The 57,671-nt window shown below is 57.8% G+C and carries 48 protein-coding genes and 1 tRNA gene (1 of these 49 running past the window's edge); 20 read left to right on the plus strand and 29 right to left on the minus strand.

All coding sequences use genetic code 11. The features are described from left to right. Positions 1–187 precede the first annotated feature (187 nt). Positions 188–721 (minus strand): hypothetical protein, encoded by a 534-nt coding sequence (locus LAO21_17965; GenBank protein ID MBZ5554607.1) that lies wholly within the window; start codon positions 719–721, stop codon positions 188–190. 1,208 nt (positions 722–1,929) lie between these two features. Here LAO21_17965 and LAO21_17970 point away from each other — a divergent pair. Continuing rightward, the gene (locus tag LAO21_17970) at positions 1,930–4,389 is read left to right on the plus strand and encodes an ABC transporter permease (protein ID MBZ5554608.1); all 2,460 of its coding nucleotides are present in this window, start codon (positions 1,930–1,932) and stop codon (positions 4,387–4,389) included. Between the two features lie 270 nt (positions 4,390–4,659). Here the strand turns inward: LAO21_17970 and LAO21_17975 are convergent, their stop codons facing one another. The 4 genes from LAO21_17975 to LAO21_17990 form a co-directional block, all read right to left on the minus strand. Then, on the minus strand, positions 4,660–7,443 hold the full coding sequence (locus LAO21_17975) for a hypothetical protein (protein ID MBZ5554609.1): 2,784 nt from the start codon (positions 7,441–7,443) through the stop codon (positions 4,660–4,662). 1,248 nt (positions 7,444–8,691) lie between these two features. Further along, on the minus strand, positions 8,692–8,850 hold the full coding sequence (locus tag LAO21_17980) for a hypothetical protein (protein ID MBZ5554610.1): 159 nt from the start codon (positions 8,848–8,850) through the stop codon (positions 8,692–8,694). A 109-nt stretch (positions 8,851–8,959) separates the two neighbouring features. Then, positions 8,960–9,382, minus strand: coding sequence for a hypothetical protein (locus LAO21_17985; GenBank protein ID MBZ5554611.1), 423 nt, complete (start codon positions 9,380–9,382; stop codon positions 8,960–8,962). Positions 9,383–9,527: 145 nt separating this feature from the next. After that, positions 9,528–9,767, minus strand: a complete 240-nt coding sequence (locus LAO21_17990; GenBank protein MBZ5554612.1) for a hypothetical protein — start codon at positions 9,765–9,767, stop codon at positions 9,528–9,530. Positions 9,768–10,646: 879 nt separating this feature from the next. Between LAO21_17990 and LAO21_17995 the strand changes: the two genes are divergently transcribed. Then, positions 10,647–11,321 (plus strand): hypothetical protein, encoded by a 675-nt coding sequence (locus LAO21_17995; GenBank protein ID MBZ5554613.1) that lies wholly within the window; start codon positions 10,647–10,649, stop codon positions 11,319–11,321. Positions 11,322–11,393: 72 nt separating this feature from the next. Continuing rightward, positions 11,394–11,756 (plus strand): hypothetical protein, encoded by a 363-nt coding sequence (locus LAO21_18000; protein MBZ5554614.1) that lies wholly within the window; start codon positions 11,394–11,396, stop codon positions 11,754–11,756. Between the two features lie 71 nt (positions 11,757–11,827). On the opposite strand, the gene LAO21_18005 is transcribed toward LAO21_18000, so the two are convergent. Beyond that, the gene (locus LAO21_18005; GenBank protein MBZ5554615.1) at positions 11,828–13,084 is read right to left on the minus strand and encodes an RNA polymerase sigma factor; all 1,257 of its coding nucleotides are present in this window, start codon (positions 13,082–13,084) and stop codon (positions 11,828–11,830) included. Between the two features lie 233 nt (positions 13,085–13,317). Here LAO21_18005 and LAO21_18010 point away from each other — a divergent pair, with 233 nt between their 5' ends. From LAO21_18010 to LAO21_18030, 5 genes are all read left to right on the plus strand, one after another. Then, positions 13,318–13,743, plus strand: coding sequence for a YciI family protein (locus LAO21_18010; protein MBZ5554616.1), 426 nt, complete (start codon positions 13,318–13,320; stop codon positions 13,741–13,743). 145 nt (positions 13,744–13,888) lie between these two features. Continuing rightward, a complete protein-coding gene (locus LAO21_18015; GenBank protein ID MBZ5554617.1) occupies positions 13,889–14,245 on the plus strand; it encodes a YciI family protein in 357 nt (118 codons plus the stop codon). 410 nt (positions 14,246–14,655) lie between these two features. Further along, a complete protein-coding gene (locus LAO21_18020) occupies positions 14,656–15,834 on the plus strand; it encodes an exo-alpha-sialidase (GenBank protein ID MBZ5554618.1) in 1,179 nt (392 codons plus the stop codon). Further along, positions 15,831–16,127, plus strand: a complete 297-nt coding sequence (locus LAO21_18025; GenBank protein ID MBZ5554619.1) for a MoaD/ThiS family protein — start codon at positions 15,831–15,833, stop codon at positions 16,125–16,127. The genes LAO21_18020 and LAO21_18025 overlap by 4 nt, the downstream gene beginning before the upstream one ends. Before the next feature lie 95 nt (positions 16,128–16,222). Then, positions 16,223–16,474 carry a hypothetical protein gene (locus tag LAO21_18030; protein MBZ5554620.1) on the plus strand — a complete coding sequence of 84 codons (252 nt, stop codon included), beginning with the start codon at positions 16,223–16,225 and terminating at the stop codon, positions 16,472–16,474. A gap of 276 nt (positions 16,475–16,750) precedes the next feature. Here the strand turns inward: LAO21_18030 and LAO21_18035 are convergent, their stop codons facing one another. Continuing rightward, positions 16,751–20,092 (minus strand): hypothetical protein, encoded by a 3,342-nt coding sequence (locus LAO21_18035; protein MBZ5554621.1) that lies wholly within the window; start codon positions 20,090–20,092, stop codon positions 16,751–16,753. 841 nt (positions 20,093–20,933) lie between these two features. Between LAO21_18035 and LAO21_18040 the strand changes: the two genes are divergently transcribed. From LAO21_18040 to LAO21_18055, 4 genes are all read left to right on the plus strand, one after another. Then, a complete protein-coding gene (locus LAO21_18040) occupies positions 20,934–25,313 on the plus strand; it encodes a M6 family metalloprotease domain-containing protein (protein MBZ5554622.1) in 4,380 nt (1,459 codons plus the stop codon). A 76-nt stretch (positions 25,314–25,389) separates the two neighbouring features. Next, positions 25,390–25,914 carry a hypothetical protein gene (locus tag LAO21_18045; protein ID MBZ5554623.1) on the plus strand — a complete coding sequence of 175 codons (525 nt, stop codon included), beginning with the start codon at positions 25,390–25,392 and terminating at the stop codon, positions 25,912–25,914. 81 nt (positions 25,915–25,995) lie between these two features. Continuing rightward, positions 25,996–26,433, plus strand: coding sequence for a MarR family transcriptional regulator (locus LAO21_18050; GenBank protein ID MBZ5554624.1), 438 nt, complete (start codon positions 25,996–25,998; stop codon positions 26,431–26,433). Continuing rightward, complete coding sequence (locus LAO21_18055; GenBank protein MBZ5554625.1) at positions 26,430–26,942, plus strand: SRPBCC family protein; 513 nt, start codon at positions 26,430–26,432, stop codon at positions 26,940–26,942. The genes LAO21_18050 and LAO21_18055 overlap by 4 nt, the downstream gene beginning before the upstream one ends. Before the next feature lie 223 nt (positions 26,943–27,165). Here the strand turns inward: LAO21_18055 and LAO21_18060 are convergent, their stop codons facing one another. The 7 genes from LAO21_18060 to LAO21_18090 all read right to left on the minus strand — a co-directional run bounded on the left by LAO21_18060 (position 27,166) and on the right by LAO21_18090 (position 36,726). Beyond that, positions 27,166–27,657, minus strand: coding sequence for a hypothetical protein (locus LAO21_18060; protein MBZ5554626.1), 492 nt, complete (start codon positions 27,655–27,657; stop codon positions 27,166–27,168). Positions 27,658–28,031: 374 nt separating this feature from the next. Beyond that, the gene (locus LAO21_18065) at positions 28,032–29,216 is read right to left on the minus strand and encodes an alpha/beta hydrolase (GenBank protein ID MBZ5554627.1); all 1,185 of its coding nucleotides are present in this window, start codon (positions 29,214–29,216) and stop codon (positions 28,032–28,034) included. Between the two features lie 74 nt (positions 29,217–29,290). Continuing rightward, positions 29,291–30,055 carry a methyltransferase domain-containing protein gene (locus tag LAO21_18070; protein MBZ5554628.1) on the minus strand — a complete coding sequence of 255 codons (765 nt, stop codon included), beginning with the start codon at positions 30,053–30,055 and terminating at the stop codon, positions 29,291–29,293. Then, positions 30,024–31,658: a hypothetical protein gene (locus LAO21_18075; GenBank protein ID MBZ5554629.1), complete on the minus strand. Its 1,635-nt coding sequence runs from the start codon at positions 31,656–31,658 to the stop codon at positions 30,024–30,026. The genes LAO21_18070 and LAO21_18075 overlap by 32 nt, the downstream gene beginning before the upstream one ends. Continuing rightward, positions 31,655–32,518, minus strand: a complete 864-nt coding sequence (locus LAO21_18080) for an ABC transporter substrate-binding protein (protein ID MBZ5554630.1) — start codon at positions 32,516–32,518, stop codon at positions 31,655–31,657. Before LAO21_18080 ends, LAO21_18075 begins: the two co-directional genes overlap by 4 nt. A gap of 341 nt (positions 32,519–32,859) precedes the next feature. Further along, positions 32,860–33,453, minus strand: coding sequence for a hypothetical protein (locus LAO21_18085; GenBank protein MBZ5554631.1), 594 nt, complete (start codon positions 33,451–33,453; stop codon positions 32,860–32,862). Positions 33,454–34,110: 657 nt separating this feature from the next. Next, positions 34,111–36,726 carry a CocE/NonD family hydrolase gene (locus tag LAO21_18090; protein ID MBZ5554632.1) on the minus strand — a complete coding sequence of 872 codons (2,616 nt, stop codon included), beginning with the start codon at positions 36,724–36,726 and terminating at the stop codon, positions 34,111–34,113. A 324-nt stretch (positions 36,727–37,050) separates the two neighbouring features. Between LAO21_18090 and LAO21_18095 the strand changes: the two genes are divergently transcribed. Further along, entirely contained in the window at positions 37,051–38,064 is a 1,014-nt protein-coding gene (locus tag LAO21_18095; protein ID MBZ5554633.1) for an AraC family transcriptional regulator, read from the plus strand. 962 nt (positions 38,065–39,026) lie between these two features. Here LAO21_18095 and LAO21_18100 read toward each other — a convergent pair. Both LAO21_18100 and LAO21_18105 read right to left on the minus strand, forming a co-directional pair. After that, on the minus strand, positions 39,027–40,577 hold the full coding sequence (locus LAO21_18100) for a hypothetical protein (GenBank protein MBZ5554634.1): 1,551 nt from the start codon (positions 40,575–40,577) through the stop codon (positions 39,027–39,029). After that, positions 40,574–41,455 (minus strand): ABC transporter ATP-binding protein, encoded by an 882-nt coding sequence (locus tag LAO21_18105; GenBank protein MBZ5554635.1) that lies wholly within the window; start codon positions 41,453–41,455, stop codon positions 40,574–40,576. Before LAO21_18105 ends, LAO21_18100 begins: the two co-directional genes overlap by 4 nt. 551 nt (positions 41,456–42,006) lie before the next feature. Here LAO21_18105 and LAO21_18110 point away from each other — a divergent pair. Next, positions 42,007–42,621 (plus strand): OmpA family protein, encoded by a 615-nt coding sequence (locus tag LAO21_18110; GenBank protein ID MBZ5554636.1) that lies wholly within the window; start codon positions 42,007–42,009, stop codon positions 42,619–42,621. Between the two features lie 588 nt (positions 42,622–43,209). Further along, positions 43,210–43,740, plus strand: a complete 531-nt coding sequence (locus LAO21_18115) for a DUF2911 domain-containing protein (protein MBZ5554637.1) — start codon at positions 43,210–43,212, stop codon at positions 43,738–43,740. 132 nt (positions 43,741–43,872) lie between these two features. Here LAO21_18115 and LAO21_18120 read toward each other — a convergent pair whose 3' ends face one another. Together LAO21_18120 and LAO21_18125 are read right to left on the minus strand one after the other, a co-directional pair. Next, positions 43,873–44,178 (minus strand): HU family DNA-binding protein, encoded by a 306-nt coding sequence (locus LAO21_18120; protein MBZ5554638.1) that lies wholly within the window; start codon positions 44,176–44,178, stop codon positions 43,873–43,875. A 15-nt stretch (positions 44,179–44,193) separates the two neighbouring features. Further along, positions 44,194–44,739, minus strand: a complete 546-nt coding sequence (locus LAO21_18125) for a hypothetical protein (GenBank protein MBZ5554639.1) — start codon at positions 44,737–44,739, stop codon at positions 44,194–44,196. A gap of 75 nt (positions 44,740–44,814) precedes the next feature. On the opposite strand from LAO21_18125, the gene LAO21_18130 reads away from it, so the two are divergent. Next, positions 44,815–44,979: a hypothetical protein gene (locus tag LAO21_18130; GenBank protein MBZ5554640.1), complete on the plus strand. Its 165-nt coding sequence runs from the start codon at positions 44,815–44,817 to the stop codon at positions 44,977–44,979. A gap of 12 nt (positions 44,980–44,991) precedes the next feature. On the opposite strand, the gene LAO21_18135 is transcribed toward LAO21_18130, so the two are convergent. From LAO21_18135 to LAO21_18165, 7 genes are all read right to left on the minus strand, one after another. Then, positions 44,992–45,774: a hypothetical protein gene (locus LAO21_18135; protein ID MBZ5554641.1), complete on the minus strand. Its 783-nt coding sequence runs from the start codon at positions 45,772–45,774 to the stop codon at positions 44,992–44,994. Positions 45,775–46,107: 333 nt separating this feature from the next. Next, the gene (locus LAO21_18140; GenBank protein MBZ5554642.1) at positions 46,108–47,562 is read right to left on the minus strand and encodes a serine/threonine-protein phosphatase; all 1,455 of its coding nucleotides are present in this window, start codon (positions 47,560–47,562) and stop codon (positions 46,108–46,110) included. A 95-nt stretch (positions 47,563–47,657) separates the two neighbouring features. Beyond that, positions 47,658–48,179, minus strand: coding sequence for a hypothetical protein (locus LAO21_18145; GenBank protein MBZ5554643.1), 522 nt, complete (start codon positions 48,177–48,179; stop codon positions 47,658–47,660). Positions 48,180–48,183: 4 nt separating this feature from the next. After that, positions 48,184–48,840, minus strand: a complete 657-nt coding sequence (locus LAO21_18150; GenBank protein MBZ5554644.1) for an NADPH-dependent F420 reductase — start codon at positions 48,838–48,840, stop codon at positions 48,184–48,186. Between the two features lie 36 nt (positions 48,841–48,876). Next, positions 48,877–49,866 (minus strand): aldo/keto reductase, encoded by a 990-nt coding sequence (locus LAO21_18155; protein ID MBZ5554645.1) that lies wholly within the window; start codon positions 49,864–49,866, stop codon positions 48,877–48,879. Beyond that, complete coding sequence (locus LAO21_18160) at positions 49,797–50,387, minus strand: AraC family transcriptional regulator (GenBank protein ID MBZ5554646.1); 591 nt, start codon at positions 50,385–50,387, stop codon at positions 49,797–49,799. The genes LAO21_18155 and LAO21_18160 overlap by 70 nt, the downstream gene beginning before the upstream one ends. 4 nt (positions 50,388–50,391) lie before the next feature. Further along, positions 50,392–51,423 carry an NAD(P)-dependent alcohol dehydrogenase gene (locus LAO21_18165; protein MBZ5554647.1) on the minus strand — a complete coding sequence of 344 codons (1,032 nt, stop codon included), beginning with the start codon at positions 51,421–51,423 and terminating at the stop codon, positions 50,392–50,394. 669 nt (positions 51,424–52,092) lie between these two features. Here LAO21_18165 and LAO21_18170 point away from each other — a divergent pair. Next, a complete protein-coding gene (locus tag LAO21_18170) occupies positions 52,093–53,298 on the plus strand; it encodes a S53 family peptidase (GenBank protein MBZ5554648.1) in 1,206 nt (401 codons plus the stop codon). Between the two features lie 540 nt (positions 53,299–53,838). On the opposite strand, the gene LAO21_18175 is transcribed toward LAO21_18170, so the two are convergent. After that, a tRNA-Arg gene (locus LAO21_18175) sits at positions 53,839–53,915 on the minus strand. Positions 53,916–54,108: 193 nt separating this feature from the next. Here LAO21_18175 and LAO21_18180 point away from each other — a divergent pair. Beyond that, positions 54,109–55,311, plus strand: coding sequence for a hypothetical protein (locus LAO21_18180; protein ID MBZ5554649.1), 1,203 nt, complete (start codon positions 54,109–54,111; stop codon positions 55,309–55,311). Between the two features lie 259 nt (positions 55,312–55,570). Further along, positions 55,571–55,798, plus strand: coding sequence for a hypothetical protein (locus LAO21_18185; GenBank protein MBZ5554650.1), 228 nt, complete (start codon positions 55,571–55,573; stop codon positions 55,796–55,798). Between the two features lie 122 nt (positions 55,799–55,920). Here the strand turns inward: LAO21_18185 and LAO21_18190 are convergent, their stop codons facing one another. Together LAO21_18190 and LAO21_18195 are read right to left on the minus strand one after the other, a co-directional pair. Continuing rightward, on the minus strand, positions 55,921–56,466 hold the full coding sequence (locus tag LAO21_18190) for a VOC family protein (protein ID MBZ5554651.1): 546 nt from the start codon (positions 56,464–56,466) through the stop codon (positions 55,921–55,923). An 11-nt stretch (positions 56,467–56,477) separates the two neighbouring features. Next, positions 56,478–56,843, minus strand: a complete 366-nt coding sequence (locus LAO21_18195; protein ID MBZ5554652.1) for a VOC family protein — start codon at positions 56,841–56,843, stop codon at positions 56,478–56,480. 105 nt (positions 56,844–56,948) lie between these two features. On the opposite strand from LAO21_18195, the gene LAO21_18200 reads away from it, so the two are divergent. Beyond that, entirely contained in the window at positions 56,949–57,269 is a 321-nt protein-coding gene (locus LAO21_18200) for a helix-turn-helix domain-containing protein (GenBank protein MBZ5554653.1), read from the plus strand. A 226-nt stretch (positions 57,270–57,495) separates the two neighbouring features. On the opposite strand, the gene LAO21_18205 is transcribed toward LAO21_18200, so the two are convergent. Beyond that, on the minus strand, positions 57,496–57,671 hold the 3' portion of the coding sequence (locus tag LAO21_18205; GenBank protein ID MBZ5554654.1) for an amidohydrolase family protein. Its footprint extends 55 nt past the window's final position; 176 of the gene's 231 nt are visible here — the last part of the coding sequence; its start codon lies off the right edge, out of view; it ends in the stop codon at positions 57,496–57,498.

Here is a 57,671-nt window from a genome sequence, read left to right on the forward strand (position 1 = left end):
CATGAGTCTCCTCACCTGCTCGTCTGTGGTAATCACCGGCCCTCCTTGCACTTAAAGGCCGTCAGATTACCAACTTCCGAGCTTCGGGACCCGGTCAATGTAATTGTCGTTGCCGGTCAATGTAATTGTCGCTGATCAGATGCTCCTCGCCGCCCGCCTGCAGTAAAGAAACCTCTTGCCAGAAACTTCAAGGCTCATCGCCCTTGCATTCTGACTCCTCCTCCGCTTTCAATTCCAGTACCACATCCTGTGCGCAGCGCTCGGGATCAGGTCTCCAGTTGGACGCTTCGAGGACGATCTCTTCAAATGAATTGCGATCCGAACGATCGCCGCTCATGAATTGGTTGTTGTTGATCACAACTTGAGTGCGGTCATCCAGTTCCCGTCGCAGCCGCCCCATAAGCTCGATGATCTTCGTCAATTCCCGTACCGCCTGTAATGCCATTCTGAGATCCCCACTGCTTTCGGCCTGTTCTTTGATGCTCCTGGCGTCGGCCTCTATCGCTTCGATCTTCCCTAGTAGGTCATTGGCGTTTGCGACTTCCGACGCATCGTGGGAGCTTGCGAGGGTTTGGGGTATATGTTTCCTCTTGTGGCGACCCAGTGAGTCGGTCGAAACGCAGTATTTCGCGGCAATCGCAGGGAATGCGATACCGGTCACAAGTTGCTGATCGATCGCATTGTGATCGTCGTGCGTGCAGATTAAGCAGGCCCTTGGCATGGCAGCCCTACTCCTTCATGGAAAGGATTGTCATGTAAATTGTCATGTAATTCTGAATTTCATAGTCATTCGACATCGGACAAGCTCATTCAAAGTCATTGCGTCCTTTTCTCTTTCGAGTATGTTTCTCGAGTATGTATCTCGAGGTTTTCCGCAGTGCTCATCGAAAGTGGGTCAAAGTCGGAATGATGGGAAGGAGAACTGGCAGTCATGAGGTCGTGGGTTCGAGCCCCATCAGGTCCACCAATTAAAAGCAAAGTCCAAATTCCAAACCTCCAAAATTCAAACAAATTCCAAAATCCGAACCGCCAAATTCCAAATAAGTTCCAAAACTCCAAATTCCAAACAAATCTCAAACTCCAAACAAAACCCAAATTCCAAATCTCCATTTCGGATTTGGCGCAGGAGACCACTCCGACGATCTTTTACCCCGAATCCATCTGCGTCATCCGCGAAATCTGTGGATGACACATATGGCGGATGTCGATGCATTACGCGAATAGCTTAGTCCGGCCTGATGCTGGGGCCCTTCCCACCTCACTGAACGCCCCCTGCGATGAAGTGATACCCTGCCTTACCCCAAACGACCAGCAGCCCGTTCGCCCTGGACACTCCGTCACGAATGAACCGTTGATCGTACTCAGGGGGAAAACTCGCCCGATGACATTTCATGCCGCTGAAATGGGGTTTGGAAAGAGACGACCCAATTGATGTTTGGAAAAGGGACTGAGTGTCATATGAAACTCCCGAGACAAGTCACGAGCTGTGATCAGCGGTTGGTCATTCGTGATAAGAGGCAATGAGTCTGGAAGAGTTTTTTTTAGCGGGTCTTTGTCGGGCTCTTGCTCATTGCCTTATGGTACGCCGCTCCAAGATCGCTGCACTCGTTCGATCTTTCCGCACGTTGCTCTGGCTCGAGCAACCTCTGACTTCCGACTTCTGACTTCCATATACCACATTCTTATCCGCAGGGGCCGACAGACGTTGGCAAGCTCGAAGCGCTGTCCGCTTCTGGGATAGTCCAATCCCACAATCGGACGGAGGCGCTTCCCTCCCGGGGTTTGCCTCCATCTCTAAATCCTGTCATTTCAATTCAAAACCCTTAATCCATCATTGGTGAGAAAGATGCTATCTGCAATGACTACGGACAGAGCGGAGGGGACGAATGCTCTCCCTTAAAGCGAGTACACTGGGACAGGAGGTGGAGGATGGGAGACGTCATCACTGATTTTCGCCACGCGGTCCGGACGCTGCTGAACAATCCCGGCTTCACCCTGTTGGCGGTCCTCACCCTGGCGCTCGGCATCGGCGCGAACACCACGATCTTCAGTTGGATCAATTCGGCATTGCTCAATCCCGTTCCCGGACTGGCCCGCTCCAGCGAGGTGATGGCCATGACCGAGGGCATGTCCCGGGACAATCCCTTGGGTTTTTCATATCCGGATCTCGAAGCCATGCGCGACGGGCAACAGAGTTTTACCGGCATCACGGCGTGCGGCTTCACGGCGATGAGCCTGACCGGCAAAGGTAAACCGGATCGCGTCTGGGGCATGGTCGCCACGGCGAATTATTTCGATGTCCTGGGCGTGCGGCCGATCCTGGGGCGCGGCTTTCTGCCCGCCGAGGACGAGAAGCCGGGAGGGGCGCCCGTGGCGGTGATCAGCTACCGGCTCTGGCAAAGGCATTTCGGCGGCAATCCGAACATTGTGGGCCAGACATTTGAAATCAACCAGCACCCCTACACCATCGTGGGCGTAACGCCGGCCCTGTTTCAGGGGAGCCAGACGGGCGTGCGAACCGAGATTTGGGTTCCGATCATGATGGAAGCGCAATTGAACCCGCTGGGCGACCTGCTTCATGACCATCACCAGTTCTGGCTGCTAGCGTTTGGACGGTTGAAGCCGGGCGTCGCGCTGACCCAGGCGCAGGAGGAAATGACGCTGCGACTGAAGCGGGAGGCAAAGAACTATCCCGAGGAGCACAAAGGGCACGACAGCGTGACGGTGTACCCGCTGTGGCGCAACCCCTACGGCATGAATTATTTTCTCTCGACGCTGCTTCCGGCGCTGATGTCGATCGCGGGCCTGGTGCTGCTGCTGGCCTGCACGAACGTGGCCAATCTGATGCTGGTACGGTCGGTGGGGCGGCGGCGCGAAATCGCGATTCGCATGTCGCTGGGTGCGAGCCGTTGGCGGCTGGTGCGGCAACTGCTGGTGGAAAGCCTGACGCTGGCGATGGCCGGAGGCGCGGTCGCGTTATTGATCACGATCTGGACGGCGGGAACCCTCATGAAGTTCGTGTCCGACGGGGGGGACGGGGGAGGCGGCTTCCCGATCTCGCTCATCGTCCGGGTGGACCGCACGGTGCTGCTGGCGACGCTGGTGATCTCGGTGCTCACGGGGGTGATCTTCGGGATTTTGCCGGCGCTGCGGGCTTCGGGCGAAGCGCCGGTGGCGGTACTGAAAGAGGACACGGGGAGCGCGTCGGGTGGGCTCCGGAAGGCGCGCCTCGCGAGCGGGCTGGTGGTCGCGCAAATCTCACTGTCGCTGCTGCTGCTGATCTGCGCAGGATTGTTCATTCGCAGCTTCCGGAGCGCGCAGCAAATCAATCCGGGTTTCAATCCCCATAATATCCTGAACGCCTCCTACGACCTGTTTACCGCGGGATATTCGGAGGCGAGCGGGGCGGAATTCAATCGCCAGCTCGTCGCGAAACTGGAAGCGCTGCCGGGCATACAGTCGGTGGCCCTCGCGGATCATGTGCCGCTGGAATTTGACAGTGGTTCGACCAGCGTGAAACCCGAGGGCTACGTCCCGCAGGCGAATGAATTGATGGAGACGCAAGTGACCAACATCACGCCAAATTATTTCCGAACCCTGCAGATTCCCCTGGTGAAGGGACGCGACTTCACGCTCGAGGAGACGAAGAGTTCGCAGCGCGCGGTGATTGTCAACGAAGCCTTTGTGAATCGCTACTGGCCGAATCAGGATGCGCTCGGCAAGCAGCTCAATTCCGACTTGACGCACGAATGGTTCACGGTGGTTGGCGTGGCTCGCGATAGCAAGATGACCGGCCTGAATGAAAAGCCGACGCCCTTCGTGTTTCTGCCGTTGTACCAGGTTTACCGGCCGACCGTGACCCTGCTGGCGCGGACGGCGGGTGATCCGCTGATTCTCGGCAAGACGGTCGAGAAAACGATCCATGAATTGAATGCCGATCTGGTGGTTTTCGATGTGGGCTCGCTCGAATTGGGCGAGCAAATCGCCAGTTTCCCCCAACGCATTGCGGGAGCCTTTGTGGGCGCCTTCGGGCTGCTCGCTCTAGTTCTGGCCGCGGTCGGAATTTACGGCGTCACGGCCTACACCACGCGACAGCGCACCCATGAAATCGGCATCCGCATGGCGCTGGGCGCGAGCAAAGAGAACATCCTGCGACTGGTGCTCCGCCACGGGCTCCGGTTGACGTTCGTCGGGGCGGGGGTGGGCCTGGCAGCGTCCTTCATACTGACGCGCTACCTGAACAGCTTGCTGCTGGGCGTGACGAGCACCGATGCGCTGACGTTTTCCTCAGTGGCGGTTCTGCTCTGCGCCGTGGCGCTCTTCGCCTGCTTCATTCCTGCCCGCCGAGCCACTCGCGTGGATCCGGTGGTGGCGCTGAGATACGAATAGGAAGGGCAAAGTCCAAATTCCAAAATCCAAATTCCAAACAAAACCCAAACTCCAAACCTTCAAAATCCAACTAGATCTCAAGCTCCAAATCCGCAATCAAACGGAATAAAGCTCTCCTCCAAGTTTCCGTGACCTCTTGCTCGATGGGGTGCCCCGGCAGTTTCGCAAGTGTTTTGCGATCCGCCATAGAATTGCAGTAATGCCCCAGGAACTTCGGGACCGCCCCGAAGTTCCCAGGGCCCTGGGGTTTTCTTGAAGCGCAGATTTCCTTTATCGGCTGTCGCGAGTCCCCTTTCCGACAGGCAGTGGTAAGCCGTCATCGTCAAAGAAGCTGAGAGTTGTAGTTGCTGCCCCGGTGGTGCTCAAAAAAATGAATTGAGTCTGATATCCGCCCCCATCTGCAATCTGCGGGAAGATCAGGGGCGAAGGCGCGGGCCTGGTCGCATCGGCGATGGGGAAGGTCGTCAGCAGGAAATCGCCGCGCCCATTTGTGAGGGAGCGCAGGGTCAGGGCAGCAAAAGGAGACCCTGAACTGATGTCCAAGATTCCCCTGAATCCGGGAGGCAGACTTAAACTAAGTTCATCCGCAAATCTTGCCGTATGCCCGTAGCCGCCGAGCCAGAAGCTCGCAATTCCTACCAGCGTTGTCCCATCCATTTGGTAAGCGTTGATCAAGATCATCCGGGAACCGCCTGTGGTATCGGCAATCGCCAGTCCGGTGTTATGTCCACCCGATTTGTCGACAAAGACCCGGGCATGGGTGGTGGGCGTCGCGGAAGGTATTCCGGACTCAGTGACCAGGATGCCTCCCACGGTGTAGCCAAAGACGCCTGCACCCACCGGTGCATTGGATCCCGCCTCCGGGATAATTTGAACAGATCCGGCCTTGACGCCGGAGCTGGAACCATCGGTTTGAACTCTCAGGTGCCCGCCAGGGGGGATCGTGTAGCCAATGCCGATGATGGCTTGACCAATTCCGACGAACTTAAGTTGCATTGCCGACCCATTGTCGTCATGAAACCACATCATCCCCGATTCGGTTGCAGCTGAGGTGTTCAGCAGGATCAAGGCCGTCTGGTAACCACCGCCATCAACAAGTTGCGGGAAGGAGACCAACCCCGCGGGGGGACTTTGAGTCAGGTCGGCGATGGGTGTGCTGGTCAACAGCCCCTCCCCGCGTTGATTGGTGGTGAGCCGCAAGGCGACGACTGAGATCGGCTGATCACTGGTGACGTCTAGAGTCGCAAACCCTCCGGTCAACCCAAAGTTTGAGGGCATGACAAACTCCGGCGCCAATTGATCGATGAATTTCGCCGTGTGCGCCCCTGGAGCAAGCGTCGTGGACCCTTGGGCGAGGGGGACCCCGTTGGCGGAGCGCAACTGCAGAGACAAATGGGCGGTCCCATTGCCTCGGTTGACCGCGGCAAATCCCGTGTTGACGCTTATGACCCCTAATTCCTCAGAGTCTGACTTCGTCGAAACACTGGGGCGATAGTCCACGAAAAGCCGGGCTGCCGTGGTGGGGGGAGATACGGGGACGCCCACCTCGCTGACGACAAAGCCATTGGTTAAATAACTGAACACGGCGGTCCCGTAGGGCACCATCCCGGAATTGATGTTGACCGTGGCATAGCCGGCGCGGACCGATCCCACCCCTCCTCGCGTCGAGTAGCTGCCAGCCCCCAGCGAGGGAAGCGTCATGTTCACTTGAGAACCAGGGGCATGTTTTGCCGTAAACGTCGCCGTGACGTTATGAGGCTCAGTCATGGTTAGGAGGCAAGGTCCGGTTCCGCTGTAGTCCTCGCCGCTCCAGCCGGCGAATTCGGAATTTGCATCGGCCCAGGCGGTGAGGGTGACCTGGGAATTGTATGGGAAGCTAAACGCGCAGCTGTTGCCGCAGTTGATCCCGGTCGGGGAACTGGTGACTGTCCCTGTGCCGGCTCCCATCTTTGTGACCGTGACAAGCTGATTCCCGATCAGGGTGAAGGTCGCTGCCACATTCCTGGCTTGGTCCATCGTCACAACACAGGTCCCCGTGCCGCTGCAGCCTTCCCCGCTCCAGCCGGCGAAGGTGGAATTGGCGCCTCCCTGTGCCGTCAGAGTGACCTGCTGGTTGTATGGAAAGCTGTAGGAGCAGTTGCTGCCGCAATTGATTCCGGGCGGTGAACTGGTGACTGTGCCCGTGCCACCTCCCGCTTTCGAGACCGTGAGCGTCTGGTTCCCGATCAGGGTGAACGTGGCGGCAACATTCCTAGCCTGGGTCATCATCACGGTACAGGACCCCGTGCCGCTGCATCCCTCCCCGCTCCAACCGGCGAAGATCGAGTTTGCACCCGCCTGTGCGGTCAGGGTGACCTGCTGGTTGTAGGAGAAGCTAAAGGAGCAGGTGCTTCCACAGTTGATTCCGGGCGGCGAACTGGCGACTGTGCCGGTACCCGCGCCCGCTTTCGTCAGGGTGAGCGCTTGGGTAACGCCTCTTTGCGTGATGCGAAAGGAAAATGGGTATCCAATTCCTTGAGTTCGATCACCGGCATCCGGATTTGCAGCCACGCCGTAATTGATCGTTCCATTCCCCACGTTATATCCGTAACCAAACGGTGCGGCGGTTGCAGTAACGCTGGTCAAAACCACCCAGGATGCACTCGTAATATTCCAAAAGCATGTGGTCGGCGTAGTCAGGGTATAGGATCCGGTGCCCGGGCTGGGGGAGAAGGTCGCGCTCGGAGGACTGAAGGTTGCCGTGCAACCTTGTCCGTTCTGAGCGATCAGAAAAGTGCTGCTGCTGAGAGCGTTGCCCACTATGGGATTGGAATACCTCATCGCTGTTCCAGGATTCGCAGGGATCGTGAAATTGATGGTTCCGTTTCCACTTCCGCTGGCGCCGGAATTAATCGTCATCCAGGAAGGAATGCCGGTAACACTCCAATTGCAGCCCCTCAGAGTATAAACGTTTACACTGGTTGTCCATGCCACCCCCCAACCAGTAAAGAACGCGCCGGGGCTGAGCGTGAAAGCGCACTTAAACATGGCAAACTGTGCGCCATGTCTGGGCACAAGATATCTCTCGGTGCCAGTCACCTGCTCCCAATAGAAATCACTCCCTGGGTCCGAATAGGTAGTCTCTGCCCCACCATCGAGATCGGCGGAAAATGTTCCTCTGATGACAAGCCCACTTCCCTGAGAGTACACAGTCCCACTGGCGTTTAATGTCCTCCACTGAATAGTGAGGTCATAGCCATACCCCAAAATCATCAGCTTGCCATACCTTCCCTCATTGGTTCTGTAAAGGACAATGGCAGCCGGAAAAAATTGATTTCCAGTGATCTGGCTTGAAGATAGGGGTGCGGCCTGGATCATCTGTAACGTGATGTCATCAAAAGGGTAGGTTTGGCCTCTTGCCTCAGATATAAAACCGAAGAGGCACCCAACCAAAATCAAGAACTGGAACCAGCAGCCAAGCACTCCTCTTGGGCAATAAAATCTCGCGCGCAGCATAAATGCCTCCCTTCCAATGAAATGAGCCGTAGGATCAGATTACTGAGAGACAATCCGTAGGCCACATTGGACAGCAACCACCCTTCCGCAACACTAATCCCTTTTATGATAGGAACCACACTTAAGATTGCCTTGGATCGCACGACCAGAAATAAAAACCAAGCGCGGGGTATCCATAAGGAATGGGGTCTCCTAAGAGCACTTTTGGTAAGGCGTGATCTTGTGTCCTTGCGGTGTCTTACATCCTACTTAACGCGAATGCTTCAGGCGGGGAAAATTTAGGAGTTATGCATTGTCAAAGCGTACACGCGAACCGCTTTGTGCGAGTCAGGCGTTTCGCGGGAGCTACCCCCAGAATGCCGGCTCTTTTAACTATGTGAAGAATATCACAAGCAATGCTGAAATACAAGGAGTGGAGGATGCTTCATTCTCTACTGTCGAAATGGTAAAGAATAACGGGGTGGCATCCTGCGTCAACGGGAATCTGGCTGCGCCCTTTGACCACCTGCCTCTACCCACAAGGTGCCTGCATTCTGAAACCCGAATTCGAATTCTTGGCAGCCTCTGGGCAAACGGTTTTCCAAGGCAGAAGATCATTTTGGATTGCCTCTGGCCAAATCAGACTGGGAAGACTGAGCAGTGGGCTGCAAGGCGGTTCGCCAAACGATCGAATGGATTAGAGATCCTGCGGGCGATGATCCAAGCGCCCCCGCACCGCCTGGGTGAAGGACATGCTTGCTGAGGACGCGGGCCACTCCTTAAATCAAATCCCAAAAGTGGATTGTGGGGATGACACCCTCAAATATTTTATGGGCGCTGAAGGAGACGCTCGATCAAATCCAGTTTCATCTGTACCGCCAATTGTCCGGCGCGGATACGGTGTAGGATGACGAGCGCCCAGATGACCGCAGGAAGGATAAAGACCATCAACAGGACAGCGAACAAATCAACTATACCGATGTTCATCGATCTCCCTTCCCATTCCAGACCGGCTTAACGGCCGGCTCATCGCCCGCCTGGACCGCTCTGGTTCTCTGCGGGCCCCCGCTTGCAAAGGTTAGACAGGTCCACGCTATTAACCCCGGACGATTACAAACGCCACAACCGCGGCCGCAACCAATGCAAAGACAAACAGAATTAGCTCTTGGCCCGTGAGCCAAGGGACGCCACGACCTGTCCTATCGTACTTGGCTCGACCCTCTCGCGAATAGAGACAGTAGTGACCTGCAATCATCAACGGAGTGAAACAGATAAACACGTACCCCACGCCGAGAACGGTCCGTGATATGACGCCAAAGGTGCCGCTTTGGAGCGGCAGCACAACGCATGCGAACAAGACAGCCAACATGAAAGTGAGGTTCACGAAGTCTGAGATCAAAAGCCACGTGCGGCCGCCCTGCTCTTCCACCGAAAGCTCTCTCGCGATTCGCCACCCGAATACAGCGAACTGGAGAGCCAGCAGCGCGGGGACCAGGGTGAAGGGATTCAGCGTTTGCATTTTCAGCTCCTGCGGAGTCCGACGACCCCGCGACTCGCCTTGTGGCGCTCGACGGGTGCCTGTTACCCCAGGCGGCCCGGTCAAAACCGTGAGGGTTCTCGCGTGTTGAAGGCTCGAGGGTCAAAAAATGATGAATTCCGGAACATCAAATCTTTAGCTTCTTCCCTTTCGGATTACACACCTTACAGGCTACAAAACCTGCTGCCTCGGCCTCTTTAGCTGTCTTGAAGGTAATCCTGCTCCCCAGCTTGATCATCTGTGCCCATTGGCAACTTGGCCGGTGATACTGGCTGGAATTCTTAGAACCGACAAATTGGGCGGGAAGCGTCGTCGAAAGCATGAAGAACAGGAACAGGACAGTGAGCGATTTGTGGAGTACTGACATGGGAGCCCCCTTGAACTCTACCGAAGGGTGATTCCTCGTCTCACAAAGGAGAATGCTGAGGCCAGCCGGTCGCTCGAATTTGATGGACCGACAATGGGGGAGGTGGCCTTCTAGAAGTCTAGAGCTTGACTGATTTGATTGCAAGAGAAAACTTTCACATCTCCTGCTTTAAAAGAAAAATGAACGGGGTGACCGCTCTTCCAGTTGAAGAAGGAGGCGCGACGCTGAATTCAGCCGTTGTCTGACCTTTTTACACTGCAGCCCGGCTGGACAGAGAACACTTCATGGTTTGAATCGCCGACCAGATCCTTATATGGCGAAAACGCCGCAACTCCAAACACCAGGCTGGGAGCGCAAGTTCGAAGGAAGTAGGCCGAGAGCAGCGGGCCATCCATTTCCACCATTTTCTCCTTGCTTCTCAGCCTGATATGGCGGTAGCATAAAAAAGATAAGTCGAGAAAAGGGTGTAGTACTTGGACTCGGCCGTGCGGCCGTTGGGCAAATTGAGACTTGCGCAGCGCTCCCCAGGGTTGGAGCAAGCGGAATGACACACGTGACGGGTCTAGTATTGTCACGGTACCCGTTCAAGGGCCAGGAGACCGCTGGTCGGATCATGGTCATTTCGATGACAGCCAGACCTCTCGCCGGCTCAGGTATTGAATACGCACACGTATCCCGGCGCGACATGTACCCCATACCCCAGTTGAACTGAATGATTCCCGGCCTCCCCTCATGGGGAGAGCCATGATATTGAAGCGGAATCGAAATCAATCTTGGTGATTTGATCGGTCGGCCGACCGTTCGACTATCACCAGCGAAAGAGCCCGTTTCCATCGCGATGGGTGGTGGCGGGCTCTTTCTTTTAAGGGAGGAGGATTCATGGATGGACACCCAAGATCTGCATGGCTAACATTCCTTGTGGTCTCGATGCCAATCGCTTTTCTAACCCTGCCTGCTCCGGAGATGAACGCACAGACGCCAACAAATTTTACGACGTCTTTCTCCATCGGAAAAGCAAGTAATCTGGGCTATATCAATCCGCTGGTCGGGGGATACTTTCAAGGGGATTACCGAATTGACGATCGCTTTCTCGTGGGCGGCCAATTCAAGCTCGGCTGGGAGCGCAAGTATGTTGGCGATGGTCACGCCACCGCCGAAAACTCATATCTGCGGACCTATTTTCACCGGAACCTCTTTGCCGAGGTCGGCGAGTATAGCGGCAAGTATTTTACCTCACAATTCGATAAGGCATTTTTCTCGCCCAATATCGCCGCCGGCATCGATATCAAATCGGCGCGTTTGCCGGGCCATTCCCCCCTGCCCATGTTGATCAAGGTTTCTTACCTGTTCCCTGACGCCATCTCCCCAAATCGGACATCGGCATTCATCTATGAGCATGATGCCCTGGTTGGGAGGCCACGGAACCGGATGCGTCTGTTCCTCGGATTGGAATTGCAGTTTGTGCGCTACAACCAGTCGGCTCATCGAAACACGGGGGCGTCTGCTGCGCTGAAATTGGGTTTGCGGTACCAGAAGCCGCATATTTCAGAATGAATTTAACCTTGCTCATGACAGGGCGCTCAGGAGTCCCCATCGAACTCTCTAACCTGGAATCTTGAGTAGGAAATGCCGGAATGGGGGGCGATCCCGAATCCATTCCCGGACCGGGAGCCCGGGATTCACCGCGAGAGGCGCCGGGACTCAATCCTGCAGACGCGGGGCCGGTTCCCGATGCGCCTGACCGGGCTTGACAAAGGCATCGGTTTCAAGGATTCTTCCCTCATGGCCTATTCACATCGGAAGTTAACCGCAGGTTTTTTGATGCCTCTTTTGATCGGGTTGATCGGGTTGTTCAACCTGATGCAGAGACCCCGCTTTGCCAGCTTTCACACCGTCGATGTTCTGCAGCTCATCGCCTCCGGCATGTGCTTTGGGGTCGCTCTGGCGGGTGTGTTCGCGCTGCTTCGAAGCGGGCAGGGCTCCTCCTAGGCCGGAGATGAAGGCCAGCCCCAGGCGTCAAACCCACGAGGCCCCCCGGCAGATTCGACGACGCATTCAAGTCAGGCGGTCGGTGGCTGCACTTCGCTGAGCCGCCGCTCGAGAAATCTCCGCTCGCTGTCATTGGTGACGAGGGCCAGCGCCTGTTTGTAGCTCTCCGCCGCTTCGAGTGAGGAGCCCAATCGGCGCAGCAGATCGGCGCGGGCGGCATGCAGCAGGTGATAGTGGTCGAGATCGCCGGCCGCGGCAAGGGCGTCCATGATGGCGAGTGCCGGCCGGGGGCCCTGCACCATCGCGACGGCCACGGCACGGTTCAACATCACGATGGGAGAAGGTTGAACGCGCTCGAGAAGATCATACAGGCTCAGGATCCGAGGCCAGTCGGTGTCTTCCGCACGCGCTGCCTGACAATGCACGGCCGCGATTGCCGCCTGCAGGGCGTAGGCGCCGGGCCCTCCGCGGAACGCCTCCTCAACGAGCGGTAGCGCCTCGGCGATCTGCCGTTGATTCCAGCGGCGGCGATCCTGCTCTTCGAGAACGATAAGATCCCCGGCCTCATCGAGGCGAGCCTCGCGCCGGGCGTCATGAAGCAGCATGAGGGCGACGAGAGCCGTCGCTTCCGCCGGGGGCTGCGGAGATTCCAGCGACCTCACCAGACGCCCCAGCCGGATGGCTTCCGCACAGAGGTCCCTTCTCACCAGCGGCCCGCCCCGGGTTGCCGCATAGCCTTCATTAAAGATGAGATAAATCACAGTCAACACGGCGTCAAGCCGCGCCTTCATTTCCTTCGGTTCGGGCACGACATAGGGAATCCGGGCGTCGCGAATCTTACGCTTCGCGCGCACCAGCCGCTGCGCCATGGTCGGCGAGGGGACGAGAAAGGCCCGCGCGATCTCATCCGTCTCAAGGCCGCACAAGGTGCGCAGGGTGAGCGCCACCTGCGCCTCCGGGGCGAGCGCCGGGTGGCAGCAGGTGAAGATCAGCCGGAGGCGCTCATCGGGAATTTCGCTGGTGTCGTAATCCGGTTCTTCGATGTTGCGGACCGGCCCGCTGGTGGCGTAGGATTCAAGTTTTTCCTCGAACCGGGCCCTGCGCCGGATGCGGTCAATGGCCTTGTGCCGGGCCGTCTGGATGATCCAGGCGCGCGGAAACTCCGGGACGCCGGAAACCGCCCATTGATCCACCGCGGCGGCAAAGGCTCCCTGCGCAGACTCTTCGGCCAAGTCGAAGTCACCGACGAGCCGAATCAGGGCTGCGACAATCCGGCCCCAATCGGAGCGATAGACGGTTTCAATGGCCTCAGCGACATTAAGCGGCATGCCTGATTGTAAATTTTTTTTGCGGAGGTGTCGATTTCGATCCTCCGCGTTCGATTTACGGATGGAAGCGCCTGAAAAAGGTGCCTCACATTAACACAAACATCCTTGAAGATTTTACGAAATGGAGCTCGATTCAATGTAGGGGCGTATAGCTATACGCCCCTACGGCAAAGATTCCGCAATTGTCAATTGTATCTTTAGTTCCCCGATGTGTATTGGGAGGAGACTTAACCATGCGATTCATGATTTTGATCAAGGCCAACAAAACTACAGAGGCAGGCGTTCTCCCGGATGAGAAGCTCCTTACGGAAATGGGAAAATTCAACGAAGAGCTGGTGAAAGCCGGCGTGCTGATCGCGGGCGAGGGGCTTCACCCCAGCTCGAAGGGTGCGCGCGTCAGGTTCGCCGGAGGGAAGCCGACCGTGATGGATGGGCCGTTTATCGAGACGAAGGAGCTGATCTGTGGATTCTGGTTGTGGCAGGTGAAGTCGAAGGAAGAGGCCATCGAATGGGTCAAGCGCTGCCCCAATCCCCATAACGAAGACACGGAGATCGAGATTCGTCAGGTGTTTGAGGCGGAGGATTTCGGGGACGCGCTCACGCCCGACCTCAGGGAGCAGGAGGCGTGTATGCGCCTGCAGGCGGCTGGGAAGAAATAGAAGTGGCGTCTGCAGGCGCTTTTGAAGCTACGAACAGCTTCGAATACCGAAACGTCAGCGAGCGTCGTGCTTCACTTCAAAACTTTTCTGGATTGCGGTGTCGATCAGGACACTTGCCATTCGATTGACTCATGGAGACACGCTAATGAAATATATGTTGCTGATTTATTCCGACGAGCAGGCCTGGACCGAACCCGAGCGAGTGCAGTGTTACGAGCAGTCGACACAAGTTGCGCATGAGATCAAATCGGAGGGACACTATCTGGCCGCCCACCCACTGCAGCCTGTTTCGACGGCAACCAGCGTCCAGGTGCGCGACGGCAAACGGCTTGTCACCGACGGTCCGTTTGCGGAGACCCGCGAACAACTCGGCGGCTATTTCCTGGTGGAAGCGCGGGACCTTGACGCGGCGATCGACATTGCCGGGCGGATTCCGGGTGCGCGCAAGGGCACTGTCGAAATCCGGCCAGTCATGGAGATCCCGGACCTGCCCGTGAATTGATGGAGGGGGTCATGACGGATACGCACCGTCCGCGACGTGTTGGTCGAAGCATCGGTGCCTTGCTCGCGAGCTTTCTTGGGGTGGTCATTCTCTCCATCGCCACCGACATGACCATGCACGTCATGGGTGTCTTCCCCTCTTTGGGCCAACCTCGGGATTCCCGGGATGCTCCAGAGAGCAGAGCATCCCGGCTACCGAAGCACGCTCTTGTGAGAAGCGGTCTTCGCCTCTATAATTTGTCACCTTCAAGAGATGGAGCGGTACGGGTTTCCCGCGAGGGGAGACCCTGTGGACGAAACGTCGTGCTGGAATGAGTTGTGAGAGATGGAGTGCAGATCGTTGAAGCGAGGGCACACGTCTCTTGAGGCTCGAGATTTCATGACAACCTCAAAAGAAAGGAAGGAGTGCGAATGAGCAAGGTACGAGTATTGGTAGGCACACGCAAGGGCGCATTCGTCCTGACGTCGGACGGCAAGCGCGAACAGTGGGAAGTCAGTGGTCCTCACTTTGTCGGCTGGGAGGTCTACCACCTCAAGGGATCACCCGCTGATCCCAATCGGTTGTACGCGTCGCAGACCAGTGGCTGGTTCGGGCAAGTGATCCAGCGCTCCAATGACGGCGGCAAGACGTGGGAGGCGCCCGGGGGCGGGCCCACGATGACGCCCGGCGGCATGCCCGCAGGCGAGAGCAATAAATTTGTCTACGACACAACGCCAGAAACCGGCAAACCTCTCACCACGCATCAGTTTTACGACGGCACGCCCCACCCCTGGGTGTTCAAACGCGTCTGGCATCTTGAGCCCTCGCTGACGGATCCGGATACCGTCTACGCCGGGGTGGAGGACGCCGCCTTGTTCCGATCTACCGACGGCGGAAAGAGCTGGCAGGAACTCGCGGGTCTGCGCGGCCATGGCACCGGACCGCACTGGCAGCCCGGCGCGGGGGGCATGTGCCTGCACACGATCCTGCTCGACCCGGGCAACGCGCAGCGGATGTTCATCGCCATCTCGGCAGCGGGCGCCTTTCGCACCGACGACGCCGGCAAGACCTGGAAGCCGATCAACCGTGGACTGGTTTCCAGGTATATCCCCGACCCAACGGCCGAGGTCGGTCACTGCGTTCACCGCATTGCACTGCACCCGTCGCGGCCGAACGTGCTGTTCATGCAGAAGCATTGGGACGTCATGCGCAGCGACAACGCCGGAGACTTGTGGACGGAGGTCAGCGGAAACCTGCCGACCGACTTCGGATTTGTGATTGATGTGCATGCACACGAGCCGGAGACCATTTACGTCGTCCCCATCAAGAGCGATTCGGAGCACTTTCCGCTGGATGGGAAGCTGCGGGTCTACCGCAGCCGGACGGGCGGAAACGACTGGGAAGCGCTTACCAAAGGTCTGCCGCAACGCGACTGCTACGTCAACGTATTGCGCGACGCGATGGCCGTCGATTCGCTCGACAAATGCGGAATCTATTTCGGGACCACGGGCGGGCAGGTTTATGTATCGGCGGATGCCGGAGACAGTTGGGCCCCGATCGTCCGCGATCTTCCGGCCGTGGTTTCAGTCGAGGTCCAGACGCTGCCATGATCCGAGTCGTTCTCCCGCAACATCTGCGGACCCTGGCCCACGTCGGCAGCGAAGTGGAACTTGAGGTCAAGGGTCAAGTCACCCAGCGATCGGTCCTCGACGCACTCGAAGCTTGCTATCCGATGCTGTGCGGCACGATTCGCGACCACGTGACGCAACAGCGCCGTCCGTTCTTGCGTTTCTTCGCCTGCGAGCAGGACCTGTCCCATGAGTTGCCGGACGCCCCGCTGCCCGACGCGGTCGCGTCCGGCGCCGAGCCCTATCTGATCGTGGGGGCCATTGCCGGCGGGTAGACGCGCGGAAGGAATGGCTGGTCGTCGCCGGCGCCAGCCAGCAAAAACTTCATTGATGCCAAGCAACACACCAAACCTTGTTTCTGGAGGAATTTATGAAACGAATTTTGACGCTTACCGTTCTTTCGCTTTGCCTCTTGATTTCCCTCGCCATCCCGGCCGCCTCTCAGACGCAACCATTCCGGGACTCCCATGAGCGCAAAGAGGCCATGAACCATTGCAAACACGAATACAAGGAGGCGATGGAGCGAGCGAAGCACAAGCGTGGCCATGAGCGGAAGGAGGCCGTGGAGCAGGCGAAGAGGAATCGCGACCGGTGCATGAATGAGGCCCGCCGAATGAGGTAGGGGAAGACGACTTCCAGCAGGGCCGAGAAACGGTCGCGGCTCGTCCCCGCATGTCACGCCGAATCCGGGGAGCGGTTTCAGGATGAATTGACGGTCGTGAGTTCTTCTTGCCCGTCGACACCGGGCGTGGGACTGCGAGCGGGCCGGCGTGCCAAAGGCTTTGCAAAGCGCTTTATAGGTGGTATTTGTCGCCTTTTTCCCGCAGGCAAATCGCAATTCCCAAGGAAACCGCACGCATGCCGGCTGCGCATTTCTGCGCCCCCCCGCCTGAAGCACCTACTGCAGCAGCAGGTTCACCGGCAACCCGCTGTCGCTGAACAAATTCAACTGAACCATTCCCCCCGTGGCGGCCGTATTCAAGAAGATGAATTGCGTCCTGTAGCCGCCCCCGTCCACAACTTGCGGGACGAACAGGGAGTTGGCGGGCGGATGATTCAGGTCCGCGACGGGCAGAGTCGAGAAGATGCTTTCCCCCCGCTGGTTCGTGGTCATTTGCAGGGTCAGTGGAGCGACGGGCAGACTGCTGGTCATCGTCAGAATCCCCTGGAAATTTGCGGGGAGCCCCGTGAATATCTGGGTAATGAATTTGGCGACGTGGCCATTGGCGGGCACAGACAGGGGGATGCTGCGCGTTGAGTTGTCGAACCCGACCAAGGTCAGTGTGAGCGCGACCGCGCTGGGATTCGGGTTCACGATCGCGATGCCGGTATCACGCGGCACGAGAGGGGGAGCCACTTGGACGTACATCCGGGACGAGGTGGTCAGGGGTGCGCTGAACACGCCGGCCTGGGAGACCAGGCTCGATCCGGCTTTTGTAGAGAAAACGCTGCTCCCCACGGGCAGTGATCCGCCGGTCGATGTGGCGATGGCATAGCCGGCCCGAAGGCTCCCCACCCCGGTGGTCGCGAACTTGACCATCCCGTTCGGGGGGATGCTGTAGTTGAGGGTGCTTTGAGCGCCAGCGCCGAAGTCGAGCGGCAACGTGGTCCCGCTTTCATCACACAAGTTGATCGTTCCCGTGCTCGTGGTCGATGACGAGGGATTCATCAGCAGGATCTCGGTCGGCGCACCCCCGCCATCGACAATTTGGGAAAAGATCAAGCGGGCCCCTGCGGGTGGATTGTTCAAATCGGCCAGCGGCAATGCCGTATAGATCGGCTCGCCATGCCCATTCGTGGCTGAGCGAAGATTGACAGCGGCGAAGGGAGAAGCGCTTGAAAGCGTCAGCGTGCCGAGGAAAGTGGCCGGGAGGTTCAATCCCATCTGGTCCACGAAAAGCGCCTTGTGGCTCCCTCGATCCATGGCGATGGTGGACTGAGAAACTTGCGCCCCGGTGCTGTCCCGGGCCTCTGCCAGGATTGAAAGGGCGCTTCCTCCCGGATTCACCAAAGCAACGCCGCTATTGGTCCCCGGGGCCAAATCGACAAACAGACGCCCGCTCGTGATCGGCGACGAAGCGGGGATGCCGACTTCGGTCACCAGGACTCCCCCCTGAGTCAGAGAATAATTGGCAAGAGCCACCGGAGCACTGGGCGTTTGGAAGGTGACCTGGCCGTACACCACCGTCAGTTCCCCCTGGCCCGAAGAAGCCACCGAAACACCGTGACTCGAAGGCAGCATGGCTTGGTACCCTGTCGGGCCACCGCCGCTCTTGGTCACGGTGACCGACACCGTGGCGAGGTTGGAATTGGTCGATCCATCCCACGCTGCAAAGGTGAAGGTGTCCACCCCGCTGAAAGAGGGGTCAGAAAGATATGTTGCCTGCATCCCGCTAATCCCCGCCGTGCCGTGGGTGGGTTGGGTGTAAATGCTCACGGTCAGGGGGTTTCCATCCACATCGGACGCGCTTAAAGGAATGGTGACCGGTGTTCCGGCAACCGTCGACGCTGAGGCATTGTTGGCGACCGGCGCATGATTGGGATTGGCCGAATCGCTCTGGGGACCGTTGTGGCAGGTGTAACAGCCGATTTGAAAACCTCTCCAGAATTGCTTTGCCCCAAACTCCGTGGTGAGGGAGCGATCAGCCTGCGAGCGGGACAGAACCGTTCCCCGATAGTCGGCGCCATGACACGCCTGGCAGGGCGCCGGCCCCGTGGCGTTTCTGGCTGGGCGTTTGTTATCTCCCACCACATCACTGTGGGCCCTCACCCAAGACGGCCCCACAGGATGCATCCCATGGGGGCCGCCTAAAGGACTGCTGGGCTGGACACCATGGCACGTAGTGCAATCCGCCAGCATGCCCACATGGCCCTGAAGCTGCTGGCTTTGAATATTGTCGTTCCGGTGGGAGGTGGGATATTCGGCATGGGTAGATCCATGGCAGGCTTCGCACTGGAGCCCACCATGCCCTTGCGAGAATCGATAAAGCGACAATCCCGCGGCAGGTGTGTTCGCATTGGTGGCAAAGGTGGAGTCGGCGGGCTGGCGCAGTTGGCCGGCGACGCCAAAAGCTGAGGTGAAACGAATCTGGCCGCCGTTCACCACGGCCGTGCCAGTATGGCAGTTCTGGCAACTCGGTTCATTCAGCCACCCCGTGCGGTTCGGCGCTCCCACCGCGCTCATCGGGCCGTGACAGCTCTGACACTGCATTTCCATGCTCCCGTCCGCCGCCACCGCCTTGCCCATGGCGCCGCGCAAACAGAGCGTGGTCGAGCCCGGATGACATCGATAACAGGCCGAGCGGTTCTTCGATGCCTCGAGCGTCAATCCATTGGTGGGATCGGTCACCCCGGAGTGATGGTCGTGAACCGAGCGGGTCAGAGGCGGTACTCCGGCGGCACCGCTGGTTCCCAAGGCTTCCGAGGAATGACACTTGGCGCAAAGGATCGGTTGGCCGTCGTTCACCACGTTGACGTAGAGACCGCGGGTATTGTAGCCGGCAGTTGCGAGGGCGCGCTGGTAATTGGGATTGGCCGCATTGCGATCGTCGTGAAGTCGCAGGATGTTGAGACGAAAATCTCGGACCGGATCCGGATTGGAGACCCAGCCCGAAGGCGGTTGTGCCCCGCTCGTGGATCCCGAACTATGACAGGCGCGGCAGTCCATCTCATCCGAAACCGGCAACACCACATCGGTCTGCGCCAGAGCATTTCCGGCCGCATCGCGGGCCACCAGATGCATCATGGGATAATAGTTCTTCAGGTGATTGTCGTCATAGGGGGTGAGCGGAATGCCTTCTCCGATGAACCAGGATTGCGTAGCGTCATACGTCATGGCCTGAGGAGTATTGGCGGCTCCGGGCATGCTCTTTCCCGCCAGGCCCGCATCGGGCGGCCGATTGGCCCCAAACAGCGCCAACACGTATTGCCAGAAATTCGTTTTCCCCACCGAGGATTGGTTCATCGAACCGTCCGGATCAGCGATCGCCTGGTAAGTCACCGTGATCCCAGCGGGGTTCTTCACCAGTCGACCCGACGGGTCTACCAGTTGTGCGACCACAGTATTGTAGGGAGGCAGGATGGCAAAAACCGAAAAGTCGCTGTCCATGCAATGCATCCCCAGATTATTCCATCCGATCAGCGTCCAACCTCCCCCCGCTGAACGCAACGGAACCACCATGAAGACAAGGATAAGGACCGCGAATAAGAAGGCCATCACAATGCTCTGGGTGCGCTTCATGAGAACCTCTTTCCAGGCTGTATGAAATGAGCTCTTCCACTCTCGCTGTGAAATAGGAAAACGGTCTCTAATAGTATTGAAAGAAAACAGATCAGCGGGAGGATTCAGCTTCAGCCGCCGGATACAACGCCCAGCCTCAAGGCGATGCATCCCTCTCCGAACTATGTGATTATTTGCACAAACTCAGTTTTTCGCAAGGGAAAAATGGACCATCCTGATGGGAAAAGGACCTGAGTTCCCTGCTGGCATGCCGCGTGAAAAACAGGGAAATTATTGGTCGGCCTAAGGCTTGATCGAGGGGTCCATGCGAGGTCGTTGGCCGCTGTGTTGCCGGCTTTCCTCACATCGAATTTTCTATCTTGGATCCCGATGATAGAAATTCACCTGCCGGGGTGACGATAAGAGAAAGCGCGCTCGGCCAACGTTTCAGAGCTCTACACGCTCGCGCCAAAATCAGACGTGAGGTTAGACAGATCCGGGATGCAATAATCCTGTAATAATCTGCTGTGATCATTCCATCGCACGTCGCGTAGCTCTATTTGTGCGCTGGATTTTTTACGGAGGCATCAGGTCAGTATCCCCGCGTAGTCCTTCAGTCCCCCGAACCAGCTCCAAGGCCCCCTATCACACAAGTTACGCAGCTCGACAGAGAGACTCAATTAAAAGAGCCGTTTGTGAAAGTGAACCCCGCGTTAGAACGGCATCAGCCGTTTTGGAGAAAGGGCCGCTTCAAACAACGAAACCGATGTACTCCTGGAGGAATAGAATGAATTTGAATTTTTGCGCACGGCACTTTGGCGCACTTCGGCTGCCTTTCAAATCAGCTTCCCTTCGCCGCTCGATGCGTTGCCTTATGTTGGCGGCAGCTATGTTCGCAGCCGCTTCTCTCGCCAATGCCGCGTTGCTGAAGGACGTACCGGTCACGCTGAGACAGCCCGATGGCACGCTGGTTCAATGTTTTGCCACTGGTGACGAATATCAGAATTTTCTGCACGATCAAGAAGGGTACGTTGCTGTCCAAAACCCCAAGACCAAGTCTTGGGTATATGCTCAGGAAATCGATGGCCGAATCAGGCCCACCGAATATCTGATTGGACACGGACGACCGGATCTGCCCGGGCTATCCAAGGGGAAGGCGCTGCTCCCTCCAGGATCCCCCACCCGTTTCTATGATTCCAAATCTGCCCGACCTGCCAATGCCTCCGGCAATCCGAGGCTAGCGAATTCCAACCCCCCTACGAATTCCTCAGCAGTTTTCATGGCAGCCCCCAATAAGGGCACATTAAACAACATCACTATTTTTGTTCGCTTTGCTGACGATCCAGAATTTACTCATCCTCTCTCCGATTATTCGTCTCTTTTCAATGCGTCCGGTGACGGGGTTGTCTCTCTTTATAGCTATTTCAAGGAGGCTTCGTACAATCAGTTGTCGGTCAGCACCTCGTTCTATCCGACGGCGGGAGCCAAAACGGCTTCTTACGTGGACAATCACCCTCGAGGGTTCTATCAAGTTTACGATGCGGGTGCAAATCCCTTGGGTTATAGAAACGCGGAGGACTATGTGGCCCGCGAACACGCGCTTCTCGATAGGGCCGTGGCGGCCGTAGGCGATCAAGTCCCGTCCTCAATTAATGTCGATATCAACGGGGACGGGTTTATTGATAATGTCTGCCTCATCATCCGTGGCAATCCGGATGGCTGGTCTTCCCTTTTATGGCCGCATCAATCGGTGGACTCAGGCTCGACGGCCGCGATCCATGGCAGCAGAGTAGGCGCCTACAACATCCAAATCGAGTCGCTGCTGTTACCGGACTTTGTCGGCGTTCTCTGTCATGAGTTCTTCCACTCCCTGGGCGCGCCCGACCTGTACCGTTACTCGCAGGAGGGCTCGCAGGACAGGGTGGGAGACTGGTTCAGCTCCGTAGGTCCTTGGGATCTTATGGCTGATACCCCCAAAGTGCCGCAACATATGAGCGCTTATCTAAAATACCGATATGGCGGATGGCTCCCGTCGCCGGCCCTGATCTCCCAGAACGGCACCTATTCATTGCACTCCTTGACGAGCAGCACCAACAATGCGTACTGGATCCCTTCTCCGTACTCGCAAACGGAGTGGTTCCTGCTCGAATACAGAAAGAAAGTCGGAGCGTTCGAGCAGTCCCTGCCGGGGGAAGGACTTCTGGTGTACCGCATCAACACAGCGCAAGATGGGCTTGGGGATGCCTTCGGCCCTCCCGATGAGGTTTATATCTACCGCCCTGGGGGGACGCCTTTCGCGGATGGTTCCCTGGAGAGCGCCTTTTTCTCTTCAAGCGCCGGGAGGACGGGGATTTCGGATTCCAGCGAGCCCCCCGCGTTCCTCTCCGACGGAAGTTCCGGCGGTCTGGTCGTCTCCGACGTTGGCTTGCCCGCTGACCAGATCTCCTTCCATGTCACCCTCCCTTCGGCGGGTCCGGTCGTTCCGACACCTTCCAAGCCTGCCGGGCCAATTCTTGGTGATTCCAACACGCCGTACCATTTCACCACCACGGGGACGGTCGATTCCCGGGGAGGCGCCCTCCAATATCGATTTTATTGGGATGACGGGGGGTTTTCGGATTGGTCCTCCAATCCCTCTGCCGACTACTCATTCTTCGGAAGCAAGACCTACAATGTCAGGGCCCAGGCGCGCAGCGCGGCTTCCCCGGCCTCGTATTCCCCCTGGTCTAACCCTCTTCTGGTGAGTATAAACTTTGCGACGCCATCGCCATTCCAATTGAAACAGCGTGTGCCCCCTCCTACAGATTCCAGAATGATGATCTACAGCATGGTCACGGGTGACATAGACGGCGATGGGAGTCCGGAAGTGATCGTGATGTATTGCTACCTGCCCGACAACAACCCCAGTAATCGATTCCAGGATCTGGTGGTTTACGGCTGGCAGGACGGCCAACTCCAGAAGAAGTGGAATCGATACGGGTCTTCCCTCACCTACCCGGAGGGGTGGTGGCTTTCGGTGGGCGACGTGGATGGGGATGGGCGAGTTGAAGTACTGAAAAATAGTGAGATGATCAAGTTCTCGGCCGGAAAATATAGTTCCACACCCCTGAATTTTATGCCGCTCGCTGTCGGAGACGCCAACAACGATGGAATCCTCGAAGCCGTTTCATTCGACGGCACGCTGTATCAATACCAGAGCGGCCGTTGGGTTTCCATCGGCCAACTCGATGTTCCCGCCAACATCTCCAAAGTGGCAATCGGAGATACCGATGGGGACGGCTTCAACGAAGTGGTCGTTACCGGAGGGAACGGTTGGAATACCGGTTCGGTGACCATCTACCGCTACACCTCCGGAGGGAAGTTCTCCGTCCTCTGGCAAAAAAGCCAATGGATGAACCATTTCACTGATTGCAAAATCGCCGACTGGGACTCGGACGGGAAAAACGAGATCATCCTCGCCAACGACGACTCTTCCTCCGTTCGAATCCTCAAATTCGCAAACTCAACCTACTCTGAAGTGTGGTCTCACATCTTTGGCGGCTATACCGGAATGGGTTGGGTACCCGCGCTGGCGCTGGGCAGAGTCAATCCGGCCAGCACCGGATCGGATCTGGTCATCGGTTTGGGGGGGCACTGTGCTCAACCCAAGGAGGGCAGTGGCGTGTATATGGAAAACGTGGGGATGCTCCTCCACGATGCAGACACGAGCATGGGTGTCGGCAGCCTGCTGGTCATCGACAGTGGCCACAACGGCCTTCAGGATATTGTGGCCGGGTCGACCGACGGTCTCATCTACGTCATATCGGTTTCGCCCAATGCGCCGCCCAGGCCGACATTGATTCCCCCCTCAGGCACAGCAAGCTTCTCCACACGGGGCTCCAGCGGTCAAGTGGTTTCGGGGTATGTTGAAGTCACCGTCAACGATGGAAGCGCTCCCTATGGGACTGCCGTGTTCAGCTATACCCAGGAGGGTGTCGTCGTCAGCGAAGTGGGCGTTCCGGTCTCACCTCCCACTCAGGCGGCGCGATTCTTTGTCGACACACGAACCCATGTGAGTGCCGGATCCGTCAACGGGACGATTGATGTTCTGACCGGGTTTGCTGCCGTCAATCCAAACAGGGCGATGGCACGGCTCACCCTGAAGCTTCGGGACAGCACCGCGGCGCTGCTGGCAGAAGGCAATATCCAACTGGCCCCGGGTGAACACGTGGCCAAGTTTCTCGATCAACTGCTTCCTGATCTCGTCCTGCCCGCGGGCTTTATCGACAATGGTCTCGGTTCTCTGGAAGTGACCAGCGATCAGCCGGTGTCGGTTCTTGCGCTCAGGTTGACGACCAATCAGCACGGAAGGCTCTTGCTGACCAGCACGCCGGTCGCGGATCTTGCCAAACCAATCCCTGCCGGACAAGTCTCTTTCCCGCAGATCGCCGATGGAGGCGGCTACCAGACGACTCTGATTTTCATGAACACCTCGAATTCAACCGAGACAGGAATGCTCCGGTTCTATGGAAACAACGGTTCGTCACTCCCCTTCCGGCTGATGGGCGTAGGCACGATCGACGCGGCGTTCCCATACTCCGTACCCGCGGGAGGGTTCCTGCGTCTCGTCTCCGACGGATCGGCGTCGACTGCGAACGTCGGCTGGGCACAGCTGGTGCCGGATTCTGGAAAAACATCTCCAGTGAGTGCCGCGATTTTGAGTCTGACGCAGAACGGAGTGCTCGTGACGGAGTCGGGGATTCCGGCGAGCGGCGGCACGACGCACGCGAGAATCTATGTGGACAAGTCGGGTGGGCATGACACCGGCCTCGCCGTATCGAATCCCGGCGGCACCGGCCTCCAGATTACTGCCAGCGCTTATCAATCGGATGGAAGCACACCCGCAGGGACCGGGACGAACACATTGGACCTGGCGCCGATGGGCCATGACGCGCGTTTTGTGGGGCAACTCATTGCCGGATTGCCCGATGGATTCACTGGAATGTTGGACCTCTCCTCTTCATCGCCTTTCACCGCTTTGACCCTGCGGTCCCTGACGAATGGACGAGGGGATTTCCTCCTCACTACGCTTCCCGTCGTGGACGTGAATCAACCTCCTCCGACTCCTCTCATCTTTCCTCAGATCGCCAACGGTGGAGGCTACCAAACCCAGATCATCTTGATGGGCGCGAGCGGCGCGACTTCCACGGTCACCTTGAGTTACCTGGGCAATGACGGGGCACCGATCCTTGTCGGCAGGTAATTCTATATTCCGAGGGACTGTCCCCAGGGACAGTCCCTTTCTAAGAGAGGATCAGAAATCAAGGAGGCACTTCAATATGAAATGGAAATGTTTCTTAGGTCTGGGTCTGCTCCTGGTGGTTTGCCCTGCATTCCCCCAAAGTTCAGGGTCGAATGGGGTCTATGGCGGGTACGTCGGCAGCGCTCGTTGGTTTGAGGTGATGCGCCAATCGGCGGCGAATAGCGCGATGTTGCGCTCCCTGGGAAGGACTGAGAGCCGGCCTGTTGTTCCACCCGACTTTGTTGAAGTGGCAGGGGTATTTGCCTTCATTCACGGCAACCCGTTTCCCAAAGGGCGGATTCCCAATCTGCGCATTCGCTGTGCGAACCCGAGCGCCGACAACGTCGAGCGCAGTCCGTTCATCAGTCAAACCGAGGGGGAAGCTCCAGCCTTCTACACCGTTTTCAAGAAAGGCGAGACTTACAATTTTTCCTGGATGTATTACTTCGGCAGCAAGGAGCAATTCGCCTCATTCTCCATACCGGCCGACGCGGCGAAACAAATGCAGGTCACAATCTCTGTCGACCCCAAGGGAAAGGGCCGGATTCTTTTGGCGCGCTAGCCTCCCCCGAATTTTCGTTTGACGAATCAAACCATTTTAGATCTTAATGGCTCTATGTTGGGACTGCAAGTTCGTCGACTCATGGATGCATACCCTGTGATTTTCCTGGCGTGCCATCGGCGGCATGTCCGCGACGACGAAACGGGAAAAAGCGTGAGCGAAAACCAGGCTGGCATTCTCGATCACCTGGACGTGACCCGTCCCACCACGCTGTCGAAGCTGGCCGAGCACCTGGGCGTGAGCCGCTCCACCATGAGCATCACCGTCGAGAGGCTCGTGAAGGCCGGGTTCATCCGGCGCACTCGTGGAAAGACCGACCGCCGGTGCGTCGCGCTGACGCTGACCACGGCAGGGGCGCGGATCAAAGAACACAACACCATCCTCGATCCGGAGCTCGTGGAAGAAATGTTCAGTCGAATGCGGGATCCGGAACTCGAAAATGCGCTGCGGGGAATCGAATGCCTTGCGAAACACGCCGGCATTGTACTCCGCCAGCGAAGCAGGGAGCGCAAGCGATGAGAATTTTCATTGCAGTGATTGGCGGGTTCGTCCTCTTGGTGCTCTGTGTCGTGGTCATCGGTGCACTGCTTCCGAAGCGGCACGTCGCTTCCCGCCGCGCCTCGTACCACGCGACGCCGGAACGCCTCTTTTCCTTGATCGCGGGCTCACAAGACTGGCGCCCCGACGTTGTGCGATACGAAGTCATTTCTCGCGAAGGAAACCGGGAAGTCGTTCGCGAAACAACACGGAACAAGGAGACAATCACCTACGAGGTGCTCGATCCGGTGGCGCCGAGCTCCCTCAAGCGGCGGATTGCTACAGAGAAGCTTCCTTACTCCGGCACATGGAGCTATACGCTGGAGCCCCGGGGCGAGACAACGATTGTCCGGATCACGGAAGACGGCGAGGTCTATAACCCGGTGTTCCGGTTCGTCTCGAAGGTGATCCTGGGACACACGCGCACCATCGATGCCTATCTTCGAGCCCTGGGGAAAGCGACCGGACAGGAGGTCCGGATCGAGGACTGATTTCGTCACTATAGAGGTAGGCCTGGAGCTCGTGTTACGGGGGCCCTCTGCAATCTTTGGCAAGCCGGTAATCCGCACAAGTTGATCGGCCGAGGTGCCTGCGTCATCGGTTTGACGGATCCTTGGGTGTTGCTCCCTTTTCACCCAGGCTCAAGTGAAAATTTCAAATGGAGACCTGACGCTGGCGTGCTTGAAGAGCCGGCGTCTATTCAAGAGCGATCACTCAATTGGTCGTCGCTGAGAACTTCACACCGGTGAGGGGGGTTCCAACCTCGCCGGAGATGTCATGGAGAAGCGGGCATTCCGCCGTCCCTTCCACCTCCGTCGGGGTCGCCTTGGTGAGAGTAATCGTGCATTTGCTCTTCCCCTTGGTGTACCTGCTGACTGAACTGCCCCAAAACATGGATATGCCGGAAAGGCTGAATGGGCCTTCCAAATCGACCTTTCCCGGGGCCTGGTACATCAGGACGATATTCAGATGGGCGTTCTCCTTGGGCTTGGGCTCGGACTTGAATACCAGCGTGGCCGTCGTGAAGCCCTGGGTCTGCTTGAAACCACCCTCCACAAAATTGTAGGTGAGCACCCGCGAGCCATACTTGAATGAGGCGTGCCCGGTTTTGGCCGGCACCCCCTCAAACTTCTGCGCCAGCGCAGGCATGGCGCAAGCCAGGAAGACAACCGCGAGACTGAGCATCAGTAGAACTTTGTGTTTCATCGGGAAGGGCCTCCTGTGTAAGTGAACAGCCAATTCTATCGAATCGAGGCTTCCCTCGATCCGGGAGGAGGATACCACGGATAGGCAGCAAATGAATGCACCCAGGACACGCCCTTCCGGGGCACCACCCCGTCATGTGCAATATCCATGGCGCGCGACAGTGGCCGCTAGTTTTGTCAGGATCATGGATCGATGGGGACAGACGCCCGTTCTTAGGAAATTTGAAAGAGGACTGCTCAGGGGTGTCTCTCCCCCTTTTTTTTGAATAAGTGCGTGCCAATAGAAAATGCAGAAATTTGAGTCAGGCCTGCTCTCCCATCTGGCGCCATCCCGGCCAGGATAAGAATCCCCATGTCCACTAAAATGCACCTCATCTACGGGCGGGCCGGGACAAGCTGTTTCAATTTTTGTTCGGCGCTGTCGCGAATGGCATTCCGCCGCGGTTGCGGGTAGGTTGTGTCCTTCGCGAGCAGTTCGAGAGCTTTCTTTGCGTTCTCGATCGCCAAATCCTTCTGACCATCCGCCACGTAGGCGTCCGAAAGGCTGTCATACACGTTGGGGGAGTTCGGAAATGCCGTGACATTCAGTTTCATTATCTCGACCGCCCCCTTTGCATCCCCCAGCTGGAGATGCTCGTAACCGAGCAGGTTGACGATGCGTTCGGGGAACAGGTTGGCTTTGGGATCGCGCTCGCGCGCCTCCGCCAGCATCTTCGCGGCTCTGCTGGCGCCCCCGGGCTGATCGATCACTTCCAACGTTTTGAGCAGTCGCGGCTCCAGCGGGGATCCGTTCGTTCTTGGAACGCTTTCCGGCCTCTTCATCAGGACGGCCCCCCACCACTCCGCGATCAGTCCCGGCAGCTCCGTGTGAACCGCGAACATTTCCGCGCCATGCCCTCCCTTTGCATAGGACTCAAAGCGGCTGGCCGGGCTGGCAGACAGGCTGAACTGCCACCGCATGGTTTCCGTGAAACTGCCAAACAAATCATCCTCCGCCGCTGCGGTGAAGACCGGCAGATTCTTCGATGATTGCAGGAACCGTCGTCCCTCGCGATCGGTGCTGCCGGAGAGCAACACGAGCGACTTCACCTCCGGGTGCCGCCGGGCCAGCCGGATGGAGTTGTTGACCCCGCAACTGGCTCCCCCGGCGCCAATCACGTCGCGGGCGACCCCCGGCTGGGACACGAGATACTGATAAGCCACGTCGATATCGCCGGGCCAGGTCTCTGTGATGATCTTGTTTTGTTCTTGGGGGGTCAGCTTGTCAAAAGGAGTGCCCCCACTCTCTCCAAACCCCCGGTAGTCCATGGTCAGAACGTTGATTCCCGAGGCGGCGAGGCGTTCGGCGAGCACGTCCCATAATTTCCGTTGTTGGTTGCATTGATGAAGCAGCAGGACCCCAGGACCCGGCTTGGCCGCAGCAAAATACGTCGCCTTGAGAAGGATCCCGTCGGGCGCAGTCAGAGTGACGGTTTGCACCGCGAGCATCGGCGTTGCCGCAATGCTCAGCGGGAGTAGAAACGCTAAAAAAGCCCACGACAAAACTTGTCTGGTTCGCATGATCACCTCCATACACGATTGTAGGGTTAATTCGGTTAAAGGAAAGAAGAATGGCTCGACCCGGCCGTGGATTTCTAAAATGGCGCCTTCTGTGCCGTGATGATGAAGTTCCTTGCGAGCCAGCGGCTATATCTGCGACGGCCGAGTCGTTCCAGTTTTTTCGCCATGCGGGAGGGCGGTATCAGCCAGTTTCCCGCGTGGAGAACAAAGTTATAAAAATCCACTCGAAGGACTTTAAAACCAAGCTGCTCCAAACCTTCAATCACCTGAGTGTCGCGGTACAAGCGGATGTCCTGACGATTGCTCATCCTGGACCTCAGGTCGGTGAGACGGGCGGGGAGGGAATTCAGCATGAGCAGTCCGCTGGACTGATTGGTAAAGGTCATCACGGCGTGTCCAGCGTGACGCAGCACCCTGCGCGCTTCAGCAAAGAAATCCTGGGGAGAAGTAAGGCACCCCATCACGGAAGTGGCGATCAGGCCATCAATTGTAGCATCGTCAAAGGGAAGCCTTTCGGCCTGTGCAACAATGAAACGAAGGTTTCGACACAGCGGAGTGTCCGCCGATCTCTGACGGGCGAACTCCACCATGCGGACGTCATGATCGGCCCCGATGAGGGAGGCGCCCTGATCGCTGCATGCGCGCATCAGATGGCCTGTCCCGCATCCCAGGTCGACCCATCGCTGTCCGGGGAGCATGATCTCGCCGCAGATTCCCAGGGCCAGTTCACTGGCCCGCCTGAAAATGAAACTCCTGCCGGAGGCCCGGGGTCCATCGTACATGCGGTCCCACTCCTCGGGCTCAAATTTACCGGCGGGGAGCCGGGGTGGCAGAGACATGATTCTCCTCGATTGACGAAGGTTCCCGCCTTTTGAGAGCCGGCAACAGCTTTTGCCATTCGGTCAGTCTCGGTCGTTCCCGAATTACTCGAAACACCCCGGCCTGGTTCCAAAATCTGGAAGCCAGCGCAGTCCGCGGGTTGGCACGCCGGAGCTTCTCCAGGATGGCGCCGATGAGTCTATCTTCATCCAGATGTTTTACGTCGGGGCTCACCGCGATGACCACCCGACTCAAACCCTCGTGCTCCTGCATTTCCCAGAACTGGTAGCAGTCGGGAGGGGCCCCCATTTCTTCGAGAGAAGCGCTGATCATGCTGTCGAGTTCCGAAGTCAACAGCGACATTCCCTCCACCGTCAGCTTTTCATAACTGTGGACGTTTGAAAGGTGCACGTCAAATCCGATCTCGCCAAAAAGGCAGCCGCACCGTTGGGTATTCAGCCGACCACAGTCTCCCAGCTCGGTATTCAGCATGATCCTGGCCGTGTGAGCAGACAGCGTTGTAAATAGAAAGCGTTCCACTTGTCCTTCCCTTGTCCCGGCCTCTTGGCCCAGAGGGATCAAAGCAACCCGGTCCGTATACAAATGCATGTCGTCCACAACGGAGCGGTGGGGGCAGGCGGCGCCGATCAAGCCGGTTTCGGTCGCCACGTAACGCGGGTACGCCTTCAATCCGGCGGACTCGATGAAACGCCTCCGGCTCTCCGTCAGCGGCTCCCCTCCCGTGAAGATCACGCTGCCTTCCAGATCAGTTCCCTTCTCCAAGGCTGCCTGTGCAATTCGCACGGCGGAACTTCCGTAGGTCCTCACGACGCTGAGGCCGTTTGTCTTTCGAGCCCCCTCCATCCATTCCACGATCCTGCGAGCGCCAGACAGGTCCACATATTCGGGCCGTGGCACCGGGAGGCCGCACGCCCTGCCGCCCCAATAAAGGAACTCCAGAGTCAGACGGGTTTCCAGTGAAACGTCAGCGAAGCGGGTGGGCAGGTGCGAAAACCATTTCTCCGGAACGACCCCGAGCTTCAGGTTCATGAAGAGGTTGTGAATCCCCGCGACGCCCGGCAGGACCGGATACCAGAGGGCCAGAGGGGCCTGCAGCACGCCATGCAGGGTGTAAAGCAACAACTCGTGGGCACTCTCTTCGGCAATGAAATCCCAATCGTATACCGCCCGGGTGCTCTTTCCTCGACTTCCGCTCGACGAGCCTTCGATGCGCCGGCCCATCAGAAAAGGATTTTCAAAATCAGTCCCCCGGGTGTGCAGGGTTAGACCGGGTCGGCAGATCGGAGTGAGCGACTTGAACTCCTCGAGGGTCAGGTAGACGCCTTCATCCCGGAGACCTTCCAGGGTTTTCTCAATCCCGTGCGATCTGACGTTCGCCTGAAGATCGCTGAATTCGCACCCGGCCCAAACCAGCAGCCGGCGCAAGGGACTGCCGGGAATGTCGTACATCAATCGTTTCGCAAAATCGATGAAATGATTTTCTCGATTGGCCAACCGTTGGGTGAGTTCATGAACGGCCTGAGGGTAGGTGACCGGGTTCTGGACGAAATCCCGAAATCCGCTGGCCAGAAGTGCCAGTTGTTTGATCCGCGAAAGTCTCATCTCGTGGGTAAAAGGCTGGTCGCAATCTTGTCCAGGAAGGTCAGGTCCATATAGTTCGACGGAACCCCATTGATGTATCCCAATTCCAGCATGAGGTGCAGGATCCCTTCCATGGCCTTCTCGTTGCGCAAGGCGTCCACATTGGGTTGATTTCTCCGGAGGGCCTCGCGGATGAACCGACGATTCACGCCGATGTACCGGGAGGCGATCTCGGAGGCTTCCTCCGGATTCTGGGCCACAAAGGCCGCGCCGAAAGCGAAGGCCCGAACCATTCCTTGAACCACCTCGGGCGCTTGATTCTTGAATCCGAGCGTGGTGGTCAGGGAGCAACCGGGGGCTCCTTTCCAAAGGTCTCCAGTCCTTCGAATGACTTTCCCCACTCCCAAAGCCTCCATCATGGTCGCGTAGGGCTCGACCATCGAAGCGGCATCCGCTCCCTGCCCAAAAAATGCAATGATGGCGCCATCCCCCGAAGGTTGCCTCATCAATTCAATGTCGGCCCACCCGAGCGACTTGATCAGTCCCATGGCGGTGAGGTCTTTAATTCCGCCGCGTTGCGGGATGACGACTTTCCGGACCTCCGCCAGGGTGATGCCCGTTCGCATGACGATGGCAGCCTCATCACATCCCGAGCCAGCCAACAAGACTAGGCGGGGATTTTCCGCGGACACGACTCGCGTCCAAGGCATGACCGCAAATTGACATTCGCCGCTCGCAAGCTTGTGGGGAACCAGCCATGCGGTCGCCGCGATTTCCAGTTCCGCTTCCAGCCCCTCCGCTTTCAAGAACCCCTTTTCATAAGCAGCATAGGCCGGCATTTGGCAGATGCCGCGCAACAATGAAATCTTTATCTTAGTCATAGGCTTTGATTATCGGGTTTGCTTTCGTTTACAGTCAGGGAAGGCAGTTGCGAGTGGCTAAAACGTCGCCATCTTTTCACTTAGAATCGCCGACATTATATGCGGACGGCAACTATCGAACAACAGGAAAGAACAAAGGGATTCCCCGTCGAGACAATGGGGGAAGGGTGGGAGATTTAGAGTATAGAATTGAATCACCCGCATGAAGGGGCCCGTACCCGTGCAATCTTCACTTGGATCGGACGGGGACAGACGCCTGTTCTCAGAGAAATGTGAAGCTTGCTTGAAATTGGGTGTCTGTCCCCTTCTTCAGTTGGGATATGCGACCCGTTCCTCTTCGGTCATCTTCCGGAACGCAAGGTATCCAGTTGGATTCTGCCTTGTTCGATGAATCCGCGAAGCTGGACCAACTGATCCCGCGAAAGCAGGACGGTGGTTTCCTTCAAGCGGCACGTTCGGATGGCAAATTCGATCGGGCTGGTCCGCTGTCGGGCCAGAGCCGCGACCCGGAAGGAATTCTTCATGGTGTAAACGGCGTCAAAGGATTTCAGAGAGGTGGCCGACCAGTCGAGTTTGTTCAAGTAGTCGATGGCATTGAGCAACGGCGCGATCTCTTCATAATCGACCAGGACCCCTTCGTGAGGGTGACCGCCCTCCACGACGCCGATGGCGATCCCATACTCCCGCCGCTCACTTCCGACATCGGTAACTTCGCGGGACCGGACCGTGACACTTCCTGTTCCCGAAGCGGCTCGGGCTGAAATGCTCCCGATTGGAGTAGTGCCCCGGATGATGACCGTTCCCGGGATGTTCTCCAGACCTTCCAGTTTTGTTTCCGGAGTCGGGGGGCAGGCACTGATCGTTTGAGCCACAACGGGTGCAGCCAGAAGCAAACTTCCAAGAACAGCCCAAAGCATGGCCTTGATTTGACCCATGACATTTTCCTCCAAAAATAGGCGGGTTTAGATCCACCCTGTGAATCGTTCAGAAAGAATCGTGACAGCCCCGATTGCCTCCGGGATTCAAGCGAAGAAACAGGTGGTTGTCATTATTTGTTCGAGGCCGAGTTCCCATGGTCTGGCCGATAGGCATTCGGTGTGAAGGGGGATGGTATCACATTAATTCACGCGGGAATGGGGTTGATGATCGGATGGGGACTGACACCTGTTCTTAAAGAAACTTGAAGATTGTCTGCAAGAAGGTGTCTGTCCCCTTTTTTCCTGTGGGATGCGGGTGCCGCAGGCATGTGTTCTTTGCATGCCTGCGTCTGGTCGGATGGGGACTGACACCTGTTCTTAAAGAAACTTGAAGATTGTCTGCAAGAAGGTGTCTGTCCCCTTTTTCCTGTGGGAGGCGGGTGCCGCAGGCATGTATTCTTTGCATGCCTGCGTCTGATCGGATGGGGACTGACACCTGTTCTTAGAAAAACTTGAAGATTGTCTGCAAGAAGGTGTCTGTCCCCTTTTTCCTGTGGGAGGCGGGTGCCGCAGGCATGTGTTCTTTGCATGCCTGCGTCTGGTCGGATGGGGACTGACACCTGTTCTTAAAAAAACTTGAAAGCGGCTTGGAACCCGGTGTCAGTCCCCAAAATTCTACGGCATCTTGAACTTGGCATCGTCGATCGGAATATTGTGCCTCATTTCAAGCTCCCGGTATGTGGTGAAGGACCGGCCTGATTTGGAATTCATTAGAAACGGCACCTTTACCCCATCGACCTCTCGATAGTCATCGAAGTAGTTGTCGACCTCGACCAGGGCGATCTTCGATTGCCGCGATCCGTCCTTACCAACGCTGATTTGCAGGGCTCTTGTTTTCCCGTCTCTGCGAAGAAGAAGTCGCGTGCGCGTATCGAAAAACAGCTTGGCCGCGTTGCCGCCAGTGTCGGTGCATTCGACGACGTAGGCCTCCCGGTCCCCCACCCGGTCCTTGCCCCTGAGCTTCATCTGGGGATAGAGTTCGTGCAAATGGACCGCGCTGTGCAGACTCGAGGAATTGCCAAAGGCGGCCGATTGTGGACCCTCTAGAACATGCGCTGCCTCGCCCGGGTTCTGAGACCAAGTCACTGTTCCATCCGACCCCCATGCCCACCGGCCTGCCCCTGTCCGAATGGTCAACCTTTTGTCCGGTTCCTTGGAATAGGTTTCGATCCATTCGCTGACTCCATCAGGACTGATCCTTACCCCTTTCGTCACTCGGGTCGCCAATTTCTCAATGGCTTCGCGCCCGCCAAGCGCTTGAATGTATCCATCGATGATCTGGGGCACCGTAGGATAAGGAGTGACCGCCCCGGATGAAGCAGACTCGGCTTCTACCGCAAGATCTTTCCCCTGACCTGGCCTGTTCCCTCCGGGTGCTGGCCAGGGATCCCAGGGAGCGACTGTTGGATTTCCGCGGGGGATGACGGGCAATAGAATAGAAGAGGCATAAAGTTTGTTTCTGGCGACGGAGATCACCGGAGGACCATTAGACGGGATTCGGGCAAAGGTATCTTTATCGGCCCCTGCAAGGGCGACACGGATGCGGTGACCCTTTCTGATCAGGATCGACGTCGAGAGCAATCCAAACTTCAGTTCCGCCACTTGCCCCGGGACCAGCGGCATCCCGTCCTTCCGCATAAACGTGTGATAGGGCTTCAGCAATTTATACGGCGGTTGGTCGTCCGATATCTTTCGGTGAATGGCCCGTAATTCGCCTTCGGTCAGATAGGTGACTTTCCCGTTTTCATCGACGTCCTCGAGATAGACGAAGAAGGCGCCATCCGTGTGGGTCGAGGTTACATACAAGGTGACCATCGGAGCACCCGTGATCTCGATGTTATCGGACAGGGGCGCACTTGTGTACGAGAGCAAGCGGCGGTCCTCCTCGGCGCGGTCCGGATAAATGACCGGACCGCCGCCCACTTCGGTATGCCAGCGGTTCTCGGCCCCCGTGGTCGCTTCATAATCGATCTTGTAGGTGTCGGCGCCTGAATCGGCCTGGGGAGGCGCCGGGGAAAGCGTGTGATCTTCGGCCAGATACCATTTCTGAGGGGCGCTCCCGGCAGGAGGCCAGACCTTCGTTGACTTCCACCGTTCCTCGCCCATCGTATAATAGATGATCTCTCTCTCCGACCCGGCTCCGGCGTCGATCCCTTTCAGGTAGTGGTCGAAAAAACGCAAACACTCCGCCAACTGTGGAGAATTAGGGGTCAAAGGAGACAGGTACGGGTCGGCGTTCTGAGATCCGCCGTGATTCCAGGTGCCGATCATGACCCTTTGGGGATTGGTGAAGGTCGTGAAGCGGCGCAGGACTCCATCGGCCGTCGCGGCGTCCAGCCAGCTCCCCCATCCGTAAATGGCCGCCTTCGACTGCTCGATTTCCCTCTGATAGGTGTGAATGCTGAAGTCGTCTATGGAGAGGCCCGATTCGCGATCATCGCGATACGTGATCGCCTTGGCCGCTTGAAAGAGATCGACATTCCCGGAGTGCTCCTTCACGGCCGCCCTCAACATCTTTAGGTTACTGTCTCCGTCAACCGGCTTGACTCCCAGGTTATTGTCCAGCTGGTGATTGGCCTCGTTCCAGGTCTTCAGGATCCATTCCGCAAACACGCCGCCCGGATAGGCGATATCGCTGTAGTTGTCGAACTCCTCGAACCGGGGGATAACGGCCTTGACCGCAGCATGACCGGAGACTGCAACAAGTTGAGCTGTTCCTCCCTCGTAGGAAGTGCCCAAGGCCCCGACTTTGCCGTTGGACCAGGGTTGACTGACAATCCAGTCGATAATCTCGCGGTCATCCAGGATCTCTTCGCGCGAGAAGGGAATTCGCCAGGTGCCAAAGGAAGCGCCGGTCCCCCGGACATCGACCAGAACCATCGCATAGCCATGGCTGATGAAGAATAACTTATCCGGGCCGGGGCCTTGTACACCCCGCGCGCGCCAATAGCGGGTGAGATTCAGCAACGCGGGAATTCTCTCACCCTCCGGCAGGCCCTTGGGCAAGGCGACATCAACGGCAATCTTCACTCCATCTCGCATCGTGATGTAAAGGGAGTGCGTGCTGGCAGTGTTGTAGAGCCTTTCAGAATTGATGCTCGACGAGGGAGTAGACTCGCTCGTAGGAGGGGTCGATGGACCAGCCTTTTCGGCATGTGGCAGAAACGCCGCTGGAGAGCTCCCCAGAAGGAGGAAAATACTCAGAGAAAATGCCAGCAACCTCGAGCGCATGCTGCCTCCTGGCCCCCTGACGCGCGGCCCCAAGGGGTTGGCGAAAGATCATCTCCCCAAAGAGAGCTGGGGCTGTCGACATGGAACCGTTCACTCTTGATTGAGAAACCGCATCGCGTACTCGCGGGAAAAAATAAACTCTACAACTGGAGTCGTTGAAAGGGAATGACGGTTGCCGCCAATTCATTGACCCCGGACGACACGCGGGCTGCTCGTTCACCGAATCCCTCCTCGCGGTCTCTCAAGCCCCTCCAGACTCAGCTTTACAGTGCGGCGATGGAACATTAATATGGCGTGTTCAATTTCAAGCCGTCGGGATTCGTTATGCCTGAGTGTACCATCCAAGCAAGAGCCGTCCTCAAGATCCTTGATGCCGTTCGAAGGGCGGAGGTTCGCTCCGGCGAGCTTTTCGACACCGTGAAACTCGATACGAGCGCGTTGGACGACCCCGAGGCGCGGATACCCTACCATACGCTGGTCACCCTTTATGAACAGGGTTCACGCCTGACGGGCGACGATGCGTTTGGTCTTCATCTTGCCGAACGGATCACCCCTCAGATGTTCGATGTGGTGGGTTACGCAGCGATGAACAGTCCCACCCTGGGGGAAGCCCTGATGAGAGTCATCCGTTACGATCGGATTTGGACCGATGGCTCAAAATACCGCCTCGAGCGAGAGGGACCCATCGTTCGCATTCTTTATGAGTATACGAGTCCTGATCCCAAGAACTGTCGGCAAGAATGTGAAGCCAGTTTGGCCGGCCTCGTGTGCGTCGGCCGCTCGCTCACAGGGGTCCGATGGACGCCCCTCGAGGTCAATTTCAAACACCCTTGCCCCGGGGATACCAGCGAGCATGGGAGGATTTTCGGAGCGCCGGTCCGATTCCTAATGCCGGCGAACGAAATGGTCCTCGACCGGCAGTTGCTGGATCAACCCTTGGTCAAGGCCGACTTGGGCCTTTGCGCAGTCCTCGACAGGCACGCCACCGAGATGTTAGACGGACTTCCACGGCAGGTCGATCTTATTGCACGCCTCCGCCGGACCTTGGCTCAGTCTCTGCGCGGGGGTAGCCCTGGCGTTGAAGCCCTGGCCCGGGAATTGGGAATGAGCACACGGACGCTCCAAAGAAGGCTGAGTGAGGAAGGAACTTCGTATCATCGCTTGCTTGAGGACTTGCGCCACGACCTTTCCAGGAAGTACCTTCTGGAACCGGGATTAGCGACCGGGGAAGTGGCTTACCTGCTCGGTTTCTCGGAGCCGAGTGCGTTTCATCGGGCCTTCCGACAGTGGACCGGGATGACACCAGGAGATTACCGCCAGCGAACTCGCCGGACGTGATGGCGGGTGGGTCCATGGGAGTGGCACGACCTCAAGACAGCAACAAGGAACCTAGGGTCAGCCTTCAAGGGGGTTGATGCCGAAATCCATACAGACCAGGAAGGCGTCCGAACTGGCGGGGTGCCGCAGGCATGCGTTTTGTGCATGCCTGCGTCTGCTGGAATCCTGAAGACCATCTGTACTCAGGGGCTGATGGCGGGGTGCCGCAGGCATGCGTTTTGTGCATACCTGCGTCTGCTGGAATCCTGAAGACCATCCGCACCCCGGGGTTGATGGCGGGGTGCCGCAGGCATGCGTTTTATGCATGCCTGCGTCTGCTGGAATCCTGAAGACCATCCGGACCCAGGGGTTGATGGCGGGGTGCCGCAGGCATGCGTTTTGTACATGCCTGCGCCTGCTGGAATCCTGAAGACCATCCGCACCCCGGGGTTGATGGCGGGGTGCCGCAGGCATGCGTTTTATGCATGCCTGCGCCTGCTGGAATCCTGAAGACCATCCGTACCCAGGGGTTGATGGCGGGGTGCCGCAGGCATGCGTTTTGTACATGCCTGCGTCTGGTGGAATCCTGAAGACCATCCGTACCCAGGGGTTGATGGGGACTCACACCTGGCCTTAAAGAGATCTGAGAATTGCCTTGAACCAGGTCTCTGTCTCCTTCTCCCCATAACGGTCCTCAAAGGGAACAACCAAGCGCTTGAGATTGACAAATATTCCCGTCTTTCTCGCCAACCCTGCCATTCGTCAAGCATCTAAAAAAGGGTCTAAGGCAGGCTGGACGAGCATTGAACCTTTGAAATTCGGGCCAGTCACGAATTACTGAATTGTCCCTCGGAACTTTGAACTTGAAACTTTAAACTCTTCCTCCCTACCACCTATCACCCACCACTTAATAATCCACTCCCTGGCACCTGACCCCTGACACCTGGCACCTTCCTTGTCCCGGCCATTAAGCCCCATCTCGCTCAGGCGTGAGCCAGGCGGAGGTGGCGGGCGGCAAGGGCCGTGGTGAGCGCTACCGCGGCGATGGCGAGGTAAAGCGCCGGGCGGGCAGAGGCATCCGTCACGCCGATGAAATCGAAGCCGGGGATAGCGTGCACGGGGCCGATGTACCACCAGACGGTGTAAATCGCTTCGAATAGCCTGCTGTTCCCTGTCATCGTCCCGCAGGCCAATGCCAATGCCGGCACGAACAGCGAGCCGGCGATGATGGAACTGGCGGCTTTCAGGTTCGACCCTGACAGCATCCTCACCACGACACCCGAACTCAGCAGCAGCGGCACGAGGGCGCCGGCCAGCCAGGCGGCCGAGAGCTGGCCCCTAACGGCATGCGCCGAGGAGAAAATCAGCGCCGTGGTAGAAAAGAGTTCCTCGCGCGCGCCGAGCGGCGACCACAGCAGCACCGGCCACAGCCACGCCGCGACAAGCACGCCGAAACGGGCGGCCGCTAGCGGAGCGGCGAATCCGGCGACGACAAATCCCAGAGTGATGACGTACCACCACCAGCGCCTCCGGAGCAGCAGCCGCAATTCGGACGCGAGCAATTGCATGATCCGCGAATCGCGCCGCGCGCCGGAGAGAGGCGATAGGTGGGCGTCCGCAGGGGCGACGGCCGCAGAGACATCCTCGGCTGCGGCGTCGCTATCGCGGCGGTCACGTATCCTGAGGCGCTCACGAGCGGGGTCGAAGCGGTGGAACATGACCGCCGCTAACAGCGCGATGCCAACGGCCACCAAAACCCACAGCAGGCGTTCGGCCACGAGCGCCATGCCCCAGTGGAGACCGGTCCATACGAAGGTCTTCGACGGCATGGCCTGCCCGATGTTGATCTGCAGGGCAAAGGATTGCTTGAAAGCGGGATTGATGGCGCGGACTGCCGCCGTCATTTCATGAAAGAAGACGCCTATCCCGGTGGGGTCGATGCGGCCAAACTGTATGACTGCGATCGACGTCGACCAGACAAACGGGTAAATCACGTTCCCCGCACCCGTGCGCAAAACGGGGGTCGTCTCGAACAACACGGCCACGGCGGCAGTCAGCGCCGTAGCGGGCAGGGCGATGAACAGGAAGGGCGAAAGCAGCGGCCAGAGCTCAATGTGCCGCGACTCGCCGCGCATCGCCTGAAAGACGAGCGCCGCCAGGGCCATCACAGCGACCATGGCGGCGAGCACGGCAAAGTTGCTGATGGATTTTGCCAGCGTGTACGCGGTTTTCGTCATCGGGGTGGCTGCCAGGATCCGTCCCACCCGCGTCTGCTCATCGCGTGCCACCGAGTTGCGCACGATGTAGAAACCGACCAGCGACAACACCGTGCAGCTCACTAAGGCCATCAATGACCCGATCCAGGCGGAGTTCAGGATGCCGCGATACTCGCCGAGACTCAGGAGAAGTTTGCCGGTGGCAGTGGCCAGACCGACGTAAACGGTGAAGGCGAGCGTCACCAGGAAGCTATAGCGGCGCACGCGCTCCCGAAAGTCGGCGCGCGCCATGTGGTAAATCGCGTGTGTGGCGCTCATGCGTGCGTCTCCTGGGACCGGGTGGACATGGCCAGCAGGTAGGCGTCTTCCAGGGTGGGCGCAGCGGCGGTGGCGCGCTCGGGCGGATGCGGGGCCACGATGCGCACCCTTACTCCGTCGCTGCGGCGCGTGGTTCCCCCCACAATGTACCTCTGCTTGAGCGCAGGCAGGTCCGCGCTCGCCACGACACATTCCCAGACTTTGCCTTCCACAGTGGCGAGCAACTGCTCAGGCGAGAGATGGGACAGCAGGCGGCCCTGCAAGATGAGTGCAATGTGCGTCGCCGAAGCTTCAACGTCGGAGACGATATGAGTCGAAAGCAGCACGATGCGCTCGCCCGAGAGTTCGGCCAGCAGGCCGCGGAAGCGCACGCGCTCTTCAGGATCGAGGCCCGCGGTAGGTTCGTCGACGATGAGCAGTTGCGGATCGTTGAGCAACGCCTGAGCGATGCCGACGCGCTGCTTCATGCCGCCGGAAAAGCCTCCCAGCATCCGTTTGCGAACCTGGTGCAGGTTCAAAAGCGAAAGCAGTTCGTCGATGCGACGGCGAGCGGCCCGGGTGTCGAGGCCTTTGACAGCGGCCAGGTACTCCAGAAATTCGACCGCGTTCAGGTTGGGATAAACGCCGAAATCCTGCGGCAGGTAGCCGAGCACGCGGCGAAGGGCGTCGGGATCGCGCGCGAGATCGATGCCGTTCCAGTTGACCACGCCTTCGGTGGGACGGCTGATGGTGGCGAGAATGTTCATCAGCGTGGTCTTACCGGCGCCGTTGGGCCCGAGCAGCGCGTGGACGCCGGGACCGAGATCGAGGGTGAAATCACGCAAGGCCCATATGCTGCGGCCGTACCGTTTACTGACGCGATCGATGGCGAGGCGCAAGGGATTCTCCTGTGGCACGGCAGTATACAGCGAGCCGCGGTCAGCCATCAATTCAGACGTCCACCTTATTGTTCTAAAGAGAAGAGCAACCGGGGTGGCCCACTCAAAACCGGCAAGAGCGACACAGCATGCCGTGTCCCCAAAATGGAGACGGGGGGGATGCGGCCCCGACATGCCTTGGGCCCCGCGTCCTTGGCGCGGTTATGCTTGGTTCTTCGGAGATTCCTGACTCTAAAATTCGACCCCAATCTTCCGGCCTCGGCCCCGATCCTCTGGCCCGGGGGATTCAATTGTAATACAATGCACTGCGCTCTGCCGGGGATACGGATAGTTCCAGGATCCGCCGGAGTGGTCGGCGGGCTTGGGTCTGGTCCGACTGGCAGCGGGGATCGATTTTCCCCAACCTCACCACCCTTCCCAAAAACTTCACCTACGAAGCCGAGATCAAGGCGGACGCGACGAACCGCGCCATTACTATCCTGATCCTGGTCTCGAAGGGCAAACAGGTTCTGCAATTGGGTACGACGGCCTCGCCGAATCGGGTGTACTTGGTGGCCTCGCTGAGAGATCCGTATCAGGAGTTAGGGCGCAAACAAGCGACCGTGAGTTGGGACCAACCGGTCAAGCTGGCCCTCTGGGTGCAGAATGGGCGGATCCGGGTCTTCACCAACGGCGAGAAGCAGCTCGACTTCAATCAGGTGAATCTGCCGCCGATCGACAGCGTCGAGCTCGCCCACGATTTCTACGGCAGCAACCAGGCGATCAGCTACCGCATGGTTCGGTTCGCTGAGTCCACGCCCGATTTCAGTCAGGTCATCGCCTCCTCGGGCCGATATGTCACTCACGGGATTCTGTTCGACACCGACAGCGACCACCTCAAGCCGGAGTCGGCCCCGGTCATTCAAAGTATTGCGCGCGGTCTCGAGACCAATCCGAACTTGAAGCTGCTGATCGAAGGACATACCGACTCGGTCGGTAATGCGGCCCAGAACCTGGAATTGTCCAAGCGGCGCGCCGAAGCCGTCAAGACCGTGCTCGTCTCGCAATTCCAAGTGGACTCGGAGCGCCTGACGACCACCGGCTTGGGATCGACAAAGCCGATCGACTCCAACGATACCCCCCAGGGACGTGCGCAAAATCGACGGGTGGAATTCGTCAAACAGTAGGCCGGAGAGGTACGGGACGTCCACAAATTCCCCCTGCGGGGATTCGAGTCCGGGTGTGACGGGGTGCCGCAGGCATGTGTTCTGTGCATGCCTGCGTCGCCCAGTGCCCAGCTAACCGCCCGTGGAAGGTGACCCGATGCGACCCTGCAGACTGCCTCGCCGGCAGGAGTAGCGGTGTCATGAGCCCATCCTCGCAGGCATGTCCGACGCGGCGGACATGCCTGCGGCACCCGCTGTTTTTCTGGATTGGAAACTGAATGGTCTGACCCAAAAAATCCTCGTGATCGCCTGACCCCGACATTCTCGACAATTTGCAAATCTTTACAATCTTCTTCGGCCAAAGGTAGGACAATCATTCCTTTCAGAAATTAGGCGTCTTTTTCGAAATCCGGAACGGGTCAGGATGCTCCGTGTAAACCTCAATCGCATTCTACTCCCCCTCCATGTGGATCTCTGAGGAGCTTTGTCTACCCACCCGGACAACGGCGGTGCCTCGCGCTCCGATTGAAATTCAGAACTGTGCCGAATTTGAGGCAGGATTTAATAGGATCGATCGAATACACAATTCAGGTTGAACCGGAGGAGATTGTGAAAATTTCCTGGCGATGGGTAGTTCTATTTCTGGGCGTGGTGATTCTTTGCCTGGCGATGGCAGGGGTACTGCGTTTTGCCCAGACGAGGAAACGAGGTTCTGCCGAGGTGACGATTAACGGGAAAACCGTTTCCATCAATTATGGACACCCGCGCCTCAAAGGCCGGAATGTGTTCGCATTGGCAGAGACCGGAGACGTGTGGCGGCTGGGAATGAATCAAGCCACCGAAATCACTTCGTCCGGCGACCTCGTGGTCGGCGGGAAAGAGTTGAAGGCCGGAAAATATTCTTTGTGGGCCAGGAAGACCGACGCGGACAGTTGGGTCCTGGCGTTTCATCCCAAGACTGGGATCTGGGGCGAGCCGGCGATGACCCATGGTTTCGTTGCCGAGACACCCTTGAAAACGGAACCCGCCTCCGACTCCGCTGAACTGCTGCTGATCTCGCTGGCAGAGGTGAATGGCCAACCCCAGATTACGATTCATTGGGGGAAGGCATCTTTGGTCGGAAGTTTCGGAGTGAAATAGTTCCGTCGGGGGCCGGTCTTCGCAGGCATGCACAGAACGCATGCTTGCGGCATCCGCCGACGAGGCTTATGAGTTGGGGATGGAGAACGGCCGGGTGAAGGCCGCGAAGCAGCGCGACCCTTCCGAATTTCCTTATTTCTTCTTAGAGGGCAAAACCGAATCTCTGGCGGCCTTGGCCACACGGAATTTCACGACCTGCTTGGCGGGAATCTTGATCGCTTCACCGGTAGCAGGGTTGCGCCCCATTCGCGCCTTCCGACTGACCTTCACCAGTTTTCCAAGACCCGGAATCACAAACTGACCGGATCGCTTCACTTCTCGAATGGCGATGCTGGCCAGGGAGTCCAGCATGACCTTGGCCGACTTGTTGTTGACTCCGCTCGCCTTGGCCAGTGCCTGGACCAGCTGAGTCTTGGAGTGGATGAAATCGTTGCTCAACACACACCTCCATAATCAGGAATCGAAAGCTTTATTTACCGCGTTTGCATAACGCTGGAGTGAGTCGCGCCCGGAAAAAAAGAGCACCACTAAGAGCGAGGTTATTAGCGCCCAATCATACCATGGCAGCTTTGGGCGATCGGAGAAGGCGTGGGAAAATGCCCAAAATAGCAGCGCCACGAGCGTATTTGAATAGAACTGGTAATGGCGAAAAAAAGCGTCCCGGATGGTGATTAAGATGGATAAATTCTCGCTGTCGATTTGAGACCAATCCAGCTGGACCTTCGGCACCACAAGGCCTCGCAATACGAAGCGGAACCGCAGCAGGTTGTCGATCGCAAGCGCGCGGACCCCGCTCACCACCAGGCCCATGGACAGAGAAGCAAGCAGAACGAAAAGAAACAGTCCGACGGTCTGTTCCTTGTCAGAGGCCGCAGCCATCCAAGCCCGGACCGTTGAAAAATGGTAGGAGGCTGCTTGCAGGGCGACGAAACCCGGCGCTATAAAGGCAATAACAATGCCGAAGTCAAGGCCGGACATCTTAACGTTTTCTGATTCCATTAGTCTGTCCTCCCGGCAATCGATGGATGCCGCAGGTGCGAGATCCCAAAGATCAACGAGCCTTGCATTAACGGCATGGAGGATCCGCCGCGGCGCTTCATCCTTTCCAGCCCGATCCAGGAAGCGACGGACCGCCATGCCCACCACCGCATCATCCTTCCCTCCCGCGAGTCCCTCCACACGCCTCAGTTTCAAACCACCATGCTGACGCGCCAGTCTGCCGCGGGTGGGGCAAGGTAAACGTCCCAGCCGCTATTTGTACGTGGCGTTGGTCCAATCCAAATCATCCCGGTGGTCGGTGAAATCCACCATCGAGACGAATGCCGGGCCACCCAGCGGGTTCATCTTCTGCACTTCGCGAAAGGCGGCGTTGTATTTGTCCAAAGCCTCCGCGTTGGGCGCAATAAAGACAACCCAGAACATCTGGGCCGATTCCGTGTGGATCGCTTCGCCGTCAATCTCATATTCGAGGATCGTGCCGTCGGCCAGCAACTTCTCTAAGAACGGCACAAAGAGATTCTTGCTGAGCGTCCCCAGCGCATCGTCCGGCGCATCGGCCTTTAATCTGTACGACGACACCCGCGTATACGCTCCCTTATGTGAGCCCGAGCGCCAATTGTAATACCGGCTGACATAGATATTGTCCCAGTGCTTCGTGGCACTGGCCAGGGCGGGAGAAGTGGCGCTGCCGTTCTTGTAAAACTGGCCCAACACGTTCAACACTCCGGCCATGGACATCGCCGACCACCACTGGTCATGCGTGGACCCCTCCGGCCGGTGCACCAGGCTGGTGTCGTCGCCGTAGCCCACGATCGTTCCATCGGCCAGCGCCTTCGCGAGGACCGTCTCATCGGCGGCGGTGGCCTTCTCCATTTGCCCCCACTGTGCTCGGGGAATGGTCCAGTTCCCCACGTAACTGTACAGGGGCGGCTTTTCCTTCGGCCCCTCCTGCGCGCGTGCCGGCGCGGCCCAGACGGCCAACATCGCAAGCGCACACACACCTGCTACCCTTCTCCACATTTTCATGTTCATCATTTTTTCTCCCTGTGAGTTCACCGGCCGGTGCGGCAGTGCCGGTGTCGTGCTGATCCCCGGAACACACCTGGCTCCATGTTCTCTTGGTGGCAGACGAAAGCTGTGGGCCCGGGTTTGGACAAGGCAACCCGCGATGTCCAAATTGTTGTTTGGTGCGATTGCTTGGATACAAAAGATGCTAGGGTTGAGGAAGAACGTTTGTCAATGAGTTTCCAATTTGTGAAGAATATTTCAAGACCCCGCTGCCGGGGAGCTGAGCGCCCTCCGCTCCCCTGCGGTGTGTCCTCCGTTCAAGCCTCGATAAGACCTGGCCGGCGCCACTGTTTCCTTATCCTACACCGCCTTAGATTGGTCCGACCCGTTGCTTATCCTATTCGCACGAAGCGACAGGACACCAGGTTCAGAAACCACATCGAGGATAATGAGTGTGAGATCGTCATCCAACGACGTTCCGTGTGATCTGCCCGACCACTTCGAAAGATGTTCGATGAATTGGTCCGCCGCGCGGTCGGCTGAATCAGAGGAACAGTCTTTGATAAGCGCCTCCAGGCGATCCTGTCCGAACAATTCTCCCGTCTTGCTGCTTGTTTCAGTGATTCCGTCGGTATAGAGGACTAACCGGTCGCCCTTAACAATGTCCAGTGCGGTGTTCTCGTAAATGGCGTTTGGAAATGGACCCAAGATCAGACCCCCCTGCGAAAGTCGACTGATCTCCCTCGTCGATTTTCTCCACAAGACCGGTGGCGGATGTCCTGCACTGGCGTACCATATCTTTCCGTTGGTGATATCCACGAAAAGGAAACACGCGGTGACGAAGGATTGTTCCAGCTTCCCCTGGAGAATGCGGTTAATCTCCGTAAGCACTCTTGCTGGATTGGAAATGGACTCTTCCTGGGAGGCGAACGCGATCTTCAGCATCGAGCCAATCAGAGCCGCGCCTACGCCATGTCCGGAGACATCGGCGATCAGGAGACCCACCCCGGTTTCTTCTTTGATCTTGATATCGTAGAAATCTCCCGCGACTGTCGACATGGGAGCATACTTTGCCGCGATCTCGACGCCACCGGGAGAACGGAGATTGACAGGGAGGTTGGCATGCTGGATCCGCCGGGCGATTTCGACTTCCTGTTCGATGGCCAGCAATTTTCTTTCGTTGGAAAAGAAGTGGTGCACTGCGACATATCCCAGGCCGACACACAACACAAGAAAGCCTGGGTGCTCGAGGTGTACTCCCCAGGGAAGGGCGCTTCTCTTCACGAGATTATCAATGGCTACAGACACCAGGGTCGTCAAAAACACGATCCGCAATACACGCAATTCGGCATCCCGCTCTTTTCCAACGAAGAGGACGTTCACAATCCATACAAAACACCACAGAACCACCAGGGTCGAGTTGATCGAGACGTCCGACAGAGGCCCCGGGCGGACCAGGTCATACGCGATGGCGGCGACGGTATAGACGATCGTGGAGCGGAAGACCCACCGCATCGAGTCGTACAAGCCGCGCCCGAAGATGTCGACGAGAAAGGCGGAAAACGGGATCACGAGCGCATAGGTGAGCAGGCCGTGGAAATATGGAAAGGTGAACGGGAAGCCGACCAACGTCTTCATCGTCGGGGTCTCGACCAACCATCGGATCCCATTGAGAGAGCAGAAGAGGCCGAAGTTGAGGAGCGAGAAATCCTTGCGTCTCAGGCGAAAGAGAGAAATGACGACTGCAATCAGCCCGAGAGACGAGACAAACAATCCGGCCGCAATATCCCCAAAATCGAGCCTGAGAGTGTCCATAGTTGCGTCCAATGATCGTGGAAGCCTGGGGACAGACACCTGTTCTCATGAAAAATGTGAAAATTGTCAGGAAATAGGTGTCTGTCCCCTTCTTATTATTGTCCCTGTTTGTTGACAAACACGTGGTACGTGACGGCATCCCAGGCGTTGTGAATGCCGGTGAAGAGGAGCAGGAGCGCCGCCGCCCCAACGCCAAAAAGTGCCCCGCCAACATTCAAGCGAGTCGCGTATGCCGATCCAGCCAGCGTTGCGTATGCGGCCAAGGGCAGCAGAACATGAAACAGCCGGTCCTCGAATTGGGGCATGTAGGCGGTTTGTACTCGCATACGTCGGGCCACGATGAGCACGTACGCGATCCCAACCAGGCCCAGCACTCCCCAGAAAATCGCCGTGGCGGCGATTCCGTGCCACGGGGCGCTGAGAACCGTTGATAGCAGCAGCACAGCTGCAAAATGAACGATGGTCGGTGTTGCAAACGCGCTGCTGGCGCGTTCCACATCTCTTACGATCGGACGGTCGGCGATGAGAGTGATGACAACGAACTGCAATCCGATCAACGCACCGGCAGATGACCCGACGATCACGTAGAAGTTTTCCCATCCGGTAAGTGCAGGCATGCTGTCACCTCATCTTCTGTTTTCCAAACCGCTCAAACCGATACGCCAGTTCCGGTCCGCCTTCCCCCTCGTATGCAAGTTGCGCGACAAGGAGCGCGAACGGCTCCGTGTAACGCGCGATCTGTAAAGGCCCGGCATCGATGGGATCGAATCCCGCGTCGCGAATCAACTCAGCGGCCACAGTTTTGCCGCTCTCCTCATCGCCGCAGTACACGAGACTCGGTCGGCTCGTCTTGCGCCGCGGTTCGTACACGTCGAAGAGCACTTCGCTGGGCACCGTGTTGAATGCGGAGACGATCCGAGCCTTGGGGATCTTCTTTGCAAGTTCTTCCGCTCCCGACGGGGTGTTCGCGACGATGAGTTTCGTGTTGCCGGTATCCATCGGCAGTGAGCAGGTTACGATCACCTTCCCGGACAAATCGCCTGCCTGCTTTACCACGTCGTTGATCCGCGACCAGTGCACGGCCAGCAGTAGGACGTCCGCTTCCTTCGCGGCTTCGGCCGGCGTACCCGCGAGTGCATTGCCTGGAGCATCGCGCGCCAGCCTCTTGAGTTTGTCGTTGCTTCGCGCGTAGCTGAATACGACGTCATGACCAGCTCGTGCGAAAATCGTTCCGAGCTTGCCACCCATCAATCCCGAACCCAAGATGCCAATTCGCATACAGCTCTCCCTCGGCGTTCGTTGCTCAACTGCCGGTCAGCGACCGGTCATTTGCTCCAGTCTTTCCGGGTACCGGGCCCCTTCGACCTTGATCTTTGAGGAGGCGCCATCGATGTCACGGAGATCGTCGGATGTGAGCTCGACAGAAGCCGCTCCCAGGTTCTCTTCCAGGCGATGAAGCTTCGTCGTCCCGGGGATTGGAACGATCCAAGGCTTCTGCGCAAGCAACCAAGCAAGCGCGATCTGAGCAGGTGTCGCCTTCTTCCGTTCTGCGACGTTGGTAAGCAAATCAACCAAGGCCTGATTCGCTTTTCGAGCTTCCGGGGTAAAGCGAGGGACGATGTTGCGAAAATCGGCACTATCGAACTTCGTATTTTCGTCGATCTTGCCCGTGAGGAAGCCCTTACCCAGGGGGCTAAATGGAACGAATCCGATCCCGAGTTCTTCCAGGGTCGGCAACCCCTCCTCTTCAGGGCGTCTCCACCACAGCGAGTATTCGCTCTGAACTGCGGTGACGGGCTGAACCGCGTGTGCGCGGCGGATCGTCTGCACCCCTGCCTCTGAAAGGCCGAAGTGCTTCACCTTGCCCTGCTGGATCAACTCCTTCACGGCTCCCGCCACGTCTTCGATGGGTACGTTCGGATCGACACGGTGTTGATAGAACAGATCGATGACATCGGTCTTGAGTCGCTTAAGGGAGGCCTCGGCGACCTCCTTGATGTGCTCCGGGCGGCTATCCAGACCAGCCTGCTTCCCGTTGGCATCGAACTTGAACCCGAACTTCGTTGCGATCACCACCTTCCCGCGGAAGGGACCGACCGCTTCGCCCACAAGTTCTTCGTTGGCGAACGGGCCGTATGCTTCAGCGGTATCGAAGAATGTCACGCCGCGTTCGACGGCCGACCGGATTAGCGCGATTCCCGTCTGCTTGTCCACGGCCGGGCCATACCCAAAGCTCATTCCCATGCAGCCGAGTCCGAGAGCAGAGACTTCCAGATTGCTTTTTCCAATTTTTCGCTTTTGCATTGCTCCTCCTTGCTACCAATCGAGACCGGTTCTGATGCTGCCTTTGCCCGCTGTGCTTCGCGCCAGCGAGCGGGTGGAACTCCTTCCCAGGTGCGGAAAGCGCGAACGAAGGAGTTTGCGTCCTCGTATCCGAGCAGGTACGCAATTTCATTCAATTCGAGGAGGGAGTTATTGAGATAGTCCGTTTCCTGCAGGATCTCTTCCGGGCAGGTGAGCTGTTTGTAGCGAGCCATTTGCTCCATGGCGCCACCGAAGTTCTCTGATGAGAGAGCGGCGAGACCGATGGGATGGAATCGTTCGGTCTTCGTTTCCGTTCCGAGCAGAAGGCCAATCGCGGGGTTGGTGCTGACTTCGCCCACGGCACGCCACAGGGCAAAGAGTTCCTCGGTGCTGAGGAGCATCCGCGGTTGCTCGATAAATCCCCGGGGAAGTCCGGCTCTGCGCAGGACCACACAGGCCGGGACTCCCCGGTCTTCCAGCTTGAGGAAAGTGCTCCCAGAAACTCGAAAGTGCTTATTCATCGGTTCACTCGGATTTGAGAGATGCCATGTCGATCGAGAAGCGGTACTTTACATCGGACTTGAGCAGTCTCTCGTAAGCTTCATTGACCTTCTGGATGGGGATGACTTCGACATCCGCGGTGATGTTGTGCTTCCCGCAGAAGTCGAGCATCTCCTGGGTTTCGGCGATGCCGCCGATGGGCGAGCCGGAGAGACTGCGGCGGCCCATGATCAGGCCGAATGCCGTAACCGCGAGGGGCTTCTCCGGCGCGCCGACCAGGGTGAGGTTGCCATCGCGGCGCAGCAGATTGAGGTAAGCATTGATGTCGTGATCCGCGGAGACAGCATCGAGAATGAAGTCAAAGCTGCCACCATGCTTCTGCATCTCGTCTGCCCCGAGGCGGATGGCATCTTCCTTCTTGCTCGGTGAAGTCGTGAAGACCACAACGTGCGCTCCGAGCGCATGTGCAAACTTCACGCCCATGTGACCGAGGCCACCGAGTCCGACCACACCCACTTTCTTGCCCGGGGTGACGCCCCAATGGCGCATCGGCGAGTAAGTGGTGATTCCGGCGCAAAGCAAAGGAGCCGCTCCGGCGAGTTTGAGGTTCGAGGGAACGCGGAGAACGAACCGCTGATCGACAACGATGCTCTCGGAGTAGCCGCCGTACGTCACGCCTCCCAGATGCTTGTCGGGAAGGTTGTAGGTGTAGATTACGTTCGGGCAGAACTGTTCGAGTCCTGCCAGGCACTCGGGGCAGGTGCCGTCCGAGTCCACCATGCAGCCGACTGCGGCCAGGTCGCCAGGCTTGAACTTGGTGACCGCGGAGCCGACGCGGGTGACGCGGCCGACGATTTCGTGGCCGGGGACGCAGGGGTAGACGGTGGGCAGGAATCCGCTCCACTCGTTGCGGACTTGATGGAGGTCGGAGTGGCAGATACCGCAGAAAAGGATTTCGATCTGTACGTCGTGTTCAGTTGAATCGCGCCGCCCGATCGTGGTGAGGGCCAGCGGCGATGCCGCACTTGTGGCGGCGTAAGCTTTTGTGGTGTACATGTGTCTGGTGTCCATAAGTCTAAATTTAAACGCTCGGCGCGCACTCTGATATGCAAATCACGCCATTGTACCTGCAAAATACGCCAATTTCATAGATCAGGCTGCTCACATCGGCGAGCCTCGCGAGTAGGGAAGGAAATTTCGGGTCAAACTTCCACATTCCATAAGGTGCAGACGGCCTGAGCACAGCGTGCAGCCAAGTCCGCATTCCTCTCCATCTGCTGCTGAAACCGCCGCACCGCCTCGCTAACCGTAGTCAGCCGGAGTCCCCCGCCACCTCGCCCAACTCCTTCAGGGTGAGGCCGTAGCACTTCCGTACGCAGTAATACACGAGTGGAAAGTGCCAGTCCCCCTCCCCGAGCACCGAGGCTTCTTTTACCGACCGGCTGTAATTGTGGAATTGTGGATCTGACCCCAGAAATTACAGCCCGCGGAGACCCTCGCCATTACCCAAATCGAGCCCCCTACTTTCCTGTTGAAAACCCATCCTTTTTGGCCTAAGCTGTGCGTCGTTTGAATTCCTCGTTTTCCAGGCCCTCCTCTTTTATAGCGGTTGCTCTTATTCGTTCTGGAATTTGTTTCAAAGCAGTCCCCCAACCCCGGGTTGCATTTGCATAGGCTGTAACTCGAACCAACCAAATCCACGCATGGCTCAAAAGGAGGGCACCAGTGAAATCCCGAATTCTGTTTTTGTTGACGCTTGCACTGTTCTTGTTGGGAACCGCTCCACTCCCCGGCCAAGAGCCGATCGAGAGAGTAGCGGCACGGATCCATATCCCCGACTCCAGCCTGGAGCGGGCGGAAGATGCTGGCATGAGGGCCCACACCAATCACATCGTCGTGCTCAACGCTGAGACGGCCGCCAAGCGTTTCGCCGCGTCCCTGCCCGCCGGGGAAAATCCTGCATCCCTTCGCCCCGTTTATGGGCTGCCCTCGACCGGGGGCTCCCATGTGATTGCGATTGTCGATGCCTTCGACTACCCCACTGCCGAAAACGACCTCGGTGTCTTTTCCAGCACCTTTGGTCTACCTCCCTGTACAACCTCCAACGGATGTTTTCAGAAGGTCTTCGCGGGGGGCCGCCGGCCCCGAAGCAATTGCGGCTGGGCGCAGGAAGCCGCCCTCGATATTGAATGGGCCCACGCCATGGCCCCCAGCGCTCGCATCATCCTGGTGGAGGCGCGCTCCAGTTCGTTTGCGGACTTGTTCCAGGCGGTGGATGTCGCCAGCAACCTGGTCAGCCCCAATGGCACCGGGTTGGGCGAGGTCTCCATGAGCTGGGGCGGCAGTGAGTTCTCGACCGAGGCCAGCAATGACTCTCACTTCACCCGGGTGGGAATTGTCTACTTCGCCGCCAGCGGCGATACCGGCGGAGTCAGGATCTATCCGGGAGTTTCCCCCAATGTGGTTTCAGCCGGAGGCACGCGCATTAATCGAGATGCGGCCGGCAACTTTGTCAGCGAGACGGGCTGGAGCGGCAGTGGCGGGGGTCCCAGCGCGTTTGAGCCTCGTCCCGGATATCAAAATGGAATTGGAACCATCGTCGGGTCCAAGCGGGGCGCTCCGGATTACTCCTTTGATGCGGACCCAAACTCCGGCGTGGCGGTCTATGACAGCACCTCCTGCCAGGGTCTGGTCGGGTGGCTGGTTTTTGGGGGAACCAGCGTGGCGTCTCCTTCGCTGGCGGGCATCGTAAATCTGGCGGGTCACTTTTTCAGCAACTCAAACGCCGAACTGACGACCATGTACACGGATCCGCTCCAATCCGCCGACTTCCGTGACATCCTGAGCGGCACGGCCGGAAGCTTCAGTGCAAAGGCCGGATGGGACTTTGTGACCGGGATCGGAAGCAACCAGGGAACGTTGGGGAAGTAGCCTCAGCACCAGATTTTGAAGGCTCCCTCCCACATCCTCCGCGATCGCGATGGCCTGAGCGGGGGGTAGGCTGTACTTGAATCATCCCCCACCTCCCGGTGGGGGAATTTCTCCGGGTGCCGCAGGCATGTGTTCCTTACATGCCTGCGCCAGCTACAATCCTGAAATCAAATCGTGGCTGTGACCGCTGTGGGACCCGCCGCTGCCTCGCCGAGGGGAGTAACAGTGTGATGGACCGCTCTGCGCGGACATGTGTACGGCCTCCACGGCCCGTCGATTTTCCCAAATTGGAAATTGGAAAGGTCTGACCCGAAAATTGTGCTCAGGAATTTGGGCGCTGATAGTCGGTTTTCCTGGTGTTTTTGCTTCTAGTTGGGTTCAGCAACGAGCGACTTCCAATACGGGGATTTTGGAAATGCTCGTCAGCCCCTGTTGATGAACCGGCCAAGACTGGTCATCGATGCTGGGCATCGCCAAAAATCGCTCCCCTGAGGGCAGTTTGAAAGCCGCAAACAACACTTGTGGGATGAAAAGGATGAGTGGTGCGCCCGAGGTGATTCGAACACCTGGCCTTCTGATTCGTAGTCAGACGCTCTATCCAGCTGAGCTACGGGCGCACAGGCGGGCTGTCAAACCAAAACGGCCAAGAAAAATAGCACAGAATCGGATTTTTTTGAAGAGTTCGTTCGTCAGTTTGAGGGACAACTTCGATCTGACGACTCCCGCAGGAAGACCAAGACAACAATCGACGGGATCAGAGCTTTTCATTTTATGGGTCAGACCTTCCCATTCTCCATTCGCAAATGAAAATTGGAAAGGTCTGACACCACGAATCGCATTGTGAAGTACAACTTCGTTTTCCCCGAACGGCTCGCCCGGATCGATTGGGACAATCTCTACCTGCAATACATTCCCAAGGTCCTGGCGACGAAAGCGACTTACGATTACTACCGGGTACTCGCGGAACTCTGCGCCCACCTGCGAGACTCGCACACGAACGTCTATCCCGCCCCGGAGTTGCTCGGATCGGTGGGTCTGCAGACTCGCCTCATCGAGGGCAGGTTGATGGTACTTCAAGTTTGGGACCCGGAATTGCACCCCCAGGGCGTCGAGCCGGGAATGGAACTCGTGGAGATCGATGGCGAACCGTTTCGCGAGTACGCGGCCCGGAACGTGGCTCCCTACCAAAGCGCCTCGACCCCCCAGGACCTGGAGGTGCGCACGTTTGAATACTTCCTTCTCTTCGGTGCGCCCGGCCAGCCGGTCCAACTGACTTTGCAGAACGCCGCGGGACAGCGCCTCACCCGCACGGTTCGCCGCAAGTCTTACAAGGTCCTCGGCCCCTTGTCGCCCAAGCCGCCCGGCTTCGAATTCCGGGTTCTGCCGGGAAGCATTGGCTATGTGGCGTTGAATTCCTTTGAGGACAATGCTGTCGCCGATCAGTTCATGGCGGCGTTCGACCGGATCGCCAACACGAGCACCCTGATCCTCGACTTGAGAAACAACGGCGGCGGGAATTCGGTGGTTGGCATGCGGATCCTCGCCACACTCATCGACAAACCCGTTTCGCTTGAATTCTGGCAGACCCGGGATTACAGGCCCATCTTCCGCGCATGGGGCCGGCCCATGGTGATGCTCTCGCTACCCGGCGGCGACGTCCCGCCCGATCCCGCACATCACTACTCGAAGCCCATCCTCCTGTTGACCAGTCCGCGCACGTTCTCCGCGGCCGAGGACTTCCTCGTGGCTTTTGACCAGAGTGGTCGGGGGACGATCATGGGCCAGCGGAGCGCCGGGAGCACCGGGCAGCCTCTGAACTTCAAGATGCCCGGCGGCGGCTCCGGCCGCGTCTGTACATGGCGTGGGACTTACCCCGATGGAAAACAGTTCCTCGACATCGGCGTGCAACCTCAAACCGTGGTATCGCCAACCCTCGAGGATCTTCGGGCGGGCAGGGATACGGTTCTCGACATGGCCGTCGCGCAACTGAACGGGCGCAGTAACAAAAAGTAGAACGCCGCGACGCTGAACCAGCCATGTGCTCCGCTCTCGTCCAGCCCACATAATCGGGAGGGTCGGGCCTCCGCAATCTGCGGTTGAGGAGGCAACTCCGCATTTTTTCCACCCACGACCTTCAACTAACCTCCATGCTGGCACTCCCCCGCCAGGAATTGAAGATTGCGGAGACCTGTGACCCTCGCCACTCAAAGCCGGGTGCGATGATTCCGGTTTGAGCCTTGTTCCCCTCCGGAGAGCCTGATAAAATGGACGCATGAAAGACCCGGAGAATGCATTGCCCGATTCCGAACTCGCGACTCGCGTCGCTAAGCTGTGGCCGCACAGAGAACACGAGTCCAACGGCGTGCTGGGTTTACTCTGCTCGGTTGGTTTCCACCGCTGGCGGCGCTTGGACCTTGCAACGCTCATGCCGGACAAGGACATTCTCCATTGCTTCTGGTGCTCAAAGGTCAAGGTTGATGGAATCGTCTACGACCCTTAAGCGTCAGTACAACAGCAGGAAATAGGAAATAGGGTCAAGTCTAAATTTTCAATTTTGATGTTTGTGTTTGTTCCCGACCCCATTATTCATTATTCATTGATTCAAGTTCAAACACCGAGTGCTCAGGGTTTGGCTCCACTTGGTTTCGGCCTGGGGCTCTCGACGACAAAGGTGTTGCCGTAAAGATCCTCAAACTGCGCCTCCGTGACACCCCAGGGTTGATCGACCGGCACCGCGGGGAACTTTACGCCGCGCTTCGAGAGCAATTCATAGAACCTGTGGCAGTCCTTGACTTCGAAGACCCACCTCGTCTCTTTACCGACGCGGTTTTTGTAATCGCGAATCTTGTCATCGGGAGAGACCGGCTGCGCCAGCTCCAGCACGATGCCGAACTCCTTCTGACCGTGCGGCGCAACGACAATCCAGCGGAGTTTGCCGGTGGTTGCCAGGGATCCACTGGGTCCTGGTCCGAAAGATCCCTCTTCCACTTTTTCAAGGCCGAGAACGTCCGTGTACCAGCGCAGGGCCTCATCGTAATTGGGGACCACGATCGTGGCATAGCGCAGTCGCACAATATCTGGGTTCTCCGCCTTTGACTGCGGGAAGACGGTCGACGATAGCAGTGTGGCGAACAACAGTGCCGCCATCAGGCCTAGTTGACGTTTCATGGTGTTCCTCCTTACCGGCTGGAAAGTACGAACTGATTGCCGTCAGGGTCCTTGAAGATTCCCATGGTTCCCCAGACTTCGGTCTTCGGCTCCTGCGCGAATTCCACGCCTTTGGATTTTAAGATCTTGGCGGTGGCTGAGACATCGTCGCACCAAAACGTCATGGGCTGAAAACCACCAATGCGATTCTCATGACCTGGTGGCGTGAAGAGCGCCAGCCGGGTTTCCGCGCCTGGAATGAGGAGTTCGATCCAACGTTGCTTGTCCGTATACGGCTGGTCGGTGACGACCTTGAATCCGAGCACTTCGGTGTAGAACTTCAGTGAAGCATCCTGGTTGCGGACGGGAATGCTGGCGATCCTGATGCCGCGAATCATTTTTCTCTCCTTGTTGAAATTGATCAGAACCTATTCAGAACATATCATGTGGCCCCAGACAGTTTCAATCAGCCAGGAGTTGGTATATTATCTGTTGATATAGCGATGCTTTCCATTGACGATTACGTTGTTGAGGTGCTTTTGCGCGACTTGGTCGGCCATGACAGACGACCGGTCTGCTTCCTGGTATACCTATGGCTGGCAGCCGAACAGCAGAGGAGAAATGGTGTGGTGCGGGTCGGCTATCGGGAACTCGCGGAATGCATTGGCGTTTCGAAGAGTTCCGTCCAAGCCGCCGTGAGTTGGTTGATCCGGAGGAAACTGCTCGCCGCCCGCAAGGACAACGCGACAGCGATACCGTGCTACACGGTGCTGAGTCCCTGGAGAGAGGCCGGGCGCCCCGCTCGCGGTCGTGGCCACAAATGAAAAGGCACAGTCCCCGGGGACAATTTAGTTTTTATTGAATGTTTGGGGTCAGTAATAATGGCCTGGCTCAGGTCTCCGCAATCTTCAATGCTGGCGGGCGAGTGCCAGCACGGGGGCTAGTTAAGGATCGCGGATGGAAAGAATGCGGGTGTGCGTCCTCAATTGAAAATTCCGGAGACCTGCATCCTCAATTGAAAATTCCGGAGACCTGATCCCCAACATTCCTTTAATATTCCCCATAAAGGCCCTTCACCGAATCGAGCAGCTTCTTGGTGTCGTACCCGACGCCATCCTTGAAGACGATTTCGACGTTTTCGATATCCGTGATGCGAGAGGCTGGATCACCTTTCATCACCACGAGGTCGGCGTTCTTCCCCGCCGCAATCGAGCCGATCTGATCCT

The organism is Terriglobia bacterium (genome assembly GCA_020073085.1).
Lineage (GTDB): Bacteria > Acidobacteriota > Terriglobia > JAIQFV01 > JAIQFV01 > JAIQFV01.

Excerpts from the sequence above, each read along its gene's own strand:
- LAO21_17965 (MBZ5554607.1), bottom strand. The coding sequence starts at position 721 with ATGCCAAGGGCCTGCTTAATCTGCACGCACGACGATCACAATGCGATC.
- LAO21_17970 (MBZ5554608.1), top strand. The coding sequence starts at position 1,930 with ATGGGAGACGTCATCACTGATTTTCGCCACGCGGTCCGGACGCTGCTG.
- LAO21_17980 (MBZ5554610.1), bottom strand. The coding sequence starts at position 8,850 with ATGAACATCGGTATAGTTGATTTGTTCGCTGTCCTGTTGATGGTCTTT.
- LAO21_17985 (MBZ5554611.1), bottom strand. The coding sequence starts at position 9,382 with ATGCAAACGCTGAATCCCTTCACCCTGGTCCCCGCGCTGCTGGCTCTC.
- LAO21_17990 (MBZ5554612.1), bottom strand. The coding sequence starts at position 9,767 with ATGTCAGTACTCCACAAATCGCTCACTGTCCTGTTCCTGTTCTTCATG.
- LAO21_17995 (MBZ5554613.1), top strand. The coding sequence starts at position 10,647 with ATGGATGGACACCCAAGATCTGCATGGCTAACATTCCTTGTGGTCTCG.
- LAO21_18000 (MBZ5554614.1), top strand. The coding sequence starts at position 11,394 with ATGCCGGAATGGGGGGCGATCCCGAATCCATTCCCGGACCGGGAGCCC.
- LAO21_18005 (MBZ5554615.1), bottom strand. The coding sequence starts at position 13,084 with ATGCCGCTTAATGTCGCTGAGGCCATTGAAACCGTCTATCGCTCCGAT.
- LAO21_18010 (MBZ5554616.1), top strand. The coding sequence starts at position 13,318 with ATGCGATTCATGATTTTGATCAAGGCCAACAAAACTACAGAGGCAGGC.
- LAO21_18015 (MBZ5554617.1), top strand. The coding sequence starts at position 13,889 with ATGAAATATATGTTGCTGATTTATTCCGACGAGCAGGCCTGGACCGAA.
- LAO21_18020 (MBZ5554618.1), top strand. The coding sequence starts at position 14,656 with ATGAGCAAGGTACGAGTATTGGTAGGCACACGCAAGGGCGCATTCGTC.
- LAO21_18025 (MBZ5554619.1), top strand. The coding sequence starts at position 15,831 with ATGATCCGAGTCGTTCTCCCGCAACATCTGCGGACCCTGGCCCACGTC.
- LAO21_18030 (MBZ5554620.1), top strand. The coding sequence starts at position 16,223 with ATGAAACGAATTTTGACGCTTACCGTTCTTTCGCTTTGCCTCTTGATT.
- LAO21_18035 (MBZ5554621.1), bottom strand. The coding sequence starts at position 20,092 with ATGAAGCGCACCCAGAGCATTGTGATGGCCTTCTTATTCGCGGTCCTT.
- LAO21_18040 (MBZ5554622.1), top strand. The coding sequence starts at position 20,934 with ATGCGTTGCCTTATGTTGGCGGCAGCTATGTTCGCAGCCGCTTCTCTC.
- LAO21_18045 (MBZ5554623.1), top strand. The coding sequence starts at position 25,390 with ATGAAATGGAAATGTTTCTTAGGTCTGGGTCTGCTCCTGGTGGTTTGC.
- LAO21_18050 (MBZ5554624.1), top strand. The coding sequence starts at position 25,996 with ATGGATGCATACCCTGTGATTTTCCTGGCGTGCCATCGGCGGCATGTC.
- LAO21_18055 (MBZ5554625.1), top strand. The coding sequence starts at position 26,430 with ATGAGAATTTTCATTGCAGTGATTGGCGGGTTCGTCCTCTTGGTGCTC.
- LAO21_18060 (MBZ5554626.1), bottom strand. The coding sequence starts at position 27,657 with ATGAAACACAAAGTTCTACTGATGCTCAGTCTCGCGGTTGTCTTCCTG.
- LAO21_18065 (MBZ5554627.1), bottom strand. The coding sequence starts at position 29,216 with ATGCGAACCAGACAAGTTTTGTCGTGGGCTTTTTTAGCGTTTCTACTC.
- LAO21_18070 (MBZ5554628.1), bottom strand. The coding sequence starts at position 30,055 with ATGTCTCTGCCACCCCGGCTCCCCGCCGGTAAATTTGAGCCCGAGGAG.
- LAO21_18075 (MBZ5554629.1), bottom strand. The coding sequence starts at position 31,658 with ATGAGACTTTCGCGGATCAAACAACTGGCACTTCTGGCCAGCGGATTT.
- LAO21_18080 (MBZ5554630.1), bottom strand. The coding sequence starts at position 32,518 with ATGACTAAGATAAAGATTTCATTGTTGCGCGGCATCTGCCAAATGCCG.
- LAO21_18085 (MBZ5554631.1), bottom strand. The coding sequence starts at position 33,453 with ATGGGTCAAATCAAGGCCATGCTTTGGGCTGTTCTTGGAAGTTTGCTT.
- LAO21_18090 (MBZ5554632.1), bottom strand. The coding sequence starts at position 36,726 with ATGCGCTCGAGGTTGCTGGCATTTTCTCTGAGTATTTTCCTCCTTCTG.
- LAO21_18095 (MBZ5554633.1), top strand. The coding sequence starts at position 37,051 with ATGCCTGAGTGTACCATCCAAGCAAGAGCCGTCCTCAAGATCCTTGAT.
- LAO21_18100 (MBZ5554634.1), bottom strand. The coding sequence starts at position 40,577 with ATGAGCGCCACACACGCGATTTACCACATGGCGCGCGCCGACTTTCGG.
- LAO21_18125 (MBZ5554639.1), bottom strand. The coding sequence starts at position 44,739 with ATGGAATCAGAAAACGTTAAGATGTCCGGCCTTGACTTCGGCATTGTT.
- LAO21_18130 (MBZ5554640.1), top strand. The coding sequence starts at position 44,815 with ATGGAGGATCCGCCGCGGCGCTTCATCCTTTCCAGCCCGATCCAGGAA.
- LAO21_18135 (MBZ5554641.1), bottom strand. The coding sequence starts at position 45,774 with ATGATGAACATGAAAATGTGGAGAAGGGTAGCAGGTGTGTGTGCGCTT.
- LAO21_18140 (MBZ5554642.1), bottom strand. The coding sequence starts at position 47,562 with ATGGACACTCTCAGGCTCGATTTTGGGGATATTGCGGCCGGATTGTTT.
- LAO21_18145 (MBZ5554643.1), bottom strand. The coding sequence starts at position 48,179 with ATGCCTGCACTTACCGGATGGGAAAACTTCTACGTGATCGTCGGGTCA.
- LAO21_18150 (MBZ5554644.1), bottom strand. The coding sequence starts at position 48,840 with ATGCGAATTGGCATCTTGGGTTCGGGATTGATGGGTGGCAAGCTCGGA.
- LAO21_18155 (MBZ5554645.1), bottom strand. The coding sequence starts at position 49,866 with ATGCAAAAGCGAAAAATTGGAAAAAGCAATCTGGAAGTCTCTGCTCTC.
- LAO21_18160 (MBZ5554646.1), bottom strand. The coding sequence starts at position 50,387 with ATGAATAAGCACTTTCGAGTTTCTGGGAGCACTTTCCTCAAGCTGGAA.
- LAO21_18165 (MBZ5554647.1), bottom strand. The coding sequence starts at position 51,423 with ATGTACACCACAAAAGCTTACGCCGCCACAAGTGCGGCATCGCCGCTG.
- LAO21_18185 (MBZ5554650.1), top strand. The coding sequence starts at position 55,571 with ATGAAAGACCCGGAGAATGCATTGCCCGATTCCGAACTCGCGACTCGC.
- LAO21_18190 (MBZ5554651.1), bottom strand. The coding sequence starts at position 56,466 with ATGAAACGTCAACTAGGCCTGATGGCGGCACTGTTGTTCGCCACACTG.
- LAO21_18195 (MBZ5554652.1), bottom strand. The coding sequence starts at position 56,843 with ATGATTCGCGGCATCAGGATCGCCAGCATTCCCGTCCGCAACCAGGAT.
- LAO21_18200 (MBZ5554653.1), top strand. The coding sequence starts at position 56,949 with ATGCTTTCCATTGACGATTACGTTGTTGAGGTGCTTTTGCGCGACTTG.